This is a genomic window from Kitasatospora sp. GAS1066B (genome assembly GCF_041262605.1).
GTDB lineage: Bacteria > Actinomycetota > Actinomycetes > Streptomycetales > Streptomycetaceae > Kitasatospora.
In genome coordinates this window covers 169,346-223,216 of the sequence record NZ_JBGCCO010000002.1, presented here as the reverse complement: position 1 = coordinate 223,216, position 53,871 = coordinate 169,346, and the positions used below count along the sequence as shown (strand labels likewise).

Annotated in this window: 60 protein-coding genes and 2 pseudogenes (2 of these 62 only partly in view); 33 read left to right on the top strand and 29 right to left on the bottom strand. The window is 71.9% G+C overall.

Annotated features, from left to right (window positions below; genetic code table 11):
• The 5 genes from trxA to ABH937_RS02630 all read left to right on the top strand — a co-directional run.
• Nucleotides 1–72: the 3' portion of a thioredoxin gene (gene trxA, locus ABH937_RS02650; RefSeq protein WP_280687242.1), read on the top strand. The gene continues 300 nt to the left of window position 1, outside the view; only the last 72 of its 372 coding nucleotides appear in the window; its start codon lies beyond the left edge, outside the window; the stop codon is at nt 70–72.
• 100 nt (nt 73–172) lie between these two features.
• The gene (locus ABH937_RS02645) at nt 173–601 is read left to right on the top strand and encodes a hypothetical protein (RefSeq protein ID WP_280687241.1); all 429 of its coding nucleotides are present in this window, start codon (nt 173–175) and stop codon (nt 599–601) included.
• 254 nt (nt 602–855) lie between these two features.
• Nucleotides 856–1,872: an isopenicillin N synthase family dioxygenase gene (locus tag ABH937_RS02640; protein ID WP_370217019.1), complete on the top strand. Its 1,017-nt coding sequence runs from the start codon at nt 856–858 to the stop codon at nt 1,870–1,872.
• A gap of 120 nt (nt 1,873–1,992) precedes the next feature.
• On the top strand, nt 1,993–2,718 hold the full coding sequence (locus ABH937_RS02635; protein WP_370217018.1) for a MerR family transcriptional regulator: 726 nt from the start codon (nt 1,993–1,995) through the stop codon (nt 2,716–2,718).
• 9 nt (nt 2,719–2,727) lie between these two features.
• Nucleotides 2,728–3,270: a DUF1707 domain-containing protein gene (locus ABH937_RS02630; RefSeq protein WP_370217016.1), complete on the top strand. Its 543-nt coding sequence runs from the start codon at nt 2,728–2,730 to the stop codon at nt 3,268–3,270.
• Between the two features lie 50 nt (nt 3,271–3,320).
• On the opposite strand, the gene ABH937_RS02625 is transcribed toward ABH937_RS02630, so the two are convergent.
• Together ABH937_RS02625 and ABH937_RS02620 are read right to left on the bottom strand one after the other, a co-directional pair.
• Nucleotides 3,321–3,854 carry a GNAT family N-acetyltransferase gene (locus tag ABH937_RS02625; RefSeq protein ID WP_370217014.1) on the bottom strand — a complete coding sequence of 178 codons (534 nt, stop codon included), beginning with the start codon at nt 3,852–3,854 and terminating at the stop codon, nt 3,321–3,323.
• A 128-nt stretch (nt 3,855–3,982) separates the two neighbouring features.
• Nucleotides 3,983–4,144, bottom strand: coding sequence for a hypothetical protein (locus tag ABH937_RS02620; RefSeq protein ID WP_280687237.1), 162 nt, complete (start codon nt 4,142–4,144; stop codon nt 3,983–3,985).
• A 25-nt stretch (nt 4,145–4,169) separates the two neighbouring features.
• Here ABH937_RS02620 and ABH937_RS02615 point away from each other — a divergent pair, with 25 nt between their 5' ends.
• On the top strand, nt 4,170–4,727 hold the full coding sequence (locus tag ABH937_RS02615) for a DUF4232 domain-containing protein (protein WP_370217012.1): 558 nt from the start codon (nt 4,170–4,172) through the stop codon (nt 4,725–4,727).
• A gap of 23 nt (nt 4,728–4,750) precedes the next feature.
• Here the strand turns inward: ABH937_RS02615 and ABH937_RS02610 are convergent, their stop codons facing one another.
• The 3 genes from ABH937_RS02610 to ABH937_RS02600 all read right to left on the bottom strand — a co-directional run bounded on the left by ABH937_RS02610 (nt 4,751) and on the right by ABH937_RS02600 (nt 6,174).
• Nucleotides 4,751–5,089, bottom strand: coding sequence for a hypothetical protein (locus tag ABH937_RS02610; protein WP_370217011.1), 339 nt, complete (start codon nt 5,087–5,089; stop codon nt 4,751–4,753).
• Nucleotides 5,086–5,703: a sigma-70 family RNA polymerase sigma factor gene (locus ABH937_RS02605; protein ID WP_280687234.1), complete on the bottom strand. Its 618-nt coding sequence runs from the start codon at nt 5,701–5,703 to the stop codon at nt 5,086–5,088. The genes ABH937_RS02610 and ABH937_RS02605 overlap by 4 nt, the downstream gene beginning before the upstream one ends.
• 84 nt (nt 5,704–5,787) lie before the next feature.
• The gene (locus ABH937_RS02600; RefSeq protein ID WP_370217010.1) at nt 5,788–6,174 is read right to left on the bottom strand and encodes a hypothetical protein; all 387 of its coding nucleotides are present in this window, start codon (nt 6,172–6,174) and stop codon (nt 5,788–5,790) included.
• Between the two features lie 303 nt (nt 6,175–6,477).
• Here ABH937_RS02600 and ABH937_RS02595 point away from each other — a divergent pair, with 303 nt between their 5' ends.
• The gene (locus ABH937_RS02595; protein WP_370217009.1) at nt 6,478–7,590 is read left to right on the top strand and encodes a hypothetical protein; all 1,113 of its coding nucleotides are present in this window, start codon (nt 6,478–6,480) and stop codon (nt 7,588–7,590) included.
• 89 nt (nt 7,591–7,679) lie between these two features.
• On the opposite strand, the gene ABH937_RS02590 is transcribed toward ABH937_RS02595, so the two are convergent.
• Together ABH937_RS02590 and ABH937_RS02585 are read right to left on the bottom strand one after the other, a co-directional pair.
• The gene (locus ABH937_RS02590; RefSeq protein ID WP_370217008.1) at nt 7,680–8,687 is read right to left on the bottom strand and encodes an ADP-ribosylglycohydrolase family protein; all 1,008 of its coding nucleotides are present in this window, start codon (nt 8,685–8,687) and stop codon (nt 7,680–7,682) included.
• A 315-nt stretch (nt 8,688–9,002) separates the two neighbouring features.
• Nucleotides 9,003–9,296 (bottom strand): annotated as a pseudogene (locus tag ABH937_RS02585) (lipid II flippase MurJ); the annotation flags it as partial.
• A gap of 250 nt (nt 9,297–9,546) precedes the next feature.
• Here ABH937_RS02585 and ABH937_RS02580 point away from each other — a divergent pair.
• Entirely contained in the window at nt 9,547–9,825 is a 279-nt protein-coding gene (locus ABH937_RS02580) for a hypothetical protein (protein ID WP_280687230.1), read from the top strand.
• Nucleotides 9,826–9,976: 151 nt separating this feature from the next.
• On the opposite strand, the gene ABH937_RS02575 is transcribed toward ABH937_RS02580, so the two are convergent.
• A complete protein-coding gene (locus ABH937_RS02575) occupies nt 9,977–10,543 on the bottom strand; it encodes a DinB family protein (protein WP_370217136.1) in 567 nt (188 codons plus the stop codon).
• Between the two features lie 177 nt (nt 10,544–10,720).
• On the opposite strand from ABH937_RS02575, the gene ABH937_RS02570 reads away from it, so the two are divergent.
• Nucleotides 10,721–11,035, top strand: coding sequence for a hypothetical protein (locus tag ABH937_RS02570; protein ID WP_370217007.1), 315 nt, complete (start codon nt 10,721–10,723; stop codon nt 11,033–11,035).
• A gap of 172 nt (nt 11,036–11,207) precedes the next feature.
• Here ABH937_RS02570 and ABH937_RS02565 read toward each other — a convergent pair whose 3' ends face one another.
• Both ABH937_RS02565 and ABH937_RS02560 read right to left on the bottom strand, forming a co-directional pair.
• Nucleotides 11,208–11,399 (bottom strand): hypothetical protein, encoded by a 192-nt coding sequence (locus tag ABH937_RS02565; protein ID WP_370217006.1) that lies wholly within the window; start codon nt 11,397–11,399, stop codon nt 11,208–11,210.
• Between the two features lie 8 nt (nt 11,400–11,407).
• Nucleotides 11,408–12,259 carry a helix-turn-helix domain-containing protein gene (locus ABH937_RS02560; RefSeq protein WP_370217005.1) on the bottom strand — a complete coding sequence of 284 codons (852 nt, stop codon included), beginning with the start codon at nt 12,257–12,259 and terminating at the stop codon, nt 11,408–11,410.
• A gap of 262 nt (nt 12,260–12,521) precedes the next feature.
• Between ABH937_RS02560 and ABH937_RS02555 the strand changes: the two genes are divergently transcribed.
• The 5 genes from ABH937_RS02555 (at nt 12,522) to pip (ending at nt 16,165) form a co-directional block, all read left to right on the top strand.
• The gene (locus ABH937_RS02555; RefSeq protein WP_280687225.1) at nt 12,522–12,962 is read left to right on the top strand and encodes an ATP-binding protein; all 441 of its coding nucleotides are present in this window, start codon (nt 12,522–12,524) and stop codon (nt 12,960–12,962) included.
• Nucleotides 12,963–13,208: 246 nt separating this feature from the next.
• Nucleotides 13,209–13,802 carry a TetR/AcrR family transcriptional regulator gene (locus ABH937_RS02550; protein WP_280687224.1) on the top strand — a complete coding sequence of 198 codons (594 nt, stop codon included), beginning with the start codon at nt 13,209–13,211 and terminating at the stop codon, nt 13,800–13,802.
• Nucleotides 13,799–14,635 carry an alpha/beta fold hydrolase gene (locus tag ABH937_RS02545; RefSeq protein ID WP_370217004.1) on the top strand — a complete coding sequence of 279 codons (837 nt, stop codon included), beginning with the start codon at nt 13,799–13,801 and terminating at the stop codon, nt 14,633–14,635. Before ABH937_RS02550 ends, ABH937_RS02545 begins: the two co-directional genes overlap by 4 nt.
• 102 nt (nt 14,636–14,737) lie before the next feature.
• Complete coding sequence (locus tag ABH937_RS02540) at nt 14,738–15,106, top strand: DUF6087 family protein (protein WP_370217002.1); 369 nt, start codon at nt 14,738–14,740, stop codon at nt 15,104–15,106.
• A 99-nt stretch (nt 15,107–15,205) separates the two neighbouring features.
• A complete protein-coding gene (pip, locus tag ABH937_RS02535; protein ID WP_370217134.1) occupies nt 15,206–16,165 on the top strand; it encodes a prolyl aminopeptidase in 960 nt (319 codons plus the stop codon).
• 90 nt (nt 16,166–16,255) lie between these two features.
• Here the strand turns inward: pip and ABH937_RS02530 are convergent, their stop codons facing one another.
• The 4 genes from ABH937_RS02530 to ABH937_RS02515 all read right to left on the bottom strand — a co-directional run bounded on the left by ABH937_RS02530 (nt 16,256) and on the right by ABH937_RS02515 (nt 21,410).
• Nucleotides 16,256–16,534, bottom strand: coding sequence for a hypothetical protein (locus ABH937_RS02530; RefSeq protein WP_280687220.1), 279 nt, complete (start codon nt 16,532–16,534; stop codon nt 16,256–16,258).
• Between the two features lie 321 nt (nt 16,535–16,855).
• Complete coding sequence (locus ABH937_RS02525) at nt 16,856–19,024, bottom strand: 3-hydroxyacyl-CoA dehydrogenase NAD-binding domain-containing protein (protein WP_370217001.1); 2,169 nt, start codon at nt 19,022–19,024, stop codon at nt 16,856–16,858.
• 23 nt (nt 19,025–19,047) lie between these two features.
• A complete protein-coding gene (locus ABH937_RS02520; RefSeq protein ID WP_280687218.1) occupies nt 19,048–20,259 on the bottom strand; it encodes an acetyl-CoA C-acetyltransferase in 1,212 nt (403 codons plus the stop codon).
• Complete coding sequence (locus ABH937_RS02515; protein WP_370217000.1) at nt 20,256–21,410, bottom strand: CaiB/BaiF CoA transferase family protein; 1,155 nt, start codon at nt 21,408–21,410, stop codon at nt 20,256–20,258. The genes ABH937_RS02520 and ABH937_RS02515 overlap by 4 nt, the downstream gene beginning before the upstream one ends.
• 180 nt (nt 21,411–21,590) lie before the next feature.
• Here ABH937_RS02515 and ABH937_RS02510 point away from each other — a divergent pair, with 180 nt between their 5' ends.
• Entirely contained in the window at nt 21,591–22,244 is a 654-nt protein-coding gene (locus tag ABH937_RS02510) for a Pr6Pr family membrane protein (protein WP_280687216.1), read from the top strand.
• A 37-nt stretch (nt 22,245–22,281) separates the two neighbouring features.
• Here the strand turns inward: ABH937_RS02510 and ABH937_RS02505 are convergent, their stop codons facing one another.
• Together ABH937_RS02505 and ABH937_RS02500 are read right to left on the bottom strand one after the other, a co-directional pair.
• Nucleotides 22,282–22,653, bottom strand: coding sequence for a toxin Doc (locus tag ABH937_RS02505; RefSeq protein ID WP_280687215.1), 372 nt, complete (start codon nt 22,651–22,653; stop codon nt 22,282–22,284).
• Nucleotides 22,653–22,880, bottom strand: coding sequence for a hypothetical protein (locus ABH937_RS02500; protein ID WP_184934788.1), 228 nt, complete (start codon nt 22,878–22,880; stop codon nt 22,653–22,655). The genes ABH937_RS02505 and ABH937_RS02500 overlap by 1 nt, the downstream gene beginning before the upstream one ends.
• A gap of 99 nt (nt 22,881–22,979) precedes the next feature.
• Between ABH937_RS02500 and ABH937_RS02495 the strand changes: the two genes are divergently transcribed.
• Both ABH937_RS02495 and ABH937_RS02490 read left to right on the top strand, forming a co-directional pair.
• Nucleotides 22,980–23,513: a SigE family RNA polymerase sigma factor gene (locus ABH937_RS02495; RefSeq protein WP_280687214.1), complete on the top strand. Its 534-nt coding sequence runs from the start codon at nt 22,980–22,982 to the stop codon at nt 23,511–23,513.
• Between the two features lie 58 nt (nt 23,514–23,571).
• Nucleotides 23,572–24,441, top strand: coding sequence for a hypothetical protein (locus tag ABH937_RS02490; RefSeq protein ID WP_370216999.1), 870 nt, complete (start codon nt 23,572–23,574; stop codon nt 24,439–24,441).
• A gap of 73 nt (nt 24,442–24,514) precedes the next feature.
• On the opposite strand, the gene ABH937_RS02485 is transcribed toward ABH937_RS02490, so the two are convergent.
• On the bottom strand, nt 24,515–26,125 hold the full coding sequence (locus tag ABH937_RS02485) for an ABC-F family ATP-binding cassette domain-containing protein (protein ID WP_370216997.1): 1,611 nt from the start codon (nt 26,123–26,125) through the stop codon (nt 24,515–24,517).
• 279 nt (nt 26,126–26,404) lie between these two features.
• Here ABH937_RS02485 and ABH937_RS02480 point away from each other — a divergent pair, with 279 nt between their 5' ends.
• Nucleotides 26,405–28,042 carry an ABC-F family ATP-binding cassette domain-containing protein gene (locus tag ABH937_RS02480; protein ID WP_280687211.1) on the top strand — a complete coding sequence of 546 codons (1,638 nt, stop codon included), beginning with the start codon at nt 26,405–26,407 and terminating at the stop codon, nt 28,040–28,042.
• A gap of 49 nt (nt 28,043–28,091) precedes the next feature.
• Here the strand turns inward: ABH937_RS02480 and ABH937_RS02475 are convergent, their stop codons facing one another.
• Nucleotides 28,092–28,460, bottom strand: coding sequence for a helix-turn-helix transcriptional regulator (locus ABH937_RS02475; protein WP_280687210.1), 369 nt, complete (start codon nt 28,458–28,460; stop codon nt 28,092–28,094).
• Nucleotides 28,457–28,693, bottom strand: coding sequence for a hypothetical protein (locus tag ABH937_RS02470; protein ID WP_370216994.1), 237 nt, complete (start codon nt 28,691–28,693; stop codon nt 28,457–28,459). The genes ABH937_RS02475 and ABH937_RS02470 overlap by 4 nt, the downstream gene beginning before the upstream one ends.
• Before the next feature lie 106 nt (nt 28,694–28,799).
• Between ABH937_RS02470 and ABH937_RS02465 the strand changes: the two genes are divergently transcribed.
• Both ABH937_RS02465 and ABH937_RS02460 read left to right on the top strand, forming a co-directional pair.
• The gene (locus ABH937_RS02465) at nt 28,800–29,453 is read left to right on the top strand and encodes a nitroreductase family protein (protein WP_280687208.1); all 654 of its coding nucleotides are present in this window, start codon (nt 28,800–28,802) and stop codon (nt 29,451–29,453) included.
• A 72-nt stretch (nt 29,454–29,525) separates the two neighbouring features.
• Nucleotides 29,526–30,125 (top strand): GNAT family N-acetyltransferase, encoded by a 600-nt coding sequence (locus tag ABH937_RS02460; protein WP_370216993.1) that lies wholly within the window; start codon nt 29,526–29,528, stop codon nt 30,123–30,125.
• A gap of 19 nt (nt 30,126–30,144) precedes the next feature.
• Here ABH937_RS02460 and ABH937_RS02455 read toward each other — a convergent pair whose 3' ends face one another.
• The 3 genes from ABH937_RS02455 to ABH937_RS02445 form a co-directional block, all read right to left on the bottom strand.
• Complete coding sequence (locus tag ABH937_RS02455; RefSeq protein ID WP_370216992.1) at nt 30,145–31,779, bottom strand: isovaleryl-CoA dehydrogenase; 1,635 nt, start codon at nt 31,777–31,779, stop codon at nt 30,145–30,147.
• An 80-nt stretch (nt 31,780–31,859) separates the two neighbouring features.
• The gene (locus ABH937_RS02450; RefSeq protein WP_370216990.1) at nt 31,860–33,074 is read right to left on the bottom strand and encodes a cytochrome P450; all 1,215 of its coding nucleotides are present in this window, start codon (nt 33,072–33,074) and stop codon (nt 31,860–31,862) included.
• A gap of 29 nt (nt 33,075–33,103) precedes the next feature.
• On the bottom strand, nt 33,104–34,153 hold the full coding sequence (locus ABH937_RS02445) for a type III polyketide synthase (RefSeq protein WP_370216988.1): 1,050 nt from the start codon (nt 34,151–34,153) through the stop codon (nt 33,104–33,106).
• A gap of 97 nt (nt 34,154–34,250) precedes the next feature.
• Here ABH937_RS02445 and ABH937_RS02440 point away from each other — a divergent pair, with 97 nt between their 5' ends.
• Entirely contained in the window at nt 34,251–34,802 is a 552-nt protein-coding gene (locus ABH937_RS02440; protein ID WP_280687203.1) for an NUDIX domain-containing protein, read from the top strand.
• Nucleotides 34,803–34,854: 52 nt separating this feature from the next.
• On the opposite strand, the gene ABH937_RS02435 is transcribed toward ABH937_RS02440, so the two are convergent.
• Nucleotides 34,855–37,278, bottom strand: coding sequence for a Tex family protein (locus ABH937_RS02435; protein WP_370216987.1), 2,424 nt, complete (start codon nt 37,276–37,278; stop codon nt 34,855–34,857).
• A 70-nt stretch (nt 37,279–37,348) separates the two neighbouring features.
• On the opposite strand from ABH937_RS02435, the gene ABH937_RS02430 reads away from it, so the two are divergent.
• A complete protein-coding gene (locus tag ABH937_RS02430) occupies nt 37,349–37,735 on the top strand; it encodes a PPOX class F420-dependent oxidoreductase (RefSeq protein ID WP_280687200.1) in 387 nt (128 codons plus the stop codon).
• 161 nt (nt 37,736–37,896) lie between these two features.
• Here the strand turns inward: ABH937_RS02430 and ABH937_RS02425 are convergent, their stop codons facing one another.
• Nucleotides 37,897–39,588: an AMP-binding protein gene (locus ABH937_RS02425; RefSeq protein ID WP_280687199.1), complete on the bottom strand. Its 1,692-nt coding sequence runs from the start codon at nt 39,586–39,588 to the stop codon at nt 37,897–37,899.
• 119 nt (nt 39,589–39,707) lie between these two features.
• Here ABH937_RS02425 and ABH937_RS02420 point away from each other — a divergent pair, with 119 nt between their 5' ends.
• Both ABH937_RS02420 and ABH937_RS02415 read left to right on the top strand, forming a co-directional pair.
• Entirely contained in the window at nt 39,708–40,598 is an 891-nt protein-coding gene (locus ABH937_RS02420; RefSeq protein ID WP_280687198.1) for a hypothetical protein, read from the top strand.
• An 87-nt stretch (nt 40,599–40,685) separates the two neighbouring features.
• On the top strand, nt 40,686–41,129 hold the full coding sequence (locus ABH937_RS02415) for a hypothetical protein (protein ID WP_280687197.1): 444 nt from the start codon (nt 40,686–40,688) through the stop codon (nt 41,127–41,129).
• Here ABH937_RS02415 and ABH937_RS02410 read toward each other — a convergent pair.
• Nucleotides 41,099–41,923: an SGNH/GDSL hydrolase family protein gene (locus ABH937_RS02410; RefSeq protein WP_370216986.1), complete on the bottom strand. Its 825-nt coding sequence runs from the start codon at nt 41,921–41,923 to the stop codon at nt 41,099–41,101. The two genes, ABH937_RS02415 and ABH937_RS02410, sit on opposite strands and share 31 nt — an antisense overlap.
• Before the next feature lie 103 nt (nt 41,924–42,026).
• On the opposite strand from ABH937_RS02410, the gene ABH937_RS02405 reads away from it, so the two are divergent.
• From ABH937_RS02405 to ABH937_RS02395, 3 genes are read left to right on the top strand one after another with little or no spacing between them, the layout of a single operon-like run.
• Nucleotides 42,027–42,983 carry an alpha/beta hydrolase gene (locus ABH937_RS02405; protein WP_370216984.1) on the top strand — a complete coding sequence of 319 codons (957 nt, stop codon included), beginning with the start codon at nt 42,027–42,029 and terminating at the stop codon, nt 42,981–42,983.
• Between the two features lie 16 nt (nt 42,984–42,999).
• Complete coding sequence (locus ABH937_RS02400) at nt 43,000–43,815, top strand: helix-turn-helix transcriptional regulator (protein WP_370216983.1); 816 nt, start codon at nt 43,000–43,002, stop codon at nt 43,813–43,815.
• A gap of 4 nt (nt 43,816–43,819) precedes the next feature.
• Nucleotides 43,820–44,707, top strand: coding sequence for a MerR family transcriptional regulator (locus tag ABH937_RS02395; RefSeq protein ID WP_370216982.1), 888 nt, complete (start codon nt 43,820–43,822; stop codon nt 44,705–44,707).
• 101 nt (nt 44,708–44,808) lie between these two features.
• Here the strand turns inward: ABH937_RS02395 and ABH937_RS02390 are convergent.
• Nucleotides 44,809–45,159 (bottom strand): annotated as a pseudogene (locus ABH937_RS02390) (winged helix-turn-helix transcriptional regulator); the annotation flags it as partial.
• A gap of 85 nt (nt 45,160–45,244) precedes the next feature.
• On the opposite strand from ABH937_RS02390, the gene ABH937_RS02385 reads away from it, so the two are divergent.
• From ABH937_RS02385 to ABH937_RS02370, 4 genes are all read left to right on the top strand, one after another.
• On the top strand, nt 45,245–46,456 hold the full coding sequence (locus ABH937_RS02385; protein ID WP_280687192.1) for a pyridoxal phosphate-dependent aminotransferase: 1,212 nt from the start codon (nt 45,245–45,247) through the stop codon (nt 46,454–46,456).
• Nucleotides 46,457–46,616: 160 nt separating this feature from the next.
• Nucleotides 46,617–48,863 carry a germacradienol/geosmin synthase gene (locus ABH937_RS02380; protein WP_370216980.1) on the top strand — a complete coding sequence of 749 codons (2,247 nt, stop codon included), beginning with the start codon at nt 46,617–46,619 and terminating at the stop codon, nt 48,861–48,863.
• Nucleotides 48,864–48,931: 68 nt separating this feature from the next.
• Nucleotides 48,932–49,696: a maleylpyruvate isomerase family mycothiol-dependent enzyme gene (locus ABH937_RS02375; RefSeq protein WP_370216979.1), complete on the top strand. Its 765-nt coding sequence runs from the start codon at nt 48,932–48,934 to the stop codon at nt 49,694–49,696.
• A gap of 5 nt (nt 49,697–49,701) precedes the next feature.
• Nucleotides 49,702–50,034 (top strand): YnfA family protein, encoded by a 333-nt coding sequence (locus ABH937_RS02370; protein ID WP_280687189.1) that lies wholly within the window; start codon nt 49,702–49,704, stop codon nt 50,032–50,034.
• On the opposite strand, the gene ABH937_RS02365 is transcribed toward ABH937_RS02370, so the two are convergent.
• Entirely contained in the window at nt 50,012–50,602 is a 591-nt protein-coding gene (locus tag ABH937_RS02365; protein ID WP_370216978.1) for a TetR/AcrR family transcriptional regulator, read from the bottom strand. The genes ABH937_RS02370 and ABH937_RS02365 overlap by 23 nt on opposite strands.
• Before the next feature lie 73 nt (nt 50,603–50,675).
• Between ABH937_RS02365 and ABH937_RS02360 the strand changes: the two genes are divergently transcribed.
• Nucleotides 50,676–51,152 carry a peroxiredoxin gene (locus ABH937_RS02360; RefSeq protein WP_280687187.1) on the top strand — a complete coding sequence of 159 codons (477 nt, stop codon included), beginning with the start codon at nt 50,676–50,678 and terminating at the stop codon, nt 51,150–51,152.
• A 9-nt stretch (nt 51,153–51,161) separates the two neighbouring features.
• Here ABH937_RS02360 and ABH937_RS02355 read toward each other — a convergent pair whose 3' ends face one another.
• Nucleotides 51,162–51,806 (bottom strand): MBL fold metallo-hydrolase, encoded by a 645-nt coding sequence (locus tag ABH937_RS02355; protein ID WP_370216976.1) that lies wholly within the window; start codon nt 51,804–51,806, stop codon nt 51,162–51,164.
• On the bottom strand, nt 51,806–52,894 hold the full coding sequence (locus tag ABH937_RS02350; RefSeq protein ID WP_370216975.1) for an S-(hydroxymethyl)mycothiol dehydrogenase: 1,089 nt from the start codon (nt 52,892–52,894) through the stop codon (nt 51,806–51,808). The genes ABH937_RS02355 and ABH937_RS02350 overlap by 1 nt, the downstream gene beginning before the upstream one ends.
• 515 nt (nt 52,895–53,409) lie before the next feature.
• Between ABH937_RS02350 and ABH937_RS02345 the strand changes: the two genes are divergently transcribed.
• Nucleotides 53,410–53,871: the beginning of a multicopper oxidase domain-containing protein gene (locus ABH937_RS02345; RefSeq protein ID WP_370216974.1), read on the top strand. 699 nt of this gene lie beyond the right edge of the window; only the first 462 of its 1,161 coding nucleotides appear in the window; it begins with the start codon at nt 53,410–53,412; the stop codon falls past the right edge of the window.

Genomic DNA, 53,871 nt, shown 5'->3' with positions numbered 1-53,871 from the left:
CAGCAGGCGAAGCAGCTGGACATGGACGAGGTGCGGGCCAAGATCGCCGCGGAGCAGGCACCGCAGGCCTGACCGGCCTGGTGCGCGGTGTCGGAAGTCGGTTCAGCCGACTTCCGACACTGGTGAGCGCGGCATCCCACGGAGCGTGACCAGGCGGTAACAGAATGTCCGCATGCCACGCATCCGCACCGCGCTCGCCGCGGTCTCCTCCCTCGCACTCGCCGGTCTGCTGGCCGCCCCCGCGCACGCGGTGCCGCAGCGGACCCGGGCCGAAGACCAGGTAAACGCCTTTTTCGGCCAATACCGGGACGCCGTCCTGGGTCAGACCCCCAACCAGGACCCGCTCGAGGTGCGCCAGGAGTTCCTCACCACGGAGCTCAACAACGAGCTGAGCCAGTGGGCGACCTCGCACCAGGCGGATCCGATCTTCCGCGCCCAGAACGGACCGAACGACTGGTCGGTGAAGGACGAGGGCAGCGGCGCCGGCCACACCACCGTGATCCTCACCGAGGACTGGGCGGGCGGAAAGACCACCGTTGTCTGGTACCAGGTACGACTGGCCGATCTGCGTATCGACGGGCTGCAGGACCCGCCCGCATAATCGCCTGTCATGCAGGTCACAATCCACCCACCCCCCTGAGCCCTCTACCCTGGTGGACGTGCTCATTCTCGTCAGGCGTCGCCACGTGGACCTGCTCCGCGTCACGAGCATGTCCTGTCGCGGCCACCGCTGACCCCTCACCCTCACCTTTCAGGACCCCGGCACCGGGGGCGCCGCGCCATCATCCGCAGCGTCCCCGGTCCACCCGGCCACCGCCGGGACCGGCCGGGCCGAACCCAGCGGATGTCACCCTCATGTCGCAGCAGCAGCACATATCCACCGGCCTTCCGGTGATCGACCTCTCGGCCGCCTCCGGCACCCCCGAGCAGCGGGCCGCGTTCCAGGACGAACTGAACCGGGCGGCCACCGAGGTGGGCTTCTTCCACCTGATCGGCCACGGCGTCACCGAGCGCGAGACCGCCGAACTGACCGAGGCGATGCACGCCTTCTTCGCCCTCCCCGAGGCTGAGCGGCTGGCGATCAGCAACCTCAACTCCCCGCACTTCCGCGGCTACACGCGGATCGGCGACGAGCGCACCGGCGGTCGCAGCGACTGGCGCGACCAGCTCGACATCGGCGCCGAACTGCCCCCGCACCGCCCCGCGGCCGACGAGCCGGACTACTGGTGGCTGGAGGGCCCCAACCAGTGGCCGGCGGGCCTGCCCGAGCTGCGCAGGGCCTCGCTGCACTGGATCGAGCGCCTGAGCGCCGTCGCCGACCGCCTGCTGCACGAGCTGCTGACCGCGATCGGCGCCAAGCCCGACTTCTACGACGACGCCTTCGCCGGTCACCCGCACCTGCGCCTCAAGCTGGTCCGCTACCCCGGCAGCGCCCCCGACGGCGGCGGCCAGGGGGTCGGCGCGCACAAGGACTACGGCTTCCTCACCCTGCTGCTGACCGACAGCGTGCCCGGGCTGCAGGTGGAGATGCCCGACGGCGACTTCCTGGACGTGCCGTCCATGCCGGGCTCCTTCGTGGTCAACCTCGGCGAGCTGCTGGAGGTCGCCACGGACGGCTACCTGAAGGCCACCAACCACCGCGTGGTCAGCCCGCCCGGCGGCCGCGAGCGCTACTCGGTGCCGTTCTTCTACAACCCGCGGCTGGACGCCCACATCGAGCCGCTGGAGTTCCCGCGCGCCCACCACGCCCCCGGCGCGACGGAGGACCCGGCCAACCCGCTCTACGCCGAGTTCGGGCGCAACGAGCTGAAAGGCTACCTGCGCGCTCACCCCGAGGTCGCCAAGCGCCACCACGCGGAGCTGGCGGGCTGACTTCGGGCTGCCTTCGGGCCTTGGTGGATGGCCTTGGTGGATGGCCTTGGTGGGATGGCCTTGGTGGGATGGTCACACTGCTACTGTCACAGCAGGACTGTCCCACCAGGAGCCCCCACCGTGCTGCGTCTGACCGTCGACGAACTCGCCGCCCGCGCCGGGGTGACCGTGCGGACCCTGCGCTTCTACGGCAGCCGGGGCCTGCTGCCGCCACCACAGCTGGGGCCGCGCCGGGTCGGCCTGTACGGGGCCGAGCACCTGGACCGCCTGGAGCTGATCGAGGAGTTGCAGCGCCTGGGCCTCACGCTCGCCGCGATCGAGCGCTACCTGGACCAGCTCCCGCCCGACATCAGCGCCCTCGACCTGGCCATCCACCGCGCCCTGATCGCCGTCTGGGCCCCGGAGACCGCCGAGCAGGCCAGCACCGGCCAACTCTCCCGCCGGGTCGGCCGCGACCTCTCGGAGGCCGACCTGGACCAGCTGGTCGCCATGGGCGCCCTCCAACGCACCGACCGCGCTGACGAGTTCCTGGTCGACCCGGGCCTGCTCCCGCTGGGCGCACGGGTGTTGGACCTGCCGATCCCGCTGGAGACCATCGTCGCCACCCGCGCAGTGGTCCGCCTGCACAGCCAGGCCACCGCCCGCGAACTGCACCGCCTCTTCCGCGAGACCGTCTGGAAGCCGTTCCGCGAGAGCGGCGCCGACGACGCCGAGGTCGACCGGATGCGCGAGCAGGCCGGACAGATCGAACCCCTGCTGACCCAGGCGCTGGTGACCGCCTTTCACCGCTCACTGGCGGAACAACTCGCCGCCGGCGGCGGGGATTCGGCGGAGGTCACGGCGTAGAGTGGCGAGGTGACCTCGCTGCCGGAAGACCCACCGCCACGGATCACCGAGGACGATCGCGACACGGCCGTGCGGCGCCTGCAAGAGGCGTACGCCGAAGGGCACCTCTCGCACGAGGACATGGACGCACTGCTCCAGCGGGTCCTCACCGCCCGGACGCGTGGTGACCTCGTGCCGGCCCTGGCCTCGCTCCCGGCCGAGAAGCCGGGAGCCGCCTCCACGATCGGCGCGATGAGCGGAGCGATCCGACGGCGCGGCGTCTGGCGGGTGCCCCGGGTCCTCAGAGTCGAGTCCGCCTTCGGCAGAGTGCACCTCGACCTGTCCCGGGCGGTCATCGAACACCCGGTGGTCGACATCGAGTTGCAGCTCGGCACCGGCCGGGCGAAGATCACGGTTCCGCGCGGCGCGGTCGTCGACCTCGAGGATCTGCGCGGCGTGTGGAAGGCCCCGGACTACCGCGCCCCGCGAGGCGCTCACGGCGGCGGGCCGACGATCCGGATCACGGGAACCCTGCAGTTCGGCCGGGTGAAGATCCGCCACGCACGACGCTGAGGAAGCACCGGGCCGCAGCGGGCTTCAGCGGGCTTCAGCGGTGCTCCGTCTCAGCCGTGCTCCGTCTCGAGGATCGCGAACACCTCGGAGTCCCGCCAGCCGTCCCGGATCAGCGCGGTGTGCCGATGCCGCCCCTCATGGCTCATCCCGAGCTTGCGCAGCACCCGGGCCGACGCGAGGTTGCGCGGGTCGCAGGTGGCGTAGATCCGGTGCAGCCCCAACTCCCCGAACCCGCGCGTGAGCAGCTGCCGCCCGATCGCCGTGCCCACACCCCGTCCCCAGGCGCGCGGGGCCACGACGTAGCTGATCTCGCCCTGCCGCTGGGACCGGCTGCGGATGTGCAACTCCCCCATGCCGACGACCTCGTCCGCCAGGCAGGCGAGGTAGCTGAACCGCCGCTGATCGTCCTGCGCCCAGCCTGCGGCAGCGACTTCCACGAACGCGCGGGTCTGCTCCTCGGTGTTCGGCCCCCAGGCCTGGTAGCGGCACGCCTCGTCGAGCCCGGCCCAGGAGTGCACGGCCGGCCAGTCGTCGAGCGTGATCTTGCGCAGGGTCACCACGGGTCGGTCCACAGGTCGGTCCACGAAACGATCCTGCCAGCCGTACCGGTCGTGTTCCAGGACGGTAACAGCTGAAACCGTCGGCGATCGCCCTGGCGTAAGGACAACGTAAGGCGTCAACTGGCTTGGACCCTGGGGGAACTGATGCGAATTCAACGGCTCGCGGTGACACTGGCGGCCGGGGTGGCGCTCACGGCGTGCGGCGCCACGTCCTCGGGCACGGCGGCCGGTGCGCCAGCCACCACGGCCGCTGCGCCCTCGAGGACGGCCAGCGCGCCGGCCACCAGTGCACCGGCCACTAACCTGCCGGTCACTGACGCACCGGTGACCAACGCGCCCGTGACCAACGCGCCCGTGACCTCGGGCGCAACTCCCGCCTCGGCCGGCGCCGCCTGTCACTCGAGCGACCTCCTGCTCCAGGTCATCATGGGCCCGCAGGACGCCCCTTCGCCCAGCGGCGGCAAGGGCGACTTCTACATCCATCTCATCAACACCTCCACCCACACCTGCACGCTGTACGGCTACCCGGGCGTGGAACTGCTCGATCAGAGCACCGGCCGGCCACTCGGCATGAAGGACGTGCGCAACGCAGCCTCGAGCGGCAGCGGCAAGCCCGTCCAGCAGACCCTCGCCCCCCGCAGCTCGAACAGCCCGCAGACCGCGAGCGCCGCCTACGTCCAGTTCGACACCAAGGCGCCGGGCGCCAGCGCGGGCTACCCGCGCGCGGTCAAGGTCCAGGTCATCCCGCCGAACGAGACCCAGCCACTGGTCGCCGACATCGACAACCTGTACGCCAAGTCCCCGGCCGACGACGCGATCATGGTCAGCTCCACGACCCTGACCGTCGGCCCGATGGGCGGCGACGGGGTACCGATGCCCTGTCCCGCCTGCCAATGACCTGCTGGCGGTCACGCCCCCGGCTACGGCGTGCTGAGCACGCCAGGACTCACGACGGACGGGCCGACCGGGCTCGCGGGTGCGGACGGCGATGGTCCACTGATGCCCGGGGTGCCGGCAGGCAGCAACGGCGCCGGGTCCGGCGGGTTGCCGGGCAGCAGCAGGCACCCGGCCGCCACGGCGGCAGCCGCCCCGAGCACGGCGAAGACGACCCCGCGCACCCGGCGCACTCCCCAACTGCGGCCCTGTGGCGGCGCGTCGTGGCGCAGGTCGCGGTGCGTGACGAGCGCGGCGCGGGCGGCCAGCGCGGCGCGCAACCGGTCCTCGGTCGCGGACCGGCGGTCCTCGGCAGTCGGCTTCATCGCTCCTCCCCCAGCTTCTTCTCCAGGATGTCCAGCGCGCGGCTCGCGGTGGACTTCACCGTGCCGCGCGACAGCCCGAGTGTCTGGGCGATCTGCGCCTCGGTCAGCTCCGACCAGTAGCGCAGTACCAGCACCTCGCGCTGACGGTCCGTCAGTTCTGCGAGCGCGACGAGAACTTCACGGTGCTCCTCGGCAAGCAGCAGCCCCTCGTCGACGGGCGGCCCGTAACCCTGGTGCGGCGGGGTGTAGGCACGGGCGGTGCGGCGCCTGCGCAGCACGGAGCGGGCCGCGTTGACGACGGCCGTGTGCAGGTAGGCCCCGGGATCCTGGAGGCCGTCCAGCGAGGTGCCGTAGGTACGGCAGAGCGCGGCGAAGGCGTCGTGAACGACGTCCTCGGCGGTGTGCCGATCGTCCACCAGGAAGATCGCGAGCCGCAGCATGTCGAGTCGCCGTGCCCAGTACAGCTCGGTCAGCGTGGGCGGCGGCTCGTCGTCATAGGACGACGTACCGACGGCCCGCAACTGACGTCCCCGGACCTGCGGGTCCCCGGCTTCGGTCATCCGGGAGAGCAACCGGGACCACCAGGGCGACGCTGCGGGAATGGCGTACTGCATGGGCCTCGATCCGTTGCGGGTGGAGCGGGAGGGGCGGGCCGACCTGCGCAGCGGCCGGCCCGCCCCTTGGTACTGGTACTGCTGCTACTTCTGGACGCCGCTGCCCGGCTGGATCACCCGCGGCGCGCCCTCGGCCGGGGCGGCGGCCGGGGCAGCCGCCGGAGCGGTCACGACGCCGGACTTGCCCGCGCTGGCCGGCGTGCCCGCACTGACGACCTTCGAAGCATCGGCCGACGTGCCCGGGCTCACGACCTTCGAACCGCCGCCCGGCGTCGAGACGCCAGGCGTCGACGCGACCTGCGGGGTCGCGTCCCCGGTGGTGGTGACCGTCGGCGTGGCGTCGGTCACCTTCACGCCGGAGTCGGCGACGGCCTGCGCAGCGAAGCCGCCGCCCAGCAGCAGCGCGATACCGGTGACGGTACCCACGACGCGGGCGCGGGGACGGTAGTTCCGCTTGGCGTGCAAGGACATGTGACTCTCCCGAGGAAGTGACGGAAACAAGGTCTGGAACATCAGCTGAAGGGCGCCTTCAACCCACCAGACGCGCGACACCGGCCGAGGTTGCGAGCACGGCGAAGAAATCTCATCCCGCTCGGGAAGGTGACCGGCGGACGAACAGTGGGCCCGTGCCGGCTCGCGCCGGCCCGGATCGGTCCAGGTCGGAGGTTCGCGAGCGGACGGCCCCCGCCCAGGCCCCCTTCCACCTCGACCGGGCAGCGTCTAGCGTGCCCTGCGGCAGCGCGTCGTGCGGTGCCATGGGGAGGGAAGCTACACATGAAGTCTCCTGCACGGACTTTCCGTTGGGGCACCGCAGCGTTCGCTGTCGCGGCGCTGCTCGGCCCGGCCGCCGGCGTGGCCACCGCGGCCACGCCCGTCACATCGACCCCGCCGGTCTCCGGCAACGAGGCCACCATCGCGGTGGGCACCGAGGACGTCGCGCCGGTGGTCAGCCCGGACGGCAGCAAGGCCTACGTCGTGGCGACCGACGCGAACAACAACGTCGTCGTGACGGTGGTCGACACCCAGGCCGACACGGTGACCGGGCAGCTCGTCCTGGGCGCCGACCAGTGGCGACCGTACCTGGCACTCAGCGCGGACGGCTCGCTGCTCTACGTGCTGAACGGGCAGACCCTCAGCGTGGTCGACACCGCCTCGCTGACCGCACTCGCCTCACTCACCCTGCCCGACCAAGCCCGCCCGACCGGCTGGACCCCGGGCGTGACCGAGGGGCTGACGCTCAGCCCGGACGGGTCCACCCTCTACCTGGCCCAGGACGGGCCGGAGACCTACCGTCAGTACGGGCAGGGCCGGGTGCTGGAGTTCGCCACCGCGCAGCGGGCGTTCACCACGCAGGTCCAGGTGCCGGCCAGCGAACTGGGCGAGGTGGCGGTCCGACCAGGCAGCCACGACGTGTACGTCGGCAGCATCGCCGGCGTGCTGCACCTGAGCACGGCCGGCGCCGCACCGAGCCTGGTCGGCACCGTCCCGGGCACCGCCACCGCCTACGACTACGCGCTGGCGTTCACCCCGGACGGCAGCCGCCTGTTCGCGGTGAACGGCACCGGCACCGGCGCCGGCGCGCTGATCAACCCCGCCACCGACACCGTCACCACGAACCTCCGGCTGCTGAGTGGCACCGGCGAGCTGGACTACCCGCAGGTCAGCGCGGACGGCAGCCGGCTCTACGTGGTCGAGAACGACTACAGCAACGGCCCCTCGGTGCTCGCCTTCAACGCCACCACGGGCGCGGCCCTCCCGGACGAGACGGTGAGCGGGCTGAACGAGGACTCGGCCAGCGGCCTGGCCGTCGGCCCCGACGGCGGCACCCTGTACGTGGGCGGCACCGTGAACGGGAACACCGGCAATCTGCAGATCGTCAACTACTGACCCGGTAGCCGGGCGCAGCTCGCGGGGCTCTGGACTCAGAGCCCCGCGCAGCGGTGGTGCGGGCCACCCGCACCGAGCGCAGCGGCCCCCTAATGATCCCAGGCCGCACCCAGGGCCAGCAGACGCTCGCGGTACTCGATGACCGCCACCCACTCCGACGGCCAGGCCGCCGCCCCGTGGCACGCACCGGCGAAGGCTCCCGCCAGCGCGGCGATCGAGTCGGAGTCACCTGAGGAGTAGGCGCCACGGCGCACCGCGGTCACCGGATCGTCGGGATGCTGGAGGAAGCAGAAAAGGGCGGTGGCGAAGGCCTCTTCGGCGATCCAGCCGGCGCCGGTGGCCAGGCAGGGGTCGGCGTCCGGATCGGCGGCGGGCAGTGCGGCCGCCACCCGGTCCAGGACGGCCAGACACTCCGCCCAGCCCCGGGCGATGAAGGACACCCGGTCCGGGTCCTGGGCGTGCTCGGCCAAGTCGCCCAGCCAGTCGGCCCGGTAGACCTCCCGGCTCTCCTGCGCGTAGGCGCGCAGCAGCGGCAGCAACTCGGTCGGCGCAGTGCCCTGGGCCAGCAGGTGAACGGTCTGCGCGGTCAGGTCACTGGCAGCGAGCGCGGTGGGGTGGCCGTGGGTGAGGCCGGACTGCAACTGGGCCGCACCGGAGCGCTGTTCGGCGCTCAGACCCGGGATCAGGCCGAGCGGCGCGACCCGCATGTTCGCCCCGCAACCCTTGGAACCGACCTCACTGGCCGCCTGCCAGACGCCACCCCGGTCCAGCGCCTCACAGGCCCGCAGGCAGGTGCCGCCCGGGGCCCGGTTGTTCTCGGGCGAGTGGTACCAGGCCAGGAAGTGCTCGCGGACCGGCGGTTCCATCCGCTCGGCGGTGAGTGGGCCGCCGGACAGCGCCACCTGCAGCCCCTCGCCGAGCGCGAGCGTCATCTGGGTGTCATCGGTGACATAGGCGGTACCCGAGGAGATCGGCAGTGGGAGCGTGCGCCACGACCCGAACTTCGCCTCGATCTGCGCGAGGGTGTTGAACTCGGTGGGAAAGCCCATCGCATCCCCGATCGCCAGCCCCAGCAGGGCCCCCGTCGCGCGCTTCATCTCATGCCCACCCGTTGGTTGTTCCGGTTCACCGATCCTAGGCCGACCCTGCTGAGCTGCTCACCGCAGGCCCGGCAGTATCCGCAGTTCGCCGATCCTGAGCACCCTGGCGAGCGCCAGGAACAGCACCAGCATCACCCCACCGCCTGCCACCAGTTCGAGCACCGGCCCCCAGAGCGCCACCGAACCCGCCGCACCGCAGGCGTGCGCCGCCGCCCAGCCGGCCGCGCCGGCAGCCGCCGCGGCGACCGTCAGCTTCCCGTAGGTGCGGGTCAGCCGCTTGCCGTCCAGCCGGCCCGCGAGTCGGCGGCGCAGCCAGACCGCGGTGACCAGCAGGCCGATCGCGTAGGAGATGCTGTACGCGGCGGCCAGCGTGATCAGCCGCTGCTCATGCGCGCGTCCACCGTCCGCGTGCTCCGCCCGGGCCCGCACCAGTTGGGGCACCAGCACCGAGTTGAGCGCGCCGCCCACCAGCAGCACGGAGATGCTGGTCGGCACGGTGTTCGCCGTGTTGTAGGTACTGGCCACCAGCCCCGAACTGAGCGCCGCTCCCTGCAGCACCAGCCGCACCAGCCCGGTGACCCGCGACGCCACCGTGCCGAGCGCCATCACCGCCGACGACCGCACCAGGCCGCCGGGGTGTGGTCGCGGTCGCCTCGCCGCGTGGCGGCCCCGGCGGCGGCGCTGCTGTTGCCTGTTGACCGGCGTCTCGTCCGAAACCTGCGTCTCCTCGGCTATTCGCACAACGGAGTTGACGAAGATCAGCGTGGTGGCGGTTTCACAGTTCAGAGCCTGCGCTGAGGTAGCGCGGGCCGAGAAGTGTCACGCTCGAGAGAAGCGACACTCAGGGGAGGGCTCCATGGACGGTCACAGCGGAGGCGACTTCGGCGGTCACCACGGCGGCGGCTTCGGCGGCCACCACCACGGTGGCAACTTCGGCGGCCACCACCATCACCACCACCACGGCAAGAGCGGCCAGGACGCCGGCGCCGCCTACCTGTGGCTCGGTCAGACGTACGGTCGGGGCATCGGCCGGCTGGACGGCCTCGACAGGCGGAGCCGCGCGAGCTCGCGGAAGTGGCTGCTGCTGGTGGCCGCGCTGGCCGCGGTCGCCCTGGCGATCCCACTGATGCACTGACCCACCGCAGCCCGGGTGGCCACCAGCACTCGCGGGCGGCTACTGGGCGGGCGGCGCTCGGTGTCACTGGGCCTGCCCTATCCGCGAACGTGCCGACGGCCGAACAGCGAGGTACCCGGGCCGGTGGGGCGGCTGTTGACCCCGGCCGCCCTCACTGGCCCACCCTGCCGTCGATGCACTCGCGCAACAGGTCGGCGTGCCCGCAGTGACGGGCATACTCGTCGATCCTGTGCACCATCAGCTCCCGAACCGCGATCCCGTCCTTCCCCACACGCTCGTTCAGGTCCGGGTGCTCGGCCAGCGCGGCGTCGGTCGCGGCCTGCTCGCGCTGAAGATCACAGAACGCGGTGTCAACCTCGGCCTGTACGGCGACAGTTCCGGCAAAGTCCGCGTTACGCTCGCCGTACAGCTTCGGCAGCGGGTCGCCATCGCTGATCCAGTTGCGCCAGTCCCGTTCCACCTCGGCGAGGTGCCGCACCAGGCCGAGCAGCGACATCGTCGACGGCGGAACCGACCGTCGGGCCAGTTGCTCCGCCTCCAGGCCCTCGCACTTCATCCGCAGGGTCATGCGGTAGTTCGTCAGGAAGTCATGCAGCGTCGCAAGCTCGCCGTCCGGACTGTTCTCGCTGTGTCGCGGGTCGTCGTCCGGATCAGCCCACATGTCGGGGTAGACGACTGCCTGGCTCCATCGCGCGGGTTGGTCACTCGTGTGGTGCATGCTCGTCTGCAACAGCCCGAGCTCGCCACCGAGTTCTCGCTTCGAGGTGACGCCATGACCGCCCCCGTCGGGCGGTCTCAATGACAAGGAAGAAGGTTCACCGGGTTGGCGTCGGCAGGCCACGTGCCGGTTGGATGTCGCGAGACGTTTCAACTCGAAGGAGCGAGGACCCGCCACATGACCTCTGACGACCTGTTCGGCGAGATCGCCACCGACCTCGCCCCACGCGGTGCCACCGCTGGAGCAATGTTCGGCAAACGTGCCCTCAAGGTCCACGGCAAAGCCTTCGCCTGCCTCAAGGGCGACCTGCTGGCCTTCCGGCTCGGCGCGGGCACCCACGCCCACACCGAGGCCCTTGCCCTGCCCGGAACCGAACTCTTCGACCCCTCCGGCAAGCACCGGCCGTTCAAGGACTGGGTCGCCATCCCCGTCACCCACGCCCATGCCTGGCCCCATTACGCCGAAATCGCACTCGACAGCCTCGACGGCTGAACCGCCGTCGTCCACATTCGGATGTCGCGAGGTTCCAACCCGAAGGAGCGAGGGCAGTGGCGGAGCCGGTCCGGGTCCGCAGCCGCGGGGTGGGCTGAACGCAGAACGCGCCCCCGTCCGGCCATGCCTTGACACGGGGGCGCGTTCGCGTGGAGTGGACGGGTCGTGGGCGTTACAGGAGGTGGTCGGCCTTGCCCGCCTTGATGTCGAGAATGAGGGTGCGCAGGGCGTCCATGGAGTCGGTGAGGGGATGATCTTCCTGACCGGCGACGGCGATGTAGGCATTGCCGGCGGCGTCGGCGCCCAGGCGGAAGCAGTTGTTGCCCTCGCCGCAGAACGGGTCTTCCCAGTTGATGTCAGACATAAGACCTCCTAGAGGTGTTGAGCAATGGCATGCATGAAGTCTCGTGACCTCTCCGGCGACAGCGCCGCCCCTGCCATCCAGTCGAGGTGTGCACGATACTTTGCGAGCTGCGCCCCGGCATCGGTGAATTCGGGCCCGTGGGCGGAGTCCAGTTGCACGGTGTCGAGTTGGGGAACAGGCCCCTCGGCGTAGAGCAGGGCATGACCCGCACCTGGGAACGCACCACACTCCACCGGGAGTACCCGAATGGAGATGTTCTTCTGCTCCGACTTGGCGCATACGTATTCGAGCTGGGCCCGCATGACTCTGCGTCCACCGAACTGCATCCGCAGCGCGGCCTCGTGAACGTAGCCCACGTACCGCCGCGGGTCAGACCGCTCAAGAACACGCTGCCGTGCCATACGGTGGTTCACTCGGAGTTCGATCTCCAACCGTGACAGTGGGGGTAGCACGGCGCTGAAGACAGCCCGGGCGTACTCATCCGTGTGCAGGAGACCCGGCAGATGGACGGTCTGCGCCGTATGGAGACGTACCGCATGCCACTCAAGCTCAGCGATGTCGAGCATGCCCTGCGGCAGAGTGCCTCGATCCTCTTCCCACCAGCCATGCTCCCGGTTGTCGGCCATGGCCACGAGCGCCTCGACATAGGCCTCGTCAGGGCAGGCGTAGTTGCAGGCCAACGTCCGCACCCGATCCGGACTGACGATCCGGACGCCTGACTCCATGTTGGAGATCTTCGTACGGTCGAGTCCAAGCAGACCGGCCGCGTACTCGGTGCTGACACCTGCGGCGATGCGGAGCTTGCGCAGTTCGGCGCCCAGACGCTTCTGGCGCTCGGTCGGAACAGGTCGGGTCGGCATGCCATCCTCTCAGGCTGACTCGGGATCAGTCTGCCGTGGCTGACCGGCCCCAGTCCAACACGATAGTGGCAATTACTGGTGTTTCAGTGGCACTTTGCCACAGAGGCCGCTAGCTTCAAGTAGCAAGGAACTCACCTACGGCAACGCCGGAAGTGCACCGCGCGAGCACGCCCACCTGCCCTGGACCAGGTGTGCCCGCGCCCAGGGAGGCAAGCCACCGGCCCCGCCGCGTCAACCACCCCACTCCCTCACGGAGTCAGCCATGCCTGCAGTCCCGCTCCCCTCCCCCACCCTCACCGTCCCCGCCGTCCCGACCCACTGGCGCTTCCCCGCCCGCCTCGCCTCGGTGCCCCGCGCCCGGCAGGTGGTCCGGGATACGCTGCCGCGTCACTGTCCGGCCCAACTCTCCTACGAGCTGCGCCTGCTGACCTCCGAGCTGGTCACCAACGCGATCCTGCACGGCACCGACCCTGAGGAGGACGAGGTGATCGAACTGGTCCTCTGGACCGCCGACGGCCACTACTGGCTCGCCGTCTCCGACCCCGGCCCCGGCCACCCGACCCGCGGCACGCCCGGCCCCCGCGCCTGCGGCGGCCGGGGCCTGCTCCTCGTGGACGCGCTCTGCGACGCCTGGGCCGTCCTGCCCCGTCCGACGCGCGGCAAGTCCGTCGTCGCCGGGATCCGCCTGGACAAGGCGGCCTGACGGCACATCAGCCCACCAGGGGACTGCCCTGCCGAGCAGCGGGGCGCGGCCTTCGTCCGGTGCGGCCGGGGTTGTAGACGCGCCTGACAGTCGACCGGCCAGGCGGGCAGCCGCACGCACAGGCGCTGGTGGCCAGTTCTGATTCCCCGTCATCCGCAACAGCGGTACCCGCGTGAACGCACTCCTGCTTGGCATTCCTAGGACTCCTAGGTATAACCTAGGGGCCCTAGGATCTTGGGAGGGTGCATGGTGCGGGCCGGACTGACGGCGGAGCGGGTGACGATCGCGGGCGCCGAGCTGGCGGACGAGGTCGGGCTCGACCAGGTGACCATGTCGCAGGTTGCGCGGCGGCTCGGCGTGAAGGACGCGAGCCTCTACACGCACGTCCGCAGCCTGGAGGATCTGCGCGGACGGATCGCGCTCCTTGCGGCGGACGAGAAGACCATCCGTATCGCGGAGGCGACCGCCGGGCGGGCGGGCAGGGACGCGCTGGTCGCGTTTGCCAACGCCTGGCGGGAGTACGCCCACCGGCATCCGGGCCGCTACATGGCGACGCAGACCCCGATCCAGATCGACCCCGAGCTGGCCGCAAAAGCGCCCGGACCCCGGCGCGCGGTCGAGCTGACCTACGGAATGCTGCGCGGCTACGGACTGACCGAGCCCGACCTGACCGACGCGGTCCGGCTACTGCGCAGCACGTTCCACGGGTTCGTCGCCCTGGAGGCCGCGGGCGGGTTCGCGCACAAGCGCTCGCCGCAGCACTCCTGGGTCCGCGCCCTCGACGCCCTGCACACCCTCCTGGAGCACTGGCCCCCGTCTCGAGAAGGAGACTCCTCATGACCGACCCGACCATCGGCCACCTGCGCGTGAACGGTGCGACCCTGCACTACGAAGTGCGCGGCCACGGCCCGCTCCTGCTGCTGATCCCCGGAGGAACGGGCGGCGCGGCCTCCTTCGACGCCATCGCCCACGACCTGGCCGCCGAATACACCGTCGCGACCTACGACCCGCGCGGCATGTCCCGAAGCACGCTGGACGACCCCGAGGCCGAGCAGCAAGTGGCCGAGCACGCCGACGACGCGTTCCGGATACTGGAACTGCTGTCGCCAGGTGAACCCGCCCGGGTGTTCGGCTCCAGCTCGGGCGCGATCACCGCCCTGCACCTGCTCACCACCCGTCCCCAACGCCTCGAACGCGTCGTGGCGCACGAGCCGCCGATCGTGGAGGTCCTGCCGGACGCCTCCGAACACCGAGCGCTCATCGCACGCGTGCAGGCAACGTTCCGCGCACAGGGGCTCATGCCAGCGATGGCCGTGTTCGCCGCAGGTCTGAAGAAGGACGGCGACACCACCGAGCCGAAGGCCGAAATCAAGCTTCCGCCGCAAGCAGCGGCGCGGGCCGAACAGACGATGGCCAACCTGCCGTACTTCGTCGGGCGCATCGTGCCCAGCTTCATGTCCTACGCCCCGGACATCCACCAGCTGCAGGCACTGTCGGACCGGCTCGTGCTCGCCTGCGGCCAGGACTCACGCGGCGAGCTGCCCTACCGTCCCGCCGCTTTCCTGGCCGAGCGCCTCGGCACGGAACTCCAGCACTTCCCCGGCGGGCACACCGGCCTGACCACACACCCCGCCGAGTTCGGCGAACTCCTTCGGAGGGCCTTCCGCGCCTAGACCCGAATCCGACTCGCCCTGATCAACACCACCGAAGTGGCCATCCCAAGCCGGGCCCCGACGGTTCGGGCTGACGGTAACCTCCGACGGTATCCATCGGGCATGGCTGGACGCCCCGGCCAACGCCTGGACGATCTGAGGGAGGACGTCGTGGACGAGTCCGAGGAGCCGCTGGAGCTGTGGGCGGCACGGCGTGATGCCCTTCGCCGCAAGGTCGGTGAACGGCGTGTCAGCCATGCCGACGGCGTCCTGCGCGCCTCCCACGTCGACCCCGCCGCGCCCCGGGTCGTCGAGGAGTGGGACGGGGTCCAGTGGGTGGTGGTCGGTGCGACGGATGGCTACGCGGCGGCTCAGCGTGCCTTTCACGGGATCACCGGTGACGGCGTGATGCGGGGGATGATGCCGCGCCCGGAGAGTACGGGCCTGCGCAATCCGACGGCGGCCGGCCGGGGACGTCACCGAAAGCCGTAACGCACCACGACCGTTGCTGCTTCGATGAGATGACGGTCAATCAGCTCTCGTGAAAAATCACCGCGCTCCATCACCGATCGCAGCCTAGGATCGATGGTTATGGTCGATCTCTACGCTCCCACCAGTCCGTACGACAGTGGATTCCTCGACACCGGAGACGGCAACCGCGTCTACTACGAGCAACTCGGCAACCCCGAAGGCAAGCCCGCCCTGTTCGTCCACGGCGGTCCGGGGGCGGGCGCGCCGCGGCGGCCGACCAGGGCCTGGGATCCCGAGTGCTATCGCGTCATCCGCTTCGACCAGCGCAACTGCGGTCGCAGCACCCCGCACGCCAGCGATCCGGCGGCGGACATGAGTCTGAACACCACGCAGCACCTGATCGACGACATGGAGCGGCTGCGCGAACTCCTCGGCATCGAGCGGTGGTTGCTGGACGGCGTGTCCTGGGGTGGGACGCTCGTCCTGGCCTACGCGCAGCAGCACCCCGAGCGGGTCAGCGAGATCGTCATTCAGGCGGCGATGTTCGCCGACCGTTCCGGGGTCGACTGGCTCTACCGGGGCGCCGGGCGGTTCCGTCCCGAGGCGTGGGACCGGTTCCGCGACGGCGTCCCCGAGGACGAGCGGGACGGCGACCTGCTCGCGGCCTACGCGCGGCTGATGGAGGACCCCGACCCGGCCGTCCGGGAGAAGGCCGCCGCCACCTGGCTCGCTTGGGAGGACGCGGTCATCGCGGACGAACCCAACGGCGTGCCCGGCCTGTACGGCAATCGCGAGGTCGACGCGCGGATCGCATTCGTGCGGATCTGCGCCCACTTCCTCAGCAACGACGCCTGGCTGGAGGACGGCCAACTGCTGCGCGACGCCCCCAAGCTGGCCGGGATCCCGGGGGTGGTGGTCCACGGCCGCCATGACATGAGCTGCCCGGTACAGGCGCCGTGGGAGCTGGCCAAGGCGTGGCCGGACGCGCAACTGCACATCATCGAGGACTCCGGGCACGCCGGCAGCGAAGCGATGCACCAGGCGAGCCGGACGGCCATCGAGGAGTTCAAGAACCGGTGATCCTCGGGGCACGTGCCGGACCTCCCAGCTGCCCTGCCCGGCGCGTAGGGCCGGCCGACCCGCACTGCGGTGATCGCTCGAATTCGGCGGTCAGCCGGGGATGAGGCCGTCGTCGCTGAGCATGTCGCGGACCTCGTCGAGAGCGGCGTCGGGTGAGGGCAGGATCAGCTCGGAGGGCTCCAGGGCGTCGTCGGGAAGGGGGGTGCCCAGGCGGCGGACTGCGTCGAGGAGGGCGCCCAGGGACCTCCTGAAGCCTTCTTCGTCGCCGGACTCCATCTCTTCCAGCAGCTCGTCGTCGAGCTTGTTCAGCTCGGTGAAGTGGGCGTCGGCCAGCTTGACCTGGCCCTCGCCCATGATGCGAACGATCACGGTGCTCTCCCGTCCCTGCGTCGTGCTGCGGCCTCGGCGGCCGCAGTGCTGTCCCTCATCCCATCGCTTTTCCGGGGGCGGTGCTGGCGTGTTCGCGCGGGGCGAATGCTCACCACCCAGATGGGCGAAGCCAGGGCGTGACCGGCATGGTGCCGGGTACTGAGAGTGGTTGATGACCCACCCTGCCCCGCCGCCGCGTCGTGCAGCGGCCGACCCACGCGGGCTCGATCGTCGATGCGACGGCCTGAGCCTGTTGGACAACCGGCCGGGGTGGCGGCCCCCGCTCTCCCGGGCCGCCACCCCTCCCCCGCCCCCGCCCGCTCAGTCCTTGAACGCCCCGCCCTCCGCCGCCACCCGTTCCAGCAGCGCCGGCGGCGTGAACCGCTCCCCGTGCGTCGCCGCCAACTCCCGGGCCCGCGCGGCGAACCCGGCGGCCCCGCCCTGGTACCCGTTGATGTACTGCAGCACCCCGCCCGTCCACGCCGGGAACCCGATCCCCAGGATCGACCCGACGTTCGCGTCGGCGACCGAGGTCAGCACGCCCTCCTCCAGGCAGCGCACCGAGTCCAGTGCCTCCGCGAAGAGCATCCGCTCCTTCATGTCCTCGAACGGGACGTCAGCGTCCGCCCGCCCGAAGTGCTCGCGCAGCCCCGGCCAGAGAGCGCCGCGCCTGCCGTCCGCGTCGTAGTCGTAGAAGCCGGCGCCGCCGCTGCGTCCGGGGCGGTCGAACTCCTCGACCATGCGGTCGAAGACGACCTCGGCCGGGTGCGGCCGCAGGGGCTCGCCGGCCTCCTCGGCGGCTCGGACGGCCTCTGCGCGGATCTTGCGGGGCAGCGTCAGGGTCAGCTCGTCCAGCAGCGACAGCACCTTGGCCGGGTATCCGGCCTGGGCCGCCGCCTGCTCGATCGACGCCGGCTCGATGCCCTCGCCGACCATCGCGACGCCCTCGTTGATGAACTGCCCGATCACCCGTGAGGTGAAGAAGCCGCGCGAGTCGTTCACCACGATCGGGGTCTTGCCCAGGCGCCGCACCAGGTCGAAGGCACGGGCGACGGCCTCGTCCCCGGTGCGCTCGCCCTTGATGATCTCGACCAGCGGCATCTTGTCGACGGGCGAGAAGAAGTGCAGGCCGATGAAGTCGGCGTCCCGCTCGACTCCCTCCGCCAGCAGGCTGATCGGCAGCGTCGAGGTGTTGGAGCAGAGCAGCGCGTCGGCGTCCACCACGGACTGGATCTCCTGGAAGACCTTCTGCTTCAGCTCGACGTTCTCGAACACGGCCTCGATCACCGCGTCGCAGCCTGCCAGGTCGCCGGCCTCCCCGGTCGGGGTGATCCGGGCCAGCAGTTCCTCGCGCTGCGCCTCGGTGCTGCGCCCGCGCGCCACCGCCTTGTCCAGCAGTGCGGCCGAGTAGGCCTTGCCGCGCTCCGCCGCCTCGACGCTCACGTCCTTCAGCAGCACCTCGAGACCGGCCCGGGCGCAGGAGTAGGCGATGCCCGCGCCCATCATCCCGGCGCCCAGCACAGCGACCTTCCGCACCTGCCGCTCGGCGACGCCGTCCGGCCGCGAGCCACCGGAGTTGACCGCCTGCATGTCGAAGAAGAGCGCCTGGATCATGTTCTTCGCGGTCTGCCCGCAGACCAGCTCGGTGAAGTACCGCGCCTCGATGACGAAGGCGTTGTCCACGTCCACCTGGCTGCTCTCGACCGCCGCCGCCAGGATGTTGCGCGGGGCCGGGTAGGGGGCGCCGTTCAGCTGCTTGCGCAGGTTGGCGGGGTAGGCGGGCAGTTGGGCGGCCAGCGCCGGGGTGGCCGGGGTGCCACCGGGGATCTTGTAGCCCTTGACGTCCCACGGCTGCGTCGCCGTCTCGTGGGCCGCGATGAACTCCCGTGCCTTGGCCAGCAGTTCCTCCGGCGAGGCGGCGAGCTCGTGCACCAGGCCGGCCTCCATCGCGGCAGCGGGCCGGTACTGACGGCCCGTCAGCAGCCACTTCAGCAGCGCGTCGGCCAGCCCGAGCAGCCGCACGGTGCGCACCACGCCGCCGCCACCGGGCAGCAGGCCCAGCGTCACCTCGGGGAAGCCGAGCTTGCTGCCGGGGGCGGTGAGCGCGATCCGGTGGTGGCAGGCCAGCGCCAGTTCCAGGCCACCACCCAGCGCGCTGCCGTTGATCGCGGCGACCACGGGCTTGCCGAGGGTCTCCAGGGTGCGCAGCGCGCGCTTGAGCCGCAACGAGCCCTCGAAGAACGCCTCGGCGCCGTCGGGGCCGACCGCCGAGAGCATGCGCAGGTCGCCGCCCGCGAAGAAGGTCTTCTTGGCGGAGGTGATGATCACGCCACGCAGACCCTCGAACGCCGCCAGCCGGGCCACCACGGCCTCGAAGTCGGCGGTGAACGCGGTGTTCATGGTGTTGACGGACTGGTTGGGGTCGTCCAGGACGAGGGTGACGATGCCCTCCTGGTCCTGCTCCCAGCGAATGACAGTGAACTCGGTCATGAGAGTGGTCTCCTGAAGGGGGATCAGATGCGCTCGACGATGGTGGCGATGCCCATACCGCCGCCCACGCAGAGGGTGGCCAGGCCGTAGCGCAGCTCGCGCCGCTCCAACTCGTCGATCAGGGTGCCGAGGATCATCGCGCCGGTGGCGCCCAGCGGGTGGCCGAGCGCGATGGCGCCGCCGTTGACGTTCACCTGCTCGTGCGAGAAGCCGAGTTCGCGCATGAAGCGCAGCGCGACCGCGGAGAAGGCCTCGTTGATCTCGACCAGGTCGATGTCGGCGGCAGTCAGCCCGGCCTTGGCGAGCGCCTTGCGGGTGGCGGGGGCCGGGCCGGTGAGCATGATGGTGGGCTCGGAGCCGGAGACCGCGGCGGAGACGATCCGGGCGCGGGGACGCAGCCCGTAGCGCTCGCCGATCGCGGGCGAACCGATCGCCACCAGCGAGGCGCCGTCCACGATGCCGGAGGAGTTGCCGGCGGTGTGCACGTGGTCGATCCGCTCCACCCAGTGGTACTTCTGCAGCGCGACGGCGTCGAATCCGCCGGCCTCGCCGACGGCCGCGAAGGCGGGCTTCAGGCCGGCCAGCGTCTCCACCGTGGTGCCCGGGCGCAGGTACTCGTCGCGCTCCAGCACGAGCAGGCCGTTGCGGTCGCGCACCGGGACCACCGAGCGGTCGAAGAGGCCGTCGGCCTGTGCCTTGGCGGCGCGGGCCTGCGACTCGGCGGCGAAGGCGTCGACGTCGGCGCGGGTGAAGCCCTCGATGGTGGCGATCAGGTCGGCGCCGATGCCCTGCGGGACGAAGGAGACGTCGAAGTTGGTCATCGGGTCCATCGCCCAGGCGCCGCCGTCGGAGCCCATCGGCACCCGGGACATCGACTCCACGCCGCCCGCCAGCACCAGGTCCTCCCAGCCCGAACGGACCTTGGCGGCGGCCAGGTTGACCGACTCCAGGCCGGAGGCGCAGAAGCGGTTCTCCTGGACGCCGGCCACGGTGTCCGGCAGGCCGGCCGCGACGGCGGCGATCCGGGCGATGTCGGAGCCCTGGTCGCCGAGCGGGCTGACCACGCCGAGCACGATGTCGTCGATCGCGGCCGGGTCCAACTCGGGCAGCCGGGCGCGCATTTCACGGATCAGTCCGACCACCAGGTCGACCGGCTTGGTGGCGTGCAGCGAACCGTTCCTGCCACGGCCGCGCGGGGTGCGGATCGCCTCGTAGACGTACGCTTCGGTACTCACGGTTGCTGCCTCTCGGGGGAGTTGGTCGAATCAGCAGAGTCGGTCGGGTGGGCAAGCTCGGGCAGGTCCCAGTCGCGGGCCACTTCGGCGGTGTCGGCGCCAGGGCGGGCCGGCGGGCGGCGCAGCGCGGTGGGGGTGGCGGAGAACCGCGGGGCGGGGGCCGGCTGGGTCACGCCGTCCTGGGTCGGATAGGTGCCGCGGGCCGTCAGGTGCGGATGGGCGGCAGCCTGGCGGAGCGTCAGCACTCGAGTGACGCAGGCGTCGGTGCCCGTGAAGACGGCGTCCCACTCGGCGCTGCCGCGGCTCGCGAAGCGGGTGGCGATCAGCGCGCGCAACTCGGGCCAGCGGGCGGTCTCGTACTGGCCGGGGGCGTCGGGGCCGAGGTCGAGCAGCCGGGCGAACTCGGCGTAGAACTGCGGCTCCAGCGCGCCGACCGCGAACTGGCCGCCGTCGCCGGCCTGGTAGACGGCGTAGCAAGGGGCGCTGCCGTCCAGGAAGTTGACGCCGCGGCGGTCCTGCCAGCGGCCCTCGGCGAGCAGGCCCCAGAAGAGGGTGGCCAGATGGGCGCTGCCGTCCACGATCGCGGCGTCCACCACCTGGCCCTGGCCGGTAGCGCGGGCGTGCTGGAGGCCGGCGAGCAGGCCGACCACCAGGTAGAGCGAGCCGCCCGCGTAGTCGCCGAGCAGGTTGGCCGGCACGGTCGGCGGCCCGTCGGCCGGACCGATCATCGAGAGCACTCCGCTGAGCGCGATGTAGTCGATGTCGTGCCCGGCGGCGGCGGCCAGCGGTCCGTCCTGTCCCCAGCCGGTCATCCGGCCGTAGACCAGAGCGGGGTTGCGGGCCAGGCAGGCCTCGGGGCCGACGCCGAGCCGCTCGGCCACCCCGGGGCGGTAGCCCTCGATCAGCAGGTCGGCGCGCTCGACCAGGTCGAGCAGGCGGTCGGGTCCGTCCGGCGCCTTGAGGTCGAGCAGGACCGAGCGCTTGTTGCGGTTGGTCAGGTCCAGCGCGGGGTCGCCGGCCAGCGGCGATGCGCTCGGACGGTCCACCCGCACCACGTCCGCGCCCAGGTCGCCGAGCAGCATCGCGGCGAACGGCCCGGGGCCGATCCCGGCCAGTTCGACCACCCGCACCCCGGCCAACGGCCCAGTCACCCGGTCGCCTCCTCGCGAGCGTGACAGTAGAGCTGTAACACTCGGGATGGTATGCCGGTGACCGGCGAGTAACAAGAGCGGCTCCCGCGCGACTCCCATCGGCGGCTACCCGTGGGTAGAGTACGGCGATCAGCCCGCACGACGGACCCGTGCCCGACAGAACAGACCGGTGAGCGCCCCGTGAACATCTGGACCCGACCCGCGCTCTGGTGGCGCCTGGCCATCGTCCTCTCCAGCGGGCTGGGCCTGGCACTCGGCACCAGCTCGCTCGTCTACTTCACGGTGGAGAGCAACACGCTGGTCTTCGGCTACTTCGCCGGCGCGGTCTACTGGATGGTCAAGCGCGGCACGGTGGACGCCCCCGCACCCCGGCTGCGCGGCGCCGCCGCCCTCTACATCCTGATCACCGGCCTGGTCGCGCACATCCTGCTGAACCACGGCGCCAACCCGCTGCCCGGGCTGGTCTCCGGGCCGGACCGGCTGACCAACTGGTCGCTGTTCCTGCTGCACTACGCCACGCCGGTGCTGGTGCTGCTCGACTGGCTCTGCGCGCGCCCGCGCAACGCCTCGCGCTGGCAGGACATCCCGCTCTGGCTCTCCTTCCCGCTCGGCTACGCGGCGGTGACCATGGCCCGGGCGGCGCTCTTCCCGAGCTTCCCGAACAAGTACCCGTACTTCTTCTTCGACCCGAGCACCCACGGCTACGGCTACGTCTGGCTGCAGATCGCCCAGCTGACGGTGGAGTTCATCGTGCTGGCGACGGCCGTGGTCGGGCTCGACCGGCTCGGCACGGCGGTGCGCGGGCGACTGCGGCCCGCCGTGGTGCCGGCCTGACCGCAACATCCCTGACCCCAACATCCGAGGTCAGGGGTCAGATCCGCCACTCCCGGATCCGGTCGGCCGCCACGAAGATGTCCGCCTTCGCGTCGGCCACGTCCCGGGCCAGCTCCACCAGGGCGCCGTACGGCGGGTCGATGCCCTCCTTGGCCGCGTGCATGTACGCCGCGGTCGCCATGCAGGCGTAGAGGTTGTTGCGCACCGGCAGCGGGCGCAGCAGCACGATGGTGTGCATCAACGCGGCCGCGCACCAGGCCGGGTCGGCGTCGTGGCCGAGTTGGGCGGTGTTCACCCGGTGCCGGGCCACGGCCGCCTGCAGCGCGGAGTAGTCGCGCACGCTCAGGTCCTCGGGCGACGCCTGCTCCTGGACGTCGAGGAGCCAGCGGATGTCGACGTGCAGGATCATCACGCCGCACTGCGCCGAGCGGCGGGCGTGTCCTCCGGGAAGGCGGCGTCGAACTCTTCCAGGTGCGCGTTCCAGAACGCCACCGCGTGGTTGACGAAGGTTCGGCGCTGCTGCTCGCGCACGCTCAGGTCGTGTACGTACGCCTTGACGGTCTTTCCGTCGGCCGCCGCTGCCTCGCGAATCGCGGCCAATTCCGCCTCGGTGTACTCGATGTTGAGAGCCGGCATGCGCTTCAGGGTACCGGAGCGGTACCGGACCGGACAGGGGTCTGGGGATTTCCTGGGAACGGCTGCAACATCCCGGTCGACCCACTGCGTTAGGCAGGCATGGACCACTCACCGACGACCGAACCGGCGCTCCCAGGCCCGCTCGACTTCCTGGACTTCGCCGCGGCCCGAGGCGGGCAGCTCTACAGAACGGCCTACCTGCTGACCGGCGGTGACTCCCATCTGGCGGAGGACCTGGTGCAGGAGGCGCTCAGCCGGATGTACTCGCGCTGGAAGCGGCTGTCCCGGTTGGAGAATCCGGCCGGATACGCGCAGACCGTCCTGGTCAACACCTTCGTGAGCCTGCGTCGCCGGCGCAGCAGCGGCGAGCGGGTCACCGCCGAGTTCGCCGAGGTCGCCGTCACCGACCGGGACCCGACCCTGCGCCTGACCCTGCTGGACGCGCTGCGCGAACTCTCCGCGCCGGACCGCGCGGTGCTCGTGCTGCGCTTCTGGGAGGACCGCAGCGTCGAGGAGACCGCCGCGGCGCTGCGCCTGACCTCCACCGCCGTGCGCTCGCGCAGCCACCGCGCCCTGGGCCGGATGCGCGCGCTGCTGGGCGACGACTTCGCCGAGCGGGCCGACGCGCCCTGACTCCCGCACCTCTCCGTGTCTTCGTGTCTTCGCATCTTCGTGAAAGTGATGCCCCGCCATGTCATTCGATGACGAAACCCCGTTCGAGGACGCCTTCGGCGTCGCCCTGCGCGAGGCCGTCGACGCGGCCCCCGCCCCGCCGATCGAGTTGTTGGCGACCGGCGCCGCACAGCGCGGCCGGCGCCGCAAGCGCCGGCGTGCCGTGGTGGCGAGCACCGCAACCGTGGCGATGCTCGCAGGCCTTGGTGTGCTGACCCTGCAGGGGCGCCCGTCCACCGAGGTGTCGACCCCGAGCGCGGCCGACCGTCCCGCCCCGGCGGTCACCGCGCCGCCGAGCGGTGCGCCGACGGCCACCACGCCACCGACCGCCACGACGCCGGTCACCGCCGCTCAACTGCTGGCGCTGTTCGAAGCGAAGCTGCCCGGCGATCTGCGGTTCAGCGACCCGATGACGCAGGACGACAACCCGTACGGGTTGTCGATGCGCTATGCCGCCATCACCGGGACGGACAGTCGAGGAGCCGGCAGCTTCGAGATCACCGTCCAGCGCGCACTACCGTGGCCGAACCCGACCGCGCCCCCGATCGGCAACTGCTCACCGGCCGGCCCCGACTGCACCGGCAGCGCAGAGCCCGACGGCGCCCACCTGCTGGTCCATCACCCCTCTCGCGCCGCCGGCGGCGAGCAGGACTGGAGCGCCACGCTCGACCGACCCGACGGGATCAGGGTGATCGTGAACGTGAGCAACATCCCGGGCCCGGGCACCGGCCGGACCGTGCCCTACACCAACACGCTGTTGCTGAGTTCTGAGCAGCTGTCCGCCCTCGCGCTCGATCCGCTCTGGTCGTCGCTGGCGGCCGCCCTGCCCACGCCTTCGATCGCCTCGCGGCCCCCCGTGACCTCTCCGTCCGGCCCGCAGCGGGCTTGACGCCCGACCGCCCGCCGCGCCCTCCCGCACCGGGGACGGGAGGGCGCCGCGGACGCCTCGCACCGCGCCGGCCTCACATCGGATCCACCCGCCGCAGCCCGCCCTCGTCCAGCCGCAGCCACCGGGTCAGCCCGAGCCCGCGCAGGAACGGCAGGTCGTGGCTGACCACCACCAGCGCGCCCTGGTAGGACTCCAGCGCGTCGGTGAGCTGGCGCATGCTCGCCAGGTCGAGGTTATTGCTCGGCTCGTCGAGCAGCAGCAGTTGCGGCGGCGGGTCGGCGAGCAGCAGCGCGGCCAGCGTGGCGCGGAACCGCTCGCCGCCGGAGAGGGTGCCGGCCCGCTGGTCGGCCCGGCCGCCACGGAACAGGAACCGGGCCAGCCTGGCCCGGATCTGGTTGTCCGAGACGGCCGGCGCCAACGCCTTGACGTTCTGCGCCACGCTCAGCGAGTCGTCCAGCAGGTCGAGCCGCTGCGGCAGGTACCTGATCGGCACCGGGCAGGTGATCTCGCCCTCCAGCGGCGGCAGTTCGCCGGCGATGGTACGCAGCAGGGTGGACTTGCCGGCGCCGTTGGCCCCGACCAGGGCGATCCGCTCGGGGCCGCGCAGGTCCAGCTTGACCTGGTGGCCGTAGGCGAGCCGGACGTTCTCCATGGTCAGCACGGTGCGGCCGGCCGGGACCTCGGTGCGCGGCAGGTCGATCCGGATCTCGGCGTCGTCGCGCACCGCGTCCTCGGCGGCGTTGAGCCGCTCGGTGGCCTCGGCCAGCCGCTCGGTGTGCAGGCCGCGCACCCGCCCTGCGGTGACCTCGGCCTGTCGCTTGAGCGCACCGGCGATGATCTTCGGGTCGTTCCTGGTGATCGAGCGCTTCTTGCCGTAACTGGCGCTGCGGGCCAGGCGGACGTTGGCCTCCACCAGGTCCCGCTTCTGCCGGTGGACGTCGGCCTCGGCGACCCGGACCATCCGCTCGGCGGCCTCCTGCTCGGCCGCCAGGGTCTGCTCGTACTCGTCGAAGTTGCCGCCGTACCAGGTGACTTCGCCGTCCCGCAGGTCGGCGATCTGGTCCACCCGGCGGAGCAACTCGCGGTCGTGGCTGACCAGGACCAGCACGCCGGTCCAGCTCGCCACCGCCTCGTAGAGGTGCTCGCGGGCCGCGCGGTCCAGGTTGTTGGTCGGCTCGTCCAGCAGCAGCACGTCGGGGCGCTCGATCAGCAGCGCCGCCAGCCGCAGCAACACGGCCTCGCCGCCGGACAGTTCGCCGGTGGTGCGGTCCAGCTCGAGCCGGCCCAGGCCCAGCTTGTCCAGCGTGGCGCGGGCCCGCTCCTCGACGTCCCAGTCATCGCCGAGCACGGTGAAGTGCCGCTCGTCGACGTCCCCGGACTCGATCGCGTGCAGCGCCGCGCGGCGCTCGCGGATGCCCAGCGCCTCGTCCACCCGCAGCGCGGTGTCCAGCGCGAGGTCCTGCGGCAGGTAGCCGATCTCGCCACCGATCCGCACGGTGCCGCCGGACGGCGTGAGTTCGCCCGCCAGCAGTCGCAGCAGGGTGGACTTGCCGGCCCCGTTGAGGCCGATCAGACCGGTCCGGCCGGGGCCGACGGCGAGGTGGAAGCGCTCCAGGACGGGCTTGCCGTCCGGCCACTCGAAGCTGAGGTCGGTGCAGAGGATCGCGGTGGTCGTCGATGCCATGGGGGCCTCCTGCGGGTTGCTCGTGGGATGAAAGGGGCAACACGGAGACACCGCGGGAGGGCGACGGGGGAACGGATCACGGAAGGCGACTCCGGACCGAGGCCGAGCACGCTCGTCGACCGCGCGAGTACGCAGCGCGGGAGCGGTGTCTCATGACCTCAGTAGAGCAACGGCCTTCTCCTGTTCCGGTGGACCAACGGACCCAACGCTACGACGGCGGGGCAGCCCCGGCAAAGGATTTATCTGCGCGATTCGCGGCCGTTTAGGATCGGGCACATCATGAGTGCCACTCTCGTAACCAAGGACCTCGCCGCCGGCCACGGCGACCGCACCCTCTTCGCCGGGCTCGACCTGGTCGTCGCCCCCGGCGAGGTGACCGGCCTGGTCGGCGCCAACGGGGCCGGCAAGTCGACGCTGCTGCGGCTGCTGGCCGGCCTGGACCGTCCCGAGAGCGGCTCGATCACGCTCAGCCCGCGCTCCGCCAACATCGGCCACCTGCCGCAGGAGCCCGAGCGCCGCGCGGGCGAGTCGGTGCGCGCCTTCCTGGCCAGGCGCACCGGCGTGGCCGCCGCGCAGGCCGCGCTGGACGAGGCCACCGAGGGCCTGGTCGAGGGCCGGGCCGGCGCCGACGACGCCTACGCCGAGGCGCTGGACCGCTGGCTGGACCTGGGCGGCGCCGACCTGGAGGAGCGCGCCGAGCAGGTCGCCGACTCGCTGGGCCTGGCCGTCGGCCTGGACCAGGAGATGACCTCGCTCTCCGGCGGCCAGGCGGCCCGCGCGGGCCTGGCCTCGCTGCTGCTCTCCCGCTACGACGTCTTCCTGCTCGACGAGCCCACCAACGACCTGGACCTGGCGGGCCTGGCCCGGCTGGAGGAGTTCGTCACCGGCCTGCGCGCGGGCACCGTGCTGATCAGCCACGACCGCGAGTTCCTGGCCCGCACGGTGACCCGGGTGCTGGAGCTCGACCTGGCCCAGCAGCAGGTCAACCTCTACGGCGGCGGCTACGACTCCTACCTGGAGGAGCGGGCCCGGGCCCGCCGGCACGCCCGCGAGGAGTACGAGGAGTACGCGGACACCAAGGCCGGCCTGGAGGCCCGGGCCCGGATGCAGAAGGGCTGGGCGGACAAGGGCGTGCGCAACGCGCTGAAGAAGAGCCCGGACAGCGACAAGCTCCGCAAGACCGCCTCGACCTCCTCCTCGGAGAAGCAGGCCGCCAAGGCCAAGCAGACCCAGCGGATGATCGAACGCCTGGACGTGGTCGAGGAGCCGCGCAAGGAGTGGGAGCTGCAGATGGAGATCGCCGTCGCCCCGCGCTCCGGCTCGGTGGTCGCGACGCTCCGTCAGGCCACCCTGAAGCGCGGTGAGTTCGGCTTCGGCCCGGTGGACCTGCAGGTCGACTGGGCGGACCGGGTGGCGATCACCGGCGCGAACGGCGCGGGCAAGTCCACCCTGCTGGCCGCCCTGTTGGGCCGGCTCGAACTCGACTCCGGTCAGGCCGCCCTGGGTTCGGGCGTGGTGGTCGGCGAGGTGGACCAGGCCCGCGGCCTCTTCTTCGGCACCGAGACCCTGCTGGCGGCCTTCGAGGCAGCCGTCCCCGAGCTCTCCCCCGCCGACGTGCGCACCCTGCTGGCCAAGTTCGGCCTCAAGGCCGTCCACGTCCTGCGCCCCGCCGACACCCTCTCCCCCGGCGAACGCACCCGCGCGGCGCTGGCCCTGCTCCAGGCCCGCGGCGTCAACCTGCTGGTCCTGGACGAGCCGACCAACCACCTGGACCTGCCGGCGATCGAGCAGCTGGAGGCGGCGCTCGCCTCCTACACGGGCACCCTGCTGCTGGTCACGCACGACCGGCGGATGCTGGAGACGGTCTCGGTCAACCGGCGCCTTGCGGTGGCGGACGGGCGGGTCACGGAGCTGTAGGAGCTCGTTGAAGCCTCGTCAGGTTCCGCCTGCGCCGGCTGTCCGAAGGTCAAGCCACCGCCGGGTGCCCGCCCGGGGGTGCTTGGCCGGGCTCATGGCCGTCGTGCGGGGTGAAGACGAAAGCTGAGGTATCGCCGTCCAGGTCGATGGTCAGCGACGCATCCAGGGCCTTGGCAAGGCGGGTGAGCAGCGGCAAGGTCGGCACCGCGTCACCGCCCTCGATGTTGGAGATCTGCGGCTGGGTCATGCCCGCGCGCCGCGCCAGTTCGGTCTGCGACAGGCCGAGCTCGGTACGACGGTCGTAGACGGCCTGGCCAAGTGCGAAGGCATACCCGGCTTCCAGGTAGGCCGGGGACTCCTCGACCGACTCTCCCAGGAGCTTCCTGGTCTGGCGGGTCTTCCACTGCGAGTGGTTCACGGACTCTCCTCCTTGATCCGGTCGTACCTGTGCTCCGCGAGACCATGGTCCGCCTCACACACCTTCTGGGCCCACTGAGCGCGCTCGACCTCGGCCGCCTCGCGCTGCCTGGTCTTGCGAAACACAGTCAGTAGGTCGGCCGCCCGCTCAACCTTGTCGTACTGGGTGTCGGACAGGAGTTCCAGCCACCGCCGGACTTCCGGCTCGATCTCGATCTGCCAGGGGCCGCTCACGAGGACAACTATACAGAAATCTATATACGCCAGCAGTCCAGCCGAGCCTGCGCCGCGACATCACACGTTGGTTTAGACCACCCGCCGGCTTCCCATACATCGAGGTATGACGACCTACCCCACCGTCCCCCTGCACCCGATGCACGTACCGGCCCACGAAGCCGAGGCCCGCGCCCGGGACTTCCACGAGCTGATGGCCCGGCGCCGGACCGTCCGCGACTACGACCGCCGGCCGATCCCGGACGGCGTGCTCGACTTGGCGATCCGTACCGCGGCCACCGCGCCGAGCGGGGCGCACGTGCAGCCGTGGCGGTTCGTGGTGATCACCGATCCGGAGCGCAAGCGGCGGTTGCGGGCGGCCGCCGAGGCGGAGGAGCGCGAGTTCTACGGGCACCGGGCGTCGGCGGAGTGGCTGGCGGCGCTGGCGCCGATCGGGACCGACTGGCGCAAGCCGTTCCTGGAGGACGCGCCGGCCGTGATCGTGGTCTTCGAGGTGCACAAGGGGCCCGACTCGCCGCGGCCGTACTACACCAAGGAGTCGGTGGGGATCGCGGTCGGCCTGCTGCTCGCCTCATTGCACCAGGCGGGGCTGGCCACGCTGACGCACACGCCGAGCCCGATGAAGTTCCTCAACGAGATCTGCGAGCGCCCGGCCGAGGAGCGCGCCGCCTACGTGATTCCGGTCGGCTACCCGGCTGCCGGGGCCGCGGTGCCGGATCTGCGGCGCAAGGAGCTGGACGAGGTGCTGATCCGGCTCTGAGGCATGGCGGCAGCACCGGGGGTGGGAGAAATCCCTGGTCGGCGACGCCGGCCGGCTGCCATCATGCCTAGCATGACCCACGCCACCGATGTCCCTGCCAGCACCGCGCCGCCCGCCCCGACCCGGCCACCGGAGTGGCTCGACCTGCCCGACGGGTTCGCGCTGCGCCGCCGGACGGTGGCGGACGCGCCGGAGATCAACGACGCGGTCATCCGCAACCTCGAGCACCTGCGGCCGTGGATGCCCTGGGCGAGCGCCGCGCCGAGCCTGGCGCACAGCACCGAGATGACCCGGGTCGGCTCCGAACTCTGGGAGCAGGGCTCGGACTTCCTCTACGTGCTGGTGGCCGCCGAGCGGCCGGAGCGGATCGTGGGCATGTTCGGCCTGCACCGGCGGATCGGCCCCGGCGGCATCGAGATCGGCTACTGGATCGACCAGGAGCACACCGGCCGCTCGCTGGCCACCAACGGCTCGGCGGCACTGACCGGGGCCGCGCTGGACCTCGCCGACGTCGAGCGGGTGGAGATCCACTGCGACGAGGCGAACGCGGCCAGCGCCGCCGTGCCGCGCAAGCTCGGCTACCGGCTGGACCGGATCGTCGAGGTGCCGGGCGAGGCGCCCGCCGAGACCGGCCGCAAGCTGATCTGGATCCAGCAGCGGCCGGCCGGCTGAAGCCGCCGCCCTACAAGGGCTACGCCGGCACCATCCGGGCCCGGGCGATCACCGCCTCGGTGTCCACCCCGGCCGGCAGGGTGCCGAAGGCGTTGCCGTGGTCGCCGCCCAGCCGGGAGGCGCAGAAGGCGTCCGCCACCGCCGGGTCTCCGTGGCGCACCAGCAGCGCGCCCTGGAGGGTGAGGGCCATCGTCTCGACCAGGCGGCGGGTGCGGTACTCGATCTCGTCCAGATCGCCGAGTTCCTTGCGCAGCCCGGCGACCGCCGCATCCAGCCGGCGGTCGGCACCGGCCACCGCGTCGAGCTCGGCGAAGTAGGCCTCCAGGGACTGCGGGCTGCGGGCCATCGCGCGCAACGCGTCCAGCGCCGCGACGTTGCCCGAGCCCTCCCAGATCGAGACCAGCGGCGCCTCCCGGTAGAGCCGGGGCATCCCGGACTCCTCGACGTAGCCGTTGCCGCCCAGGCACTCCAACGCCTCGGCCGCGTGCGCCGGACCGCGCTTGCAGACCCAGTACTTGGTGACCGCGAGCGCCAGCCGCTTGAACAGCGCCTCGCCCTCCTCGCCGGCCGCCGCCCGGTCGGTGGCCTCGGCCAGCCGCAGCGCGACCGTGGTGGCCGCCTCCGACTCGATCGCCAGGTCGGCCAGCACGTTGCGCATCAGCGGCTGGTGGATCAGCTCGGTGCCGAACGCCTTCCGGTGGGTGGCGTGCTGGACGGCGCGCTGCACGCCCAGGCGCATCTCGGCGGCCGCGCCGAGCGTGCAGTCGAGCCGGGTCATGTTGACCATCTCGATGATGGTCCGCACCCCGCGGCCCTCCTCGCCGACCAGCCAGCCGACCGCCTCCTCGTACTCCAGCTCGGCGGAGGCGTTGGAGCGGTTGCCCAGCTTCTCCTTGAGCCGCTGGATCCGCAGCGCGTTGCGGGTGCTGTCCGGCAGCACCCGGGGCAGCAGGAAGCAGCTGAGGCCACCCGGCGCCTGAGCCAGCGTCAGGAAGACGTCCGACATCGGCGCGGAGGTGAACCACTTGTGGCCGGTCAGGTGGTACGTGCCGTCCCCGGCCGGCAGCGCCACCGTGGTGTTGGCCCGGACGTCCGAGCCGCCCTGCTTCTCGGTCATCGACATGCCGGCGATCAGGCCGCGCTTGCCGAGCGGCTCCCGCAGCCCGAAGTCGTAGACGGTGGAGGCGAGCAGCGGTTCGAACCGCTCGGCCAGCTCCGGGGTGGCGCGCAGCGCGGGCACGGCGGCGTAGGTCATCGAGATCGGGCAGCCGTGCCCGGCCTCCACCTGGCTCCACAGGTAGAACTTGGCGGCCCGCGCGGTGTGCGCGCCCGGGCGCGGATCGCGCCAGGGGGCGGCGTGCAGGCCGTGCTCGACCGCCACGTTCATCAACTGGTGCCAGGCCGGGTGGAACTCGACCTCGTCGATCCGGTGCCCGAACCGGTCGTGGGTGCGCAGCACCGGCTCGTTCTCGTTCGCCAACCGCCCCCACTCGGCGGCCTGCTCGGTGCCGGCCAGCACGCCCAGCTCGCGCAGCTCGGCCTCGGCCCAGCCCGCGCCGGCCCGGTGCAGGGCGGCGAGCAGGGCCGGGTCCTCGGCGAGGTTGTGGCCGTAGGGCGGCGGGACCTGGTTGGTGACCTCGTGGGTGTGCGGCACGGCCTGCTCCCTACTCGCGAGTAAGTTGGACACCTACAGAGTAGGGGTTCGGTCCCGCCGCGTCTGCGGTCCGAGGACGGTCACCAGGCGACCGGCAGCTCCAGCGGAAAACGCCAGATCGAGCCGGTGTTCCAGCGCACCCGCTCGGCCGGCACCGCCAGCCGCAGTTCCGCGAAGCGCGCCAGCAGCGAGCCGATCGCGACCTGGAGTTCCAGCACGGCCAGCGGGGCACCGAGGCAGTGGTGGGCACCCCAGCCGAAGGTCATGTGCGGCTGCGCCGGGCGCCGCAGGTCCAGTTCGTCGGGCCGGTCGAACTTCGCCGGGTCCCGATTGGCCGTCAGGTACGACACGTGCACGAACTCGCCCGCCCGGATCGCCACTCCGCCCAGCGTCAGGTCCTCGGTCGCCACCCGGGGGATGCCGACGCCCTTGCGGAACGGGATCAGCCGCAGCAGCTCGTCCAGGGCCCGCGGCAGCAGCTCGGGCCGGGCGCGCAGCTCGGCGAGCAGGGCGGGGCGGGTGAGCAGCGTGTAGGCGATGTTCCCGATCTGGTAGGTGGTGGTGTCCTGGCCGGTGACGAGCAGGATCATGGCGGTCACCGCCAGCTCCTGGTCGGTCAGCGCCTCGCCCCCGTCGCGGGCGGTCGCCAGGGTGCTGATCAGGTCGTCGCCGGGCTGGCGGCGCCGCTCGGCCGTCAGCGCGGCGAAGTAGCCGCGCAGCGCGCTCTTGGCCTGCACGGCCCGCTCCCGCCCGGCCGCCCCCGTGTCCATCATCGCCCAGGCCTGGGCGCGCAGTTCCGGGCGGTCGGGCTCGGGGATGTCGAGCAGCTCGCAGATCGTGGTCAGCGGCAGCGGCAGGGCCAGCCCCGCCATCAGGTCGGCCGGCGCGCGCTGCTCGGCCATCGCGTCCAGCAGTTCGTCCACGGCGCGCTGGGTCCGGGCCCGCATCCGCTCGACCTGACGCGGTGTGAAGCCCTTGGCGATCAGGCCGCGCAGCCGGGTGCTGGCCGGCGGGTCCAGCACGTTGATCGCCTCGGGCTGCACGATCGGCTCGGGCGTCAGCCGCGGGTAGTCCAAGTCGGCGACCGCGCGGCTGAAGCGCGGGTCGGTGGTGACGGTGCGGACCTGCTCGTAGCCGGTGACCAGCCAGGCGTCGGCGCCGTAGGGCAGCCGGATCCGGCTGACGGGTCCGGCCGCCAGCAAGCTCGCGAGCGAGGGGTCGAAGTCGAGCGCCTCGGCGAAGTCGAAGGGGCAGAGCCGTACTTCGTCACCAACGGCGGCAGGGGCGTCGGGCACGGGACCTCCGGTGCAGGGGACGGGGGTGGTCACGCCTCGGTCCAGCTGCCCAGCGACATCTCCGCGGTGATGCCGGGCCCGAACCCCGCCAGGATGCCCCGGTGGTCGCCCACCGAGCTGCCCTCCGCGAAGAGCCGGCCGAGCGCGTCGAGGACCACGGCGCTGGCGATGTTGCCGTACTCGGTCAGCGTCGCGCGGCTGTGCCGGAACGCCTCGTCGGGCACCTCCAGGAACCGGCCGAGGTCGTCCAGGATCCGCGGGCCGCCGGCGTGCACGAGGTAGAAGTCGAGGTCGGAGACCTTCCACTGGTGCCGCTCGGCCAGCTCCGCGAGGGCCGGCGCGAGCGGCTCCATGGTGGCCGGGACCCGGCGGTCCAGCTGGAAGTGGAAACCCGTGGGGCGCACCGCGTAGGAGATCCAGTCCTCGGTGTCGGGGATCAGGTGCGAGCCGTTGCGCTCGAGCCGGATGCCGGTGCCGCCCTCGCCGCGCAGCACCACCGCCGCCACCGCGTCCCCGAAGAGGCCGTTGGAGAGCAACTGGCCCACCCCGAGGTCGGTCGGCTGGTAGCAGAGCGAGCAGAACTCGCAGGCCACCACCAGGGCGTTGGCGCCCGGGTAGGCGGTGCAGAAGTCGTGCGCGCGGTTGACGGCCGCGACGCCGGCCGCACAGCCGAGCTGCGCGATCGGCAACTGCCTGGTCTGCGGGCCGAATCCCATCGTGTTGATCAGCCAGGCGGTCAGCGAGGGCATGCTGAACCCGGTGCAGGAGACGAAGACGATCAGGTCGATCCGGTCCGCCGTCAACCCCGCGTGCTCCAGGGCCTGTTGGACCACCCGCGGCACCCGCCGCTTCGCCTCCTGGGTGAACAGCTCGTTGCGCCGGTCGAACCCGGGGTGCTCCAGCACCCGTTCGATCGGCTGGATCAGGTGGCGCTTGCGGACCCCGGTGCGGCTGATCAGCCGGAGCGCCAGCTCCAGGTCCGGGTGGCCGTGGTGCAACCGACGGGCGAGCGCCAGCGTGTCGTCCATCGTGATGACGTGTTCCGGGACCTCGGTCACCGGCCTGCAGAGCACTGCCACGAAGTCGGTTCTCCCGCGCCTGTCGCCTCGAGCTGATGTGTCGTCAGTACCTTGACACAGGCGCGACCGACCTCCGGGCGCCGACTACGATCACCCGATGACCGAAACCACCGATCTCGTGACCCCGCCCGAGGACCGATTTCCCGCGCTGTTCGCGCCGCAGCGCTGGGAGTGGGGCGGTATCGACGCCCAGTTCGCGCTCGATCTGCCGCCGGACGAGCTGATCACCAACATTCACCTGATCGGGTTCATCGGCGAGTCGGTCGTGCTCTGCCGGGACGTGCGGGGCCACTGGTTCCTGCCGGGCGGCACCCGGGAGGCGGGCGAGACGATCGGCGACTGCCTGGTCCGCGAGGTGCGCGAGGAGGCGGGGGCACAGGTGCTCGGCGAGCCGCGCTGGCTGGGCGCGCACCTGGCGGTGACGGACCGTCCCACGCCCTACAAGCCCTGGCAGCCGCACCCGCGCAAGGCCTGGCTCTGGGGCTGGGCCGAGGTGCTGCTGGACGGCGAGCCGACCAATCCGGCGGACGGCGAGCAGGTGGTGGAGGTGCGCGCGATGCCGGTGGCCGAGGCGGGCGGGCTGCTCTCGCGCGGACGTGAGCGGTGGTGGGCCGAACTGGTCGAACTGGCGGCGGCGCGGCGCGGCTGACGGGGCGTGGGGTGCGCGTCCCACGCCCGCCCCACGCCCCGTCAGCCCGTGCTCACTTGCCGAGCCCCGCCCGGCGCAGCGCGTCGGCCATCGCACTGTTGACCACCGGCGCGGGCTTGGCACCCCCGCCGCCACCCGCGCCACCGCGCCGGTCCTGGCGCGGCGGCCGGGGGCCGCGCTCGCGCTGGCCGCCACCCTCACGCTGGCCGGCCTCACGCTGCCCGCCCTCACGCGGGCCGGCGGCGGGCCGGGGAGCGGCCTCGTCGTCGAGCCGCAGGGTCAGCCCGATCCGCTTGCGCTGGACGTCGACCGAGACGACCTTGCAGGTCACCACGTCACCGGGCTTGACCACCTCGCGCGGGTCCTTGACGAACTTCGCCGACAGCGCCGAGACATGGACCAGGCCGTCCTGGTGCACGCCCACGTCGACGAAGGCCCCGAAGGCGGCGACGTTGGTCACCACGCCCTCCAGGACCATCCCCACCTCCAGGTCGCCGAGCTTGTCGACGCCCTCCTTGAAGGTCGCGGTCTTGAACGCCGGGCGCGGGTCGCGGCCCGGCTTGTCCAGCTCGCCCAGGATGTCGGTGACGGTCGGGATGCCGAAGGTCTCGTCGGCGAACTCGGACGGCCGCAGCGCGCGCAGCGCCGCCCCGTTGCCGACCAGCTCGCGCATCGTCCCGCCGGTCTTCGCCAGGATCTTCCGCACCACCGGATAGGCCTCGGGGTGGACCGCCGAGGCGTCCAACGGGTCGTCGCCGTCCGGGATCCGCAGGAAGCCCGCGCACTGCTCGAACGCCTTCGGGCCCAGCCGCGCCACGTCCTTGAGCGCCTTGCGGGTGCGGAACGGGCCGTTGTCGTCGCGGTGCGCCACGATGTTGTCGGCCAGCGTCGCGGTCACCCCGGAGACCCGGGTGAGCAGCGGGGCGGAGGCGGTGTTGACGTCCACCCCGACCGCGTTCACGCAGTCCTCGACCACCGCGTCCAGCGAGCGGGAGAGCTTCAACTCGCTGAGGTCGTGCTGATACTGGCCGACCCCGATCGACTTCGGGTCGATCTTGACCAGCTCGGCCAGCGGGTCCTGCAGCCGCCGGGCGATCGAGACCGCGCCGCGGATCGACACGTTGAGCTCGGGCAACTCCTGCGAGGCGAAGGCGGACGCGGAGTAGACCGAGGCCCCGGCCTCGGAGACCATCGCCTTGGTCAGCGTCAGCTCGGGGTGCCGCTTGATCAGGTCCTCGGCCAGCTTGTCGGTCTCCCGCGAGGCGGTGCCGTTGCCGATCGCGATCAGGTCGACGTGGTGCGCCTTGGCCAGCGCCGCCAGGGTGGCCAGCGCCGCGTCCCACTTGTTGGCGGGCTGGTGCGGGTAGATCGTGTCGTGCGCGACCACCTTGCCGGTGGCGTCCACCACGGCGACCTTGACGCCGGTGCGGAAACCCGGGTCCAGGCCCATGGTGGCCCGGGTGCCGGCGGGGGCCGCGAGCAGCAGGTCGCGCAGGTTGGCGGCGAAGACCTTGACCGCCTCGTCCTCGGCCTCCTGGCGCAGCCGGCCGCGCAGGTCCAGGCCCAGGCGGACCAGGATCCGGGTGCGCCAGGCCCAACGGACCGTGTCACCGAGCCACTTGTCGGCCGGGCGGCCGTGGTCGGCCACCCCGAAGCGGGCCGCGATCCGCTGCTCGTAGTCGCTGGCGCCCGGCAGGTCGCCCTCCGCCTCGCCGTCGAACGGCGACAGGTCGAGGTCGAGCACCTCCTCCTTCTCGCCGCGCAGCATGGCCAGGATCCGGTGCGAGGGCAGCTTGGTGAAGGGCTCGGCGAAGTCGAAGTAGTCGGCGAACTTGGCGCCCTCCTGCTCCCTGCCGTCGCGGACCTTGGCGACCAGCCGGCCGCGCCCCCACATCCGCTCGCGCAGCGTGCCGATCAGGTCGGCGTCCTCGGCGAACCGCTCCACCAGGATCGCCCGGGCGCCCTCCAACGCGGCCGGCGCGTCGGCGACCTGCTCGTTCACGAACCCGGCGGCGAGCGCGGCCGGGTCCCGCGCGGGGTCGGCGAGCAGCTGCTCGGCCAGCGGCTCCAGGCCCGCCTCGCGGGCGATCTGCGCCTTGGTGCGGCGCTTGGGCTTGAACGGGAGGTAGATGTCCTCCAGTCGGGCCTTGGAGTCGGCGGCCAGGATCTGCGCGCGCAGCGCGTCGTCCAGCTTGCCCTGCGCCCCGATCGACTCCAGCACCGCGGACCGGCGCTCCTCCAGCTCGCGCAGGTAGCGCAACCGCTCCTCCAGCGTGCGCAGCTGCGTGTCGTCCAGCTCGCCGGTGACCTCCTTGCGGTACCGGGCGATGAACGGCACGGTCGCCCCGCCGTCCAGCAGCTCGACGGCCGCCTTCACCTGCCCTTCCCGGACCCCGAGTTCCTCGGCGATCCGCCGCCCGACGGCCCGATCGGCTGCGGCTGCTGCCTGTGCTGACTGCTCGGCTGGCGTGGTCACGAAGCCGGTCACCTTCTCATGAGTTGCGTTGCGCGTACGCCCCGCATTCTGTCAGCTGTACAGTCCGGCCATGGATGACGCGCTGCTGGAGCAGCTGGGCCGGGGCAAGTACCTGCTGGTGACCTCGTACAAGAAGGACGGCACGGCGGTGCCCACCCCCGTCTGGGTGGTGCGCGACGGGGACGCGCTGGGGGTGTGGACGCCCGCCGACTCCTGGAAGGTCAAGCGGATCCGCCGCAACCCGAAGGTCCTGGTCGGCCCGTGCGACGTGCGCGGCCGGGCGACGGGCGAGTCGGTGCCCGCCACCGCCGAACTGCTGGACGCCGCCGGGACCGCCCGCTACCGCCCCCTGCTGGGCCGCAAGTACGGACTGATCGGCCGGCTCACGATGCTGGGCAGCCGGCTGCGCCGAGGGCTTGAGGGGACGGTCGGGATCCGGATCACGCTCAACCCCTAGGGCCTGTACGGCGGATCTTTTCGGATGAGCCCACGGCGTTGGGCGCCCGGCTGGGCGTGCCGGCGGATCGTCCTCGTACTGGGTCGTACTTGGATGATTCGCCGGTGGGTCCAGGCGGGATGTCCGGCGTCGCGCGCCCGGCACGATCCGTAAGAGAGGCCCTAAGCCCTGAGCTCCGGGAACTGGTCGTCGCGCCACTCCTGCCCGCCGCCGAGCCCGTCGGCCTCGCGGGTGCGCAGCTCGACCCGGCGGATCTTGCCGGAGATGGTCTTCGGCAGCTCGAAGAACTCCAGCCGCCGCACCCGCAGGTAGGGCGCCAGGTGCTCGCGGGCGTGCCGCAGGATCGCCAGCGCGGTCTCCCGGTCCGGGGCCCAGCCGGGGGCCAGCGCCACGTAGGCCTTGGGCACGGCGAGCCGGGTCGGGTCGGGCGCCGGGACCACCGCGGCCTCCGCCACCGCCGGGTGCTCGATCAGCACGCTCTCCAGCTCGAACGGCGAGATCTTGTAGTCCGAGGCCTTGAAGACGTCGTCGGTGCGGCCGATGTAGGTGATGTACCCGTCGGCGTCCCGGCTCGCCACGTCCCCGGTGTGGTAGTAACCGCCCGCCATCACCTGACTGTTGCGCTCCGGGTCGGCCAGGTAACCGGTCATCAGGTTGACCGGGCGCCGGGTCAGGTCCAGGCAGATCTCGCCCTCCTCGGCCGGCTCGCCGCTGACCGGATCGACCAGCACCACCGGCACCCCGGGCAGCGGGCGGCCCATCGAGCCGGGCTTGACCGGCGCGCCGGGCGTGTTGCCGACCAGCAGTGTGGTCTCGGTCTGCCCGAAGCCGTCCCGGATGGTCAGCCCCCAGTGCCGCTCGATCTGCGCGATCACCTCGGGGTTGAGCGGCTCGCCGGCCGCGATCAGCTCGCGCAGCGCGCCGGGGCCGCTGGACAGGTCGGCCTGGATCAGCATCCGCCACACGGTCGGCGGAGCGCAGAAGGTGGTGACCCGCGCCCGCTGCAGCTGCTCGAGCAGCCGGGCGGCGTCGAACCGGGTGTAGTTGTGGACGAAGATCGTCGCCTCCGCGATCCACGGCGCGAAGAAGCAGCTCCAGGCATGCTTGGCCCAGCCGGGCGAGCTGATGTTGAGGTGGACGTCGCCCGGGCGCAGGCCGGCCCAGTACATCGTGGTCAGGTGGCCGACCGGGTAGGAGACCTGGGTGTGCTCGACCATCTTGGGGCGGCTGGTGGTGCCGGAGGTGAAGTAGACCAGCAGCGGGTCGGTGGGCGCGGTGGTGGCGGTGAACGGGGCCGGGTCGGCGAGCTCGTACGCGTCCTCGAAGGGCGTCCAGCCCTCGACCGGGCCGCCGACCACGATCCGGCCGAAACCGGTCCCGCTCCCGCTCCCGCCCCCGGTGAACTTCGCCGTGTCGCCCACGTTCGCCACCACGTGCCTGGCTCCGCCGCGCTCGATCCGGTCGGCCAGGTCGGCGGGGCCGAGCGCGGTGGTGGTCGGCATGATCACCGCACCGAGCTTCAGCACCGCGAGCATCGCCTCCCACAACTCGACCTGGTTGCCGAGCATCAGCAGCACCCGGTCCCCCGCCGCCACGCCGAGCCCGGCCAGGTGGTGGGCCACCTGGTCGGAGCGGCGGGCCAGTTCGGCGAAGGTGTACTTCGCCTCCCGGCCGTCCTCCTCGACGATCCACAGCGCGGTGCGGTCGTTGCCCCGGGCGATCACGTCGAACCAGTCGACCGCCCAGTTGAAGCGGCCCTCGATGACGGGCCAGGCGAAGTCACCTGCACCGTCCTGACGGAGCAGCAGGTCACGCGCGGCGCGGTAGCTCTCGGTGGCGGTCGGGCTGGTCACGGCGGCTCCTCGGTAGCGGGCTGCGGCCGATCATAGGGCTCCGTCAGGTTCCCGTCTTGGCGTGTATACGTCGAGTTCGTGGACTTTCGGGGACCTCGCCACGCCCCCACCATCTGGGCATGAGACTCAGCCCGAAGCACGGCCTCCTTCGTGGACTCACCGCCGGCGGTGCGGTCCTCGCCCTCGCCCTCCTCCCCGCGGTCAGCGCCTCGGCGCACCCGGGCGCACCCGCCCCGCAGGCGCGGCACGGCGCCTACGCGGCCACCGCGGCCCACCACTCCGCGCCGACCAGGCGGCCGCCCGCCAGCCAGGTGCAGTACAACGGCGGCGCGGTGCAGCACAACCCCGTGGTCTACCTGGACTTCTGGGGCAGCCAGTGGGACAGCGACACCAACGGCGTGCAGCAGTACATGGCCAACCTCTTCCAGGGGCTGGGCACCAGCCAGGACCACTGGTCGACCATCACCTCCCAGTACCCGGACTCCAGCGGCTCCGGACCGACCTTCACCGGCCCGGTCTACGGCGGCAGTTGGGTCGACGACAGCAGCCCGGCGCCGGGCTCCTCGCAGCAGCAGGACATCGCCGACGAGGCCGACAACGCCGCCTCCCACTTCGGGGTGGCCGGCAACCCCGACGCCCAGATCGTGGTGATGAGCCCCAGCGGCACCTCCCCCGACGGCTGGCCCGGCTCCGGCTTCTGCGCCTGGCACGACTACACGGGCAGCGTCTCGTACACCAACATGCCCTACCAGCTGGACGCCCCCGCCGGCAGCCGCTGCCCGAACAACCTGCTCGGCAACAAGCTCTCCGCCTTCAGCATCGTCGAAGGCCACGAGTACGCCGAGTCGATGTCCGACCCGCAGCCCGCGGGCGGCTGGCTGACCGCCTCCGGCGAGGAGATCGGCGACCTGTGCGAGAGCAACTTCCAGAACGTGACGCTGCCCACCGGCACCTTCGCGATGCAGCCGCTGTGGAGCAACCGGGCCGGCGCCTGCGTGATCAGCGGCTGACGCGGCATCAGGAGGTGGCACAGGCACGAGGACGACACGCTCGGCGAGGTCCGCGTCGGCGCGGTGCTGCTGTCGGATCCTTGAGCCATGACACCCAACCCGGCCCTGGCCGATCTGCGCTTCCTCGTCGGTGACTGGGACATGGCGCTGTCCGGCGCGGAGTTCCTGCCCGACTCGGAGAGCACCATGCACGGATCGGTCGTCTTCGAGTGGATCGAGGACGGCGCCGCTCTGGTGATCCGCCAGGGCGGCGCGGCCACCTGGATCATCGGCCGGGACGACTCCGGCCAGGACTACCAGGTGCTGTACGCCGACAACCGCGGCGTGTCCCGGGTGTACGGGATGAGCCTCACCGACTCCGTCTGGCGCCTGTGGCGCCGGACGCCGGAGTTCTCCCAGCGCTACCACGGCGAGATCAGTGCCGACCGGGCAGTGATCACCGGGCGGTGGGAGAAGTCGGTGGACGGCGGCACCACCTGGGACCACGACTTCGACCTGCGCTACAGCCGGACCTCCCCGTCCAGGTCCTGAGCGCGGAAGGGCAGCAGCTCGGGGCGCTTGGGCGGGCGGCCGTCCCCCGAGGAGCGGCCGGTCAGCCGCCGGCCCAACCAGGGCAGCACGTGGATCCGCAGCCAGCGCAGGTCGCCACGGAGCTTCGCCCAGCCGCCCGGCGGCGCGGCGGGCGGCAGCGGCGCCCGCCAGTCGAACGCCGCCGGACGCCCGAGCGCCTGGCAGACCGCCTCGGCGACCCGCCGATGGCCCTCCGGCGACAGGTGCAGCCGGTCCTCGGCCCAGAGCCGGCGGTCGTCGAAGCAGGCGGCCGAGAAGAGGTCGACGACGGCGACCCGCGGGTGGGCGCCGAGTTCCTCGACGAAGGCCTTCAGCTGCCGGATGGCCGGCAACAGCCGGGCGCCGCCCGCCATCCGCCGGGTCGGGTCGGTGCTGGTGAAGAGCACCACGGTGGCGCCGGTGGCCAGCAGCCGCTCGACCGCCTCGCCCAGCCGCGCCTGCACCACGGCGATGTCGCAGCCCGGGCGGAGCACGTCGTTCAGCCCGCCGGCCAGCGTGACCAGCTGGGCGCCCGACGCCACGGCCTGCTCCAACTGCTCATCGACGATCTGCCCGATCAACTTGCCGCGCACCGCGAGGTTGGCATACCGGAAGTCGGCCCCGTCGACTTCCGAGGCGAGCGCGGCGGCGAGCCGGTCGGCCCAGCCCCGGTAGTGCCCGTCCGGGCCCAGGTCGTCACACATGCCCTCGGTGAAGGAGTCACCGAGGGCGAGGTAGCTGCTGAAGGGCGCGGGCGCGGTGGTGGTCTGGTCCATGGCGCACCCGATGTTACTCGCGGGTCGGGCGGTGGCGCCTGTGACGCGGATCACCGAAAAAGGGTGACAGGATGTTGTCGCGAAGGGCTGCGAGGGTCGGGGCATGACGATCACCGGAGTGAACACCCTGACGCTCATCGACGAGGACTGTCTCGCCGAGACCCTGGCCTTCAACAAGGAGTTCGAGACCGCCGCCGCGAACCGCCCGGCACGCACCGCCGCCCCGGACGCGGCCACGCTGGCCGCCGTCCGGCGCAACCGGCTCGGCGGCGACACACCGCCGCTGCGGCTGCCGCAGGGCCGCGACCGCATCGTCGCGGATGGGGTGACGGTGCGGACCTTCGTGCCGGACCGGGTCGATGGCGTCCACCTTCACATCCACGGCGGCGGCTGGGCGTTCGGCTCCGCCGACGGCCAGGACGAGCGGCTCTGGCAGCTCGCCGAGCAGGCGCACCTCGCGGTGGTCAGCGTCGAATACCGCCTCGCGCCCGAACACCCGTTCCCCGCAGGCCCCGACGACTGCGAGGCCGCGGCAATGTGGCTGGTGGCCAACGCGCGTGCCGAGTTCGGCACCGACCGCCTGCTGATCGGCGGCGAGTCGGCCGGTGCCCACCTGAGCGTGCTGACCCTGCTGCGGCTGCGCGACCGGCACGGCGTCACCGGCGCGTTCCGGGCGGCCCACCTGACCTTCGGTCCGTTCGACCTCTCGATGACCCCGAGCCAGCGACTCTTCGGCTCACGACGGCTGTTGAGCAACACCGACACCATGCGGGCCAGCCGTGCACTGTTCGTCCCGGAGATGACCGAGGAGCAGCGCCGCGACCCCGAGGTCTCCCCGCTCTTCGCGGACCTGACCGGCCTGCCGCCTGCCCGGATGGTCGTCGGCACCGAGGACCCGCTGCTGGACGACTCGCTCTTCATGGCCGCCCGCTGGCAGTTGGCGGGTGCACCGGCGCAACTCGACGTCGTCGCCGGCGCGATGCACGGCTTCACCCTGTTCCCGCTGACCATCACCGAGCGCGAACTGCGCCGCCAGCGGGACTTCCTGGCCGCCGCGTGACGGTAGCGTCGACGCCATGAACCGCACTGCCCGCCTCTACGGCCTGGTGGAGGAGTTGCGCGCGGCAGCGCCGCGACCGCGCACGGTCGCGGCGCTCGCCGCCCGCTTCGAGGTGAGTGAGCGCACGCTCCAGCGCGACCTGCAGACCCTGATGGAGACCGGCGTCCCGGTGCGGACCATCACCGGACGGGGCGGCGGCTGGTCGATCGACCCGGACCTGACCCTGCCCCCGATCGGGTTCACTCCTGACGAGGCCTCAGCCCTGACCGCCGCCCTCGCCGCGGCCGACGCCCGCGCCCCGTACGCCGCCGCGGCCCGCACGGCCGCGCAGAAGATCGCGGCCGCCCTGACCGGCCCCGCCTCGGCAGCGGCCCGCGACCTCGCGGCCCGGATCGTCACCCTGCCCATCCGCACCGACGCCGCCGTCCGCACCGCCGTCGAACAATCCCTGACCTCGCGGACGGTGCTGCGCCTGCGCTACCTCGACGCGGCCGGACACGAATCCGACCGCGAGGTCGAACCCGCCGGCCTGCTCACCACCGACGGCCACTGGTACCTCATCGCCTGGTGCCGCACCCGACAGGCCGGCCGCGGCTTCCGCCTGGACCGGATCACCACCGCCACCCCCACCGACGCCCCGGCCCGCCCCCACGACCTGGCCACCCTCCTGCACGGCTCCGCCGCCACGGGCGCGATCCGGCCGGACACGCTGAGCGCACTCACGGCGCCCGCTCGGGCAACAGGCATCCCGCCTGGACGCGCTGTGCGCGGGGCGGACGGTGGGCAGCACGGTGGCACGACGGAGGTCAAAAGTCACAAGTTCGTACGATGAAGGTATGACGATGGATCAGCCACGGGTCTTCAGCATCGGCATGCTCGCCGAAGCCGCGGGCGTCAGCGTCAAGACGGTGCGGTACTACTCCGACCAGGGGCTGCTCCCGGACACCGTCGAGCGCAGCGCGGGCGGCCACCGCCGGTACGGCGCCGACGCGCTGGAGGTGCTGCGCACGCTGCGCGGGATGCGCGCGCTCGGGCTGCCGCTGCCGCTGGCGGGGGCGGTGGTGCGCACGGAACTGACGCTCGATCAGGCGCTCGCCGAGCAGCGCGAGGAGGTGGCGCGCGAGCTGACCCGGCTGCGCTGGCGCGCGGCGGCACTGGCGGCCGCCGAGACCTCCGAGCACCTGCTGCTGCTCGGCGACGCGCTCCAGGAGGGGCCGGCCCGTGACAGCTTCGCCACCTTCTGGCGCCGGGTGCTGCCGCTGCGGATCCCCGCCTCGCTGCGCACCGCGATCGTCGACGCCGCGCTGCCCGAACTGCCCGCCGACCCGACCCCGCGCCAGGCGCTCGCCTACGCCGAGCTGCGGGCGCTGACCGTCGACCGGGCCCGCGCCGCCGAGGCGCGCTACCTCGAACACTCCGGCTGCGACGCCACCATGGTCTACCAGGGCGTCGGCGAGGCCTACACGCTCGCCGCCGCCGAGATCGCCCGGGGCGCCACCCCGGCGGTCGGTGAGGCGGTGGACGCCTTCGTCTCCGTCTTCGCCCGCGCGGAACGGAAAGTCGACAACACCGACTTCCGACGGGAGTTGGCCGCACGCCGCTCGGGCCCGGAGGTCATGGTCCGCTACTGGTCCCTGTCGAGCCTGCTCGACCCGCGCCCCAACATGGGCGCGGCGCACGAGTGGATCACGGCCGGCCTCTGCGGCTGGGCCGCTCAGCTGTAGCCGGCACAGCCGGCACTCGGGGCCGTCCGAGCTTCCCTCTCGAACGGCCCCGAGCATCCTTCGGCGCCTCAGGGCGCCAGTTCGAGGGGCGCACCCGTCACCCAGTGCCCGCGCACCGCGTCGGTCGGCCGCTGCGGGCCGAGCGCCGGCAGCCCCCAGGCGCCCAGCGCGTCGATGACGGCACGCAGGTCGGTGCCGCGCTCGGTCAGCTGGTACACCGTCGCGTTGGCCGGCCGTTCCAGCTTGCGGCGCTCGACCAGCTCCTCCGCCTCCAGCTGCTTGAGCCGGGTGGCCAGGATGTCCGTGCTGACGCCGGGCAGGTCGGCGTGCAGGTCCGTGTACCGGCGCGGCCCGCCGAGCAGCTCACGGACGATCAGGAGGCTCCAGCGCTCCCCGACCGCGTCCAGGGCGCGGGCGACGGCGCAGTACTGGTCGTAGCTTCGGCGTGACATGCCATCAGCATAGCCAAAAGGTTGGACTTTCCAAGTGCCTACTTGGTAGAACAAAGCAACCAGATGGTGAAGCCGGGAGGCAGCAGTGGAGTTTCGGCAGTCCAGCAAGCTCGCGGGCGTGTGTTACGAGATCCGCGGCCCCGTGGTCGACCAGGCCAACGCCCTGGAGGAGGCCGGGCACAGCGTGCTGCGGCTCAACACGGGCAATCCGGCACCGTTCGGCTTCGAGGCACCCGAGGAGATCCTCCAGGACATCATCCGCAACCTGCCGAACGCACACGGCTACAGCGACTCGCGCGGGATCCTGCCGGCCCGCCGCGCGGTGGTGCAGTACTACCAGCAGCGCGGGGTGACCGGGGTGGACGTCAACGACGTCTTCCTCGGCAACGGCGCCTCCGAGCTGATCCAGATGGCCGTGCAGGCCCTGGTGGACGACGGCGACGAGGTGCTCGTGCCGGCCCCCGACTTCCCGCTCTGGACGGCCGTGGTGCGGCTGGCCGGCGGCAAGGCGGTGCACTACCTCTGCGACGAGGAGGCCGACTGGTACCCGGACCTCGACGACATCGCCGCCAAGATCACCTCGCGGACCAAGGCGATCGTGGTGATCAACCCCAACAACCCGACCGGCGCGGTCTATCCGAAGGAGTTGCTCACCGGGATCCTCGACCTGGCCCGCCGGCACGGCCTGATGGTCCTCGCCGACGAGATCTACGACAAGATCCTCTACGACGGCGTCGAGCACCACTGCCTGGCCGCGCTCGCCGACGACGTCCTCACCCTCACCTTCAACGGGCTCTCCAAGGCCTACCGGGTGGCCGGCTTCCGCAGCGGCTGGCTGGTGGTCTCCGGGCCCAAGCAGCACGCCAGGGACTACCTGGAGGGGCTGACCATGCTGGCCGGCATGCGGCTGTGCCCCAACGTGCCGGCCCAGTACGCGGTGCAGGCCGCGCTCGGCGGCCACCAGTCGATCGCCGACCTGACCCTGCCGAACGGGCGGCTCACCGAGCAGCGCGACGTCACCTGGCGGGCCCTCAACGAGCTGCCGGGGGTGAGCTGCGTCAAGCCCAAGGGCGCGCTGTACGCCTTCGCCAAGCTGGACCCGGCGGTGCACAGGATCAAGGACGACGAACGCTTCGTGCTCGACCTGCTGCTCCGCGAGAAGATCCACATCGTCCAGGGCACCGGCTTCAACTGGCCCCGCCCGGACCACTTCCGCTTCGTCACGCTGCCCCGGGCCGACGACCTGGAGACGGCGATCAGCCGGATCGGCCGCTTCCTCACCACCTACCGCCAGTAACGTTTCTGCGCCACCGAACTGCCGGTTCTTCACCCGAAAGACCAAGGTACGAACCGGAACCCGCGCCTGCCCCGCACTGCCGTACGCGTCTTACGGGCCGTCGATCCGCCACTGACACTGGGGAAGATCGACAGCCCGACGTTCCCGGTGGGGGGATCCCATGGCACAGCCCTTCGAACTACCCGACTTCTACTTGCCGCATCCGGCCACCCTCAACCCGCACCTGGAGCCCGCCCGCGAGCACACCCGCAGCTGGGCGCGCGAGATGGGCATGCTGGAGGGCAGCGGCATCTGGGAGCTCCAGGACCTGGAGGACCACGACTACGCGCTGCTCTGCGCCTACACCCACCCCGACTGCGACAGCGCCACGCTCGACCTGGTCACCGACTGGTACGTCTGGGTCTTCTTCTTCGACGACCACTTCCTGGAGATCTTCAAGCGCACCCTGGACCGCAGTGGCGGCCAGGCCTACCTCGACCGGCTGCCGCTCTTCATGCCGATGGACCTTACGGACGGCTTCCCCGAGCCGACCAATCCGGTCGAGGCGGGCCTGGCCGACCTGTGGGCGCGCACCGTGCCGCACATGTCGCCGGACTGGCGGGCCCGGTTCCGGGAGAGCACCGAGCACCTGCTGAACGAGTCGATCTGGGAGCTCTCCAACATCGACAAGGGTCGGGTGGCCAACCCGGTCGAGTACATCGAGATGCGCCGCAAGGTCGGCGGCGCGCCCTGGTCGGCCGGCCTGGTCGAGTTCGCGGCCAAGGCCGAGATCCCGGCCCGGGTGGCCGGCAGCCGGCCGCTGCGCGTGCTGCGCGACACCTTCTCGGACGGCGTGCACCTGCGCAACGACCTCTTCTCGTACCAGCGCGAGGTGGGCGAGGAGGGCGAACTGAGCAACGGCGTGCTGGTCCTGGAGACCTTCCTCGACTACAGCACCCAGCAGGCCGCCGACGCGGTCAACGAGCTGCTGACCAGCCGGCTGCACCAGTTCGAGAACACCTTCTTCACCGAACTGCCGCCGCTCTTCGCCGAACACGGCCTGGCTCCCGACGAGATCGCCCGGGTGCTCGCCTACGCCAAGGGCCTTCAGGACTGGCAGTCCGGCGGCCACGAGTGGCACATGCGCAGCAGCCGCTACATGAACGACCATGCCAACCAGCGCGGTTCGGCCTTCTCGCTGGTGCCGGTGGGCCTGGGCACCTCGGCCGCCGAGATCGGCCGGTTCCTCGACCCGGCGGCGCTGCGCAGCTTCACCCACGTGCCCTACCAGGACGTGCCGCCGTTCCAGGTCCCCGAGATGTACCTGCCGTTCGAGCCCGGGCTGAGCCCGCACCTGGCGGCCGCGCGGCGCAACTCCACCGCCTGGGCGCGGGAGATGGGCTACCTGGACGTGATCCCGGGCGTGGTCGACTCCGGGGTCTGGGACGACCACAAGATCGTCGCCGTCGACCTGGCGCTCTGCTCGGCCGGCCTGGATCCGGACGCCACCCCGGAGGAGCTGGACCTCTCCGCCGAGTGGCTGGTCTGGGGCACCTACGGGGACGACTGGTTCCCGCTCGGCTACGGCCACCCCGCCGACGTGCAGGGCGCCCGGGCCTGCGTCGACCGCCTCGCGCAGTTCCTGACCAGCTCCCCCGCCGAGCCGATGCCGACGCCGGTCACCGCCCTGGAGCGTGGCCTGGCAGACCTCTGGCCGCGCACCGCCGACCCGATGCCGCCGGCTGCCCGCGAGGCCTTCCGCAAGGCGGTCGGCGACATGCTGGACAGCTGGGTCTGGGAGATCGCCAACGTCGCCGAGCACCGCATCCCCGACCCGGTCGACTACATCGAGATGCGCCGCCACACCTTCGGCTCCGACCTGACCATGAGCCTGGCCCGGTTCGCCAACCAGCGCACGCTGCCCGACGCGGTGTTCCGCTCGGGCACCATCGAGGCCGTGGAGCACGCGGCCGCCGACTACGCCTGCCTGATCAACGACCTCTTCTCCTACCGCAAGGAGATCCAGTACGAGGGTGAGATCCACAATGCCGTCCTGGTGGTGCAGAACTTCCTCAACTGCGATCTGCCGCACGCCCTGCGCGTGGTCTCCGACCTGCAGACCTCCCGGATGCGGCAGTTCGAGCACCTGACCGCCCACGAGCTGCCCCAGCTCTGCGAGGACCACCGGCTCGACGCCGCCCAGCGCGCCGAACTCGAGGACTACGTCCAGGACCTGCGCAACTGGATGAGCGGGATCTACGTCTGGCACCGGGACGTGGGCCGCTACCGGGACTCCGAGCAGGAGTACCAGCCCGCCGCGCACCACCAGCGGCTGGCCGCGGCGGCGGCCGGCCCGGTCACCGCCTTCCGGGTGCCCGCCCCCAGCGGCCTCGGCACCTCGGCCGCCCGGGTCGCGGCACTCGGCTGACCCGCGCCCCGCCACCGCCGGGTGCTCCGCAGAACCGACCGGAGCACCCGGCTGGGTAGGCTCCCTCCATGAGCTCCCTCGACCACCGCGCGCTCGTCGCCGAGCAGACCGCCAGGTTCGTGACCCTCACCAAGGGCGCCGACCTGACCACCCCCGTCCCCAGCTGCCCGGGCTGGACCCTGCTCGACCTGATCCGGCACACCGGCAGCGTGCAGCGCTGGTTCTCGGTGCTGCTGCGCCAGCAGATCCAGCAGCGGCCGACCAGCCGCGACGTCGAACTCGCGCTGCCCGCCGAGGAGGACGGCTACCGCGACTGGCTGGCCGCGAGTGCCACCGTGGCCGCCGAGGCGTTCGCGACCGTCGAGTCCGACGCCCCGATGTGGGCCTGGGGCGCCGACCAGCACGCCCGCTTCTGGGCCCGCCGGATGCTCTGCGAGACCCTGGTGCACCGGGTCGACGCCGAACTCGCGCTGGGCCTGCGGCCGGAGATCGACCCGGCGCTGGCCGCGGACGCCGTCGCGGAGTTCCTGGTCAACCTGCCGTTCGCGGTCGGCTTCGCCCCCAAGACGGCCCAGCTGCGCGGCACCGGCGAGACGATCCGCTTCACCCGCACCGACGGCGAGGGCGACTGGACGGTCCGGCTGGACCCGGAGGGCTTCGGCCTGACCCCGAACGACGCGGACGGCGACACCCCGGCGGACGCCACCGTCCAGGGCAGCGCCGCCGACCTGCTGCTCCTGCTCTACGGCCGCCTCGACCGGACGGCCCCCGGCCTCGAGGTCCACGGCGACCAGGAGCTGCTGGCCCGCTGGTTCGCGAACTCGGAGTTCTGACCCTCGTGACCACGCTCCGCTCCGCCGCCCTGTTCGCGCTGGCCGCCGTCGCCGAGATCGGCGGCTGCTGGCTGATCTGGCAGAGCATGCGGGAGTCCCGGCCCTGGTGGCTGGCCGGGATCGGGGTGGTGGCGCTGGGCGGGTACGGCTTCGTCGCCGCACTGCAGCCGGACAGCCACTTCGGGCGGGTACTGGCCGCGTACGGCGGGGTGTTCGTGGCCGGCTCGCTGCTCTGGGGCGTGCTGGTGGACGGCTTCCGGCCGACCCGCTACGACCTGCTCGGCGCGGTGATCTGCCTGGTCGGCGTGGGCGTGATCATGGCCGGGCCGCGCCGCTGACCGCGCCGGCCGGGCCCAGGCCCACCAGCTCCGCCACCGCGTCCGCCAGCTGGGCGACGACCGCCGCCGGGTCACCGAGCGCGGCGCCCACCATCGCACCGTCGCGCAGCAGTACCAGCAGGTCGGCCCGGCGCTCCGGTTCGGGCACCCCGACGGCGGCGAGCAACTCCCCGAGCAGCGTGCGCAGCCAGGCCCGGTGCTCGGCTATCGCCCGGGTGACGGGGTGCCCGGCATCGGGGTACTCGGCGGCGGCGTTGATGAACGGGCAGCCGCGGAAGCCGGGGCCGCACATCTCCTGCCCGAGCCGGGTGACCAGCATGGTGAGCGCCTGAACCGGCGTCAGGGCGGCGAGCGCGGCCCCGGCCTCGCTGCGGATCCGGGCGTCCCACTCCTGGATGTAGGCGCGGACCAGCTCCTCCTTGCCGGGGAAGTGCCGGTAGAAGGTGGCCCGGGTGACGCCGGCCTCGGTGACGATCCGGTCCACGCCGACCGCGCGGATCCCCTCGGCGTAGAACAGCCGGGTGGCGGTGTCGAGGACCCGCTGGCGGGCGGCGGAAGGTGTACTCACGCCACTGACCGTACTACGATCGCCACGGGAGAACGAACGTTCTGTCCACCTTCGCGAGCGCAAAGGAACCCCCATGGCCAAGTCCCCCGAGATCGGCGCCCCCGCACCCGACTTCACCCTCCCCGGGCTGCTCCTCACGGACGACGCCGCCGAGCGCCGCGACTACCGCCTCGCCGAGGCCGCGGGCGGCCCGCTCGTCCTCGCCTTCTACCCGGGCGACAACACCGCCGTCTGCACCAAGCAGCTCTGCTCGTACACCTCGGACCTGGACCGCTTCAAGGACCTCGGCGCCACGGTCTGGGGCATCAGCCCGCAGGACCTGGACAGCCACGAGTCCTTCGCCCGCCGCCACGACCTGCGCTTCCCGCTGCTCGCCGACACGGACCGTACCGTCGCCAAGGCCTTCGGGATCGCCGTCCCCGGGCTCGGGCTGCGCCGCTCGGTCTTCATCCTCGACGGCGACGGTACGGTCCGCTGGCGCCACATCGCGCTGGCCGGCCTCACGTTCCAGAACAGCGACACGCTGGCCGAGCAGCTGGCCGCGCTCTGAGCGACGACCTCAGTGCCCCCGGGCGATCCACTCCTCCAGGTGCGGGGCCTCGTCGCCGATCGTGGTGGTCGGGCCGTGGCCGGTGTGGACCACCGTCTCCGGCGGCAGCGTCAGCAGCCGCTCCCGGATCGACCTGATGATGGTCGGGAAGTCGGAGAACGAGCGCCCGGTCGCCCCGGGGCCGCCCTGGAAGAGCGTGTCGCCGGTGAACACCGCGTCCAGCGCGGGCGCGTAGACGCTCACGCCGCCGGGGCTGTGCCCGGGGGTGTGCCGGATGTGCAGGTAGAGGCCGCCGACCGTGATCCGCTGACCGTCCGTCAGCTCCTCGTCCGGGTGGTCGCCGGGGTGGGCCTGCTTCCACAGCGGCAGGTCGTCCGGGTGCAGCAGGATCGGCGCGCCGGTGATCTCCGCCAGCTCCGGCGCGGCGTTCACGTGGTCGTTGTGCGCGTGGGTGCAGATGATCGCCAGCACCCGCCGGTCGCCGACCTTCTCGGCGATCGCGGCGGCGTCGTGCGCGGGGTCGATCACCACGGCGTCCCGGTCGTTGGCGATGATCCAGACGTTGTTCTCCACCTCCCAGCTGCCGCCGTCCAGTTCGAAGGTGCCGGCGGTGACGAGGTGCTCGATCTCGGGTTCGGGGGGCGGCATGTGCATCAGAACACCACCACCGAGCGCAGCACGTCGCCGCCCTGCATCCGGGCGAAGGCCTGCTCGACCTCGTCCAGCGCGATCGTCTCGGTGACGAAGGCGTCCAGGTCCAGCCGGCCCTGGAGGTAGAGGTCGATCAGCATCGGGAAGTCCCGCGACGGCAGGCAGTCCCCGTACCAGGAGGACTTCAGCGCGCCGCCCCGGCCGAAGACGTCGAGCAGCGGCAGCTCCAGCGTCATCTCCGGCGTCGGCACGCCGACCAGCACCACGGTGCCGGCCAGGTCCCGGGCGTAGAACGCCTGCTTGTAGGTCTCGGGGCGGCCGACCGCCTCGATCACCACGTCCGCGCCGTGACCGTCGGTCAGCGCGCGCACCGCCTCGACCACGTCGACGCCGCCCGAGGCGTCCACCACGTGGGTGGCACCCAGGCCGCTGGCCCGGTCCAGCTTGCGCCGGTCCAGGTCGACCGCGATGATCTTCGCCGCGCCGGCCAGCCGGGCACCCAGCACCGCCGCGTTGCCGACCCCGCCGCAGCCGATCACCGCGACGCTGTCGCCACGGCTCACCCCGCCGGTGTTGATCGCCGCGCCCAGGCCCGCCATCACCCCGCAGCCCAGCAGTCCGGCCGCGGCGGGCGAGGCCGCCGGGTCGACCTTGGTGCACTGCCCGGCGGCGACCAGCGTCTTCTCGGCGAAGGCGCCGATGCCCAGCGCGGGCGACAGCTCGGTGCCGTCCAGCAGCGTCATCTTCTGCTTCGCGTTGTGGGTGGCGAAGCAGTAATGCGGCCGGCCGCGCCGGCAGGCCCGGCACTGGCCGCAGACGGCGCGCCAGTTGAGGATCACGAAGTCGCCGGGCGCCACCTCGGTCACCCCGGCGCCCACGCTCTCCACCACGCCGGCGGCCTCGTGCCCGAGCAGGAACGGGAACTCGTCGTTGATCCCGCCCTCCCGGTAGTGCAGGTCGGTGTGGCAGACCCCGCAGGCCTGCACCTTGACCACCGCCTCCCCAGGTCCGGGATCGGGTACGACGATCGTCGCCACCTCGACCGCTTCGCCCTTACCTCGGGCGATGACGCCCCTGACCTGCTGTGACATCCGGTCTACCCTTTCGCAGCGCAGCCGAGGAGCCGAACGACCCCTCGGGAGAGCATTCTCTCCCGAGGGGCCACCCGCGACGCCCATCCGTCAGTCGGCGCCGAGCCGCGTGGGGCCTGCCGGCCCCGGGTTCTCCTGCTTCATGGACGGCCGCCCGCCCGAAGTGCTCCGTCAGGGCCTTACACCGTCTCCACAGGCTGCCACCGAGCCGGGGGTTATCCACCGAGGTATCCGATGACCGGGACTTTGCCATCCTCGGCTGTCCGGCGCCGGGACCAGCGGTGAACGGATGCCGGCGAACCGGTTTCTTTCACTGGTCTTCCGTACCGGAAACCCTTCCTGACGATCCGTCAGATCACTGAGAGGGAACTCAGAGCATCTCCCGCAAATCTTCACATGACGCTGACCTGCGGCGCACCTGACGTATACCGCTCAACCCCGATAGAACGCTTGACCGGGTCCCTTCACTCCTCTTGACTCCCCATCACCACTGCTCACCGAAGAAAGGCACCCTCATGCCCACAGACTCCGAGCGCCCAGGCTCCGGGCGCCCAGGCTCCGAGCTTCCCGACGCGAGCCGCCGCGGCGCGATCCGCACCCTGCTGGCCGGCAGCGCCGTGGCGGCGATGGCCGGCTCCGCCGCGCTGGGCGCCTCGGCCGCCGCCCAGGCCGCCCCGAGCACCCCCGGCGCCGACCCGTTCGCCCTGGAGCAGCTGCCACCGGGGCAGGTCCGCGAGTACTGGATCCAGGCCGAGTCCTTCGAGCACAACGCCGTCCCCAACGGCTACGACGGCATGATGGGCACGCACTTCACCGCCGCCCAGACCACCTTCTGGGCGCTCGGCTACCGCGCCTACACCGCCAACTGGGGCGCCCCGCTGCCGGCCGACACCAGCCCGCACGGGATCGGCGAGAACAGCGGCCTGCCGGGCCCGGTGCTGCGCGCGCAGGTCGGCGACACCCTGGTGGTGCACTTC

Coding starts and splice junctions, on each gene's coding strand:
- ABH937_RS02375 (WP_370216979.1), top strand. CDS start 48,932: ATGAGCTCCCTCGACCACCGCGCGCTCGTCGCCGAGCAGACCGCCAGG.
- ABH937_RS02605 (WP_280687234.1), bottom strand. CDS start 5,703: ATGCAGTACGCCATTCCCGCAGCGTCGCCCTGGTGGTCCCGGTTGCTC.
- ABH937_RS02575 (WP_370217136.1), bottom strand. CDS start 10,543: ATGCACCACACGAGTGACCAACCCGCGCGATGGAGCCAGGCAGTCGTC.
- ABH937_RS02485 (WP_370216997.1), bottom strand. CDS start 26,125: ATGGCATCGACGACCACCGCGATCCTCTGCACCGACCTCAGCTTCGAG.
- ABH937_RS02610 (WP_370217011.1), bottom strand. CDS start 5,089: ATGAAGCCGACTGCCGAGGACCGCCGGTCCGCGACCGAGGACCGGTTG.
- ABH937_RS02495 (WP_280687214.1), top strand. CDS start 22,980: ATGGACCACTCACCGACGACCGAACCGGCGCTCCCAGGCCCGCTCGAC.
- ABH937_RS02420 (WP_280687198.1), top strand. CDS start 39,708: ATGAGACTCAGCCCGAAGCACGGCCTCCTTCGTGGACTCACCGCCGGC.
- ABH937_RS02415 (WP_280687197.1), top strand. CDS start 40,686: ATGACACCCAACCCGGCCCTGGCCGATCTGCGCTTCCTCGTCGGTGAC.
- ABH937_RS02380 (WP_370216980.1), top strand. CDS start 46,617: ATGGCACAGCCCTTCGAACTACCCGACTTCTACTTGCCGCATCCGGCC.
- ABH937_RS02640 (WP_370217019.1), top strand. CDS start 856: ATGTCGCAGCAGCAGCACATATCCACCGGCCTTCCGGTGATCGACCTC.
- ABH937_RS02540 (WP_370217002.1), top strand. CDS start 14,738: ATGGCTGGACGCCCCGGCCAACGCCTGGACGATCTGAGGGAGGACGTC.
- ABH937_RS02545 (WP_370217004.1), top strand. CDS start 13,799: ATGACCGACCCGACCATCGGCCACCTGCGCGTGAACGGTGCGACCCTG.
- ABH937_RS02355 (WP_370216976.1), bottom strand. CDS start 51,806: ATGCACATGCCGCCCCCCGAACCCGAGATCGAGCACCTCGTCACCGCC.
- ABH937_RS02500 (WP_184934788.1), bottom strand. CDS start 22,880: ATGCCGGCTCTCAACATCGAGTACACCGAGGCGGAATTGGCCGCGATT.
- ABH937_RS02395 (WP_370216982.1), top strand. CDS start 43,820: ATGACGATGGATCAGCCACGGGTCTTCAGCATCGGCATGCTCGCCGAA.
- ABH937_RS02460 (WP_370216993.1), top strand. CDS start 29,526: ATGACCCACGCCACCGATGTCCCTGCCAGCACCGCGCCGCCCGCCCCG.
- ABH937_RS02590 (WP_370217008.1), bottom strand. CDS start 8,687: ATGAAGCGCGCGACGGGGGCCCTGCTGGGGCTGGCGATCGGGGATGCG.
- ABH937_RS02440 (WP_280687203.1), top strand. CDS start 34,251: ATGACCGAAACCACCGATCTCGTGACCCCGCCCGAGGACCGATTTCCC.
- ABH937_RS02480 (WP_280687211.1), top strand. CDS start 26,405: ATGAGTGCCACTCTCGTAACCAAGGACCTCGCCGCCGGCCACGGCGAC.
- ABH937_RS02600 (WP_370217010.1), bottom strand. CDS start 6,174: ATGTCCTTGCACGCCAAGCGGAACTACCGTCCCCGCGCCCGCGTCGTG.
- ABH937_RS02400 (WP_370216983.1), top strand. CDS start 43,000: ATGAACCGCACTGCCCGCCTCTACGGCCTGGTGGAGGAGTTGCGCGCG.
- ABH937_RS02350 (WP_370216975.1), bottom strand. CDS start 52,894: ATGTCACAGCAGGTCAGGGGCGTCATCGCCCGAGGTAAGGGCGAAGCG.
- ABH937_RS02465 (WP_280687208.1), top strand. CDS start 28,800: ATGACGACCTACCCCACCGTCCCCCTGCACCCGATGCACGTACCGGCC.
- ABH937_RS02405 (WP_370216984.1), top strand. CDS start 42,027: ATGACGATCACCGGAGTGAACACCCTGACGCTCATCGACGAGGACTGT.
- ABH937_RS02430 (WP_280687200.1), top strand. CDS start 37,349: ATGGATGACGCGCTGCTGGAGCAGCTGGGCCGGGGCAAGTACCTGCTG.
- ABH937_RS02580 (WP_280687230.1), top strand. CDS start 9,547: ATGGACGGTCACAGCGGAGGCGACTTCGGCGGTCACCACGGCGGCGGC.
- ABH937_RS02565 (WP_370217006.1), bottom strand. CDS start 11,399: ATGTCTGACATCAACTGGGAAGACCCGTTCTGCGGCGAGGGCAACAAC.
- ABH937_RS02595 (WP_370217009.1), top strand. CDS start 6,478: ATGAAGTCTCCTGCACGGACTTTCCGTTGGGGCACCGCAGCGTTCGCT.
- pip (WP_370217134.1), top strand. CDS start 15,206: ATGGTCGATCTCTACGCTCCCACCAGTCCGTACGACAGTGGATTCCTC.
- ABH937_RS02560 (WP_370217005.1), bottom strand. CDS start 12,259: ATGCCGACCCGACCTGTTCCGACCGAGCGCCAGAAGCGTCTGGGCGCC.
- ABH937_RS02570 (WP_370217007.1), top strand. CDS start 10,721: ATGACCTCTGACGACCTGTTCGGCGAGATCGCCACCGACCTCGCCCCA.
- ABH937_RS02490 (WP_370216999.1), top strand. CDS start 23,572: ATGTCATTCGATGACGAAACCCCGTTCGAGGACGCCTTCGGCGTCGCC.
- ABH937_RS02360 (WP_280687187.1), top strand. CDS start 50,676: ATGGCCAAGTCCCCCGAGATCGGCGCCCCCGCACCCGACTTCACCCTC.
- ABH937_RS02550 (WP_280687224.1), top strand. CDS start 13,209: ATGGTGCGGGCCGGACTGACGGCGGAGCGGGTGACGATCGCGGGCGCC.
- ABH937_RS02410 (WP_370216986.1), bottom strand. CDS start 41,923: ATGGACCAGACCACCACCGCGCCCGCGCCCTTCAGCAGCTACCTCGCC.
- ABH937_RS02505 (WP_280687215.1), bottom strand. CDS start 22,653: ATGATCCTGCACGTCGACATCCGCTGGCTCCTCGACGTCCAGGAGCAG.
- ABH937_RS02555 (WP_280687225.1), top strand. CDS start 12,522: ATGCCTGCAGTCCCGCTCCCCTCCCCCACCCTCACCGTCCCCGCCGTC.
- ABH937_RS02525 (WP_370217001.1), bottom strand. CDS start 19,024: ATGACCGAGTTCACTGTCATTCGCTGGGAGCAGGACCAGGAGGGCATC.
- ABH937_RS02645 (WP_280687241.1), top strand. CDS start 173: ATGCCACGCATCCGCACCGCGCTCGCCGCGGTCTCCTCCCTCGCACTC.